Here is a 57,671-nt window from a genome sequence, read left to right on the forward strand (position 1 = left end):
AGTCGATCTCATCAAGAATGCAGAAGGTTGGCTCGAGAAGCATCATTTGCAGAATCTCGTTGCGCTTTTTCTCCCCACCGGAGAAGCCTTCGTTCAGGTAACGATGAGAGAAAGATTCATCCATTTCCAGAACGCCCATTTTCTTGTCCATTTCACGGATGAACTTCATCAGGGAGATTTCATTGCCTTCTCCACGGCGTGCGTTGATTGCGGAACGCAGGAAGTCGGAGTTGGTCACACCGCTGATCTCGGATGGATATTGCATCGCGAGGAACAGACCAGCGCGAGCACGCTCATCAACTGCCATTTCCAGCAAGTCTTCGCCATTGATGATCACTTCGCCTTCGGTTACCTCGTATTTCGGGTGACCCATCAGCGTAGATGCCAAAGTAGATTTACCTGTTCCGTTCGGGCCCATGATTGCATGGACTTCGCCGCCCTTGATTTCCAGATTCATGCCCTTGAGGATTTCTTTATCCTCGATCTTGGCGCGAAGGTTTTTTATTTGCAAATGCGGTACTGCTGTCATCTGAATTCCCTCCATAAACGTCAGAAGTGAGTTGGTTAATTCTCAATCCATTCTCAATAACCATCTTATAATAAGAATAATTATAAATCAAGGAATGAAACATATCTGTAATTTTTAAATCATTATATTTAGAAAGTCGAATTTTGGCGACAGGCATCCGCGTTTTCCACCCGCTACTGGAACATCTTTCCCAGAGGTCCCGCGCGTAATACCAAAGCCCCCAGCAATCGTCCTCCCAAGGAAGCCCATCACTCTATTTTCGCCAGTTCGCCCTCCTTGATCAAGATGAAATTGCACGAGAAGCGGAAACGGAAACACTTTCCAAAGGGGCAGCAAAAAAAGGCGCTCACCTGAATCATCAGTTCCGTGAGACGCCATCCATATCGTAAGGATATTTATTGAAATGATTTCCTACGAAGCACCGCTCTTTCTCTGCTTTGCTACCACCTGTTCCGGATGCTTGTATTCCTTCTCCCAGAAATCAGCGTACTTTACGCCTGCTTTGACCGGATCAAACACCGGGTCCTTCCCTTCCAGCTTCTGCTCCTCATAATCCCGAAGGACTCGAAGCGCCGGCTTCGTCAGCAGCAGAATCGCAATCACGTTGAGCCAAGCCATGCTGCCAACGCCAATGTCCCCCAAGGTCCACGCCAGCCCGGCCGATTTCACGCTGCCGTAAACGACCATGACCATCATGAGCAGCTTCAGCGCATATTCCGTCCAAACTCGTCGCACCACTCCATTCAAGTACGTGAGATTGGTCTCCGCCATGTAGTAATACGCCATGATGGTCGTAAAAGCGAAGAACAACAGAGCGACGGCGATAAACGGAGAACCAAAGCCCGGCAATACGGATTCCACCGCAAGCTGCGTGTAGATCGGTCCTGGCTCCACATCACCCAGACTGCTGACGATCGGGGCTGCGCCCTCCGGAGTAACGTTGTACATGCCGGTAATCAGAATCATAAACGCCGTGGCCGAACAGACAAACAGCGTGTCAACGTACACGGAGAATGCTTGCACGATCCCTTGCTTGGCCGGATGGGATACTTCCGCGGCAGCTGCAGCATGGGAGCTGTACCTTGTCCCGCTTCGTTCGAATAAATTCCGCGCTTCACGCCCCACATGATGGCCGAACCGAGAATACCCCAAAAGCAGCTTCTGTACCAAATGCACTTTTAAAAATAAGAGAAATCATAGCTGGCAACTCAGAGATGTTGAGGAAAACAATCAGCAATGCCACCAAAATATATCCCAAAGCCATAAACGGCACGACGATCTGGGCAACGTTTGCAATGCGCTTTACGCCACCAAAAATGATCGCTCCCAGAATCAACGCCAGGATAATGCCCGTCACCCATGGATTTATGCCAAACGCATTTTCCATTCCGGATGCAATGCTGTTGGCCTGAACACCCGGCAGCAAAAACCCGGTAGCGATCACTGTCACTATCGCAAACAATACCGCATACCATTTTGCTTTGAGTCCTTTTTCAATGTAATAGGCCGGACCACCGCGAAACTGGCCATTATGCTTCGTCTTGTATACCTGCCCCAGAGTAGCCTCGATAAATCCGGAAGCCGAGCCTAAAAAGGCCATCACCCACATCCAGAAGATCGCTCCTGGACCGCCAAACGCAATCGCCGTTGCCACTCCGGCTATGTTTCCTGTCCCTACCCTGCCCGACAATGCCATGGAAAGCGCCTGGAAAGACGAGACGCCGGCATCCGAGCTTTTTCCATCAAACATCAGGACGATCATGTCCTTGATGTGGCGAATCTGGAGAAATCTCGTGGCAATGGTGTAAAACAAACCTGTTCCCAAACACAAGTAAATGAGCGCTTTACTCCAAATCAAGTCATTCAACCATGCAACCGCTTGTTCCAAGATATTCCTCCCCCTCCTCTTCTTGTCTATTTGAATTATAAAGTATTTTATTTTTGTTCACTAGTTTTTATTATTGTGAGTTATCGTTTTTTTTTAATGTTTCTGCATAGTATTGATAGCGAATTAAAAAAGAACAGGCATGCCCTCATGTCTGTTCTTTTTACCGTACATCACTTCTATTTTTTCGCAAACCACATCAGGATTGGGACCGGTACGTTGCATACATCCGTCAGATATGAATGACATTACCAGCGATCTTTTGCCATACATATAACAGGATGGGTCAACACAGAAGGGAAAGGAATGAGTGACCATGCCTCAAGGGATACATGATGTCGATTTGGATCTTCCCATCCAGACAGTCTGGGCGTTCGTGAGTGTAATGGAAAACTGGATTCCGCTGGTGCCCGGTTACCTCAGCCATGAAATCATCAATGACCGAAAGTCCACCTGGACCTTTACGAGCGACATCGGCATTCTGAAGAAAAAAATCAACCTTCAGGTAGATATCGTGGAGTGGCAAGAACCTTCCTTGGTGAAGTTCAACCTGACGGGGATCAACGAAAATTTTGCCGGCGAAGGCTTTTTCAAAGCGCAGGCATTGGGAGATATGCGCACAAGGATGACAGGGGCCCTCGATATCACTGCGAAGGGCGTCAAAGCGCCTGTCATCAATCCTGTGCTGAAAAACCATGTCCCCGAGATGACGGCTGAATTGGCAGAGGCTGTCGCAACCCGCATGCGTGAGCTGGCCTCGACCACACCGACCCGCAAGTGAAGAACCCTCTGCAGCAGGTTCGAGCTGAGCCATGACTGCAGAGGGTCTTTCCATTTTCTACACGAAAATAACCTCACAGTTGTGATAGGATTAGGGAAAACGGCATCTGCCAAATTGCTGCAAGGAGATCCGGCCGACAATGAAAATGGTATCGTGGAATGTAAACGGAATAAGAGCGTGTGTGAATAAAGGCTTTCAAGAATACTTTGCCCAGACAGATGCAGATATTTTTTGCATACAGGAAACCAAGGTGCAGGAGGGGCAGTTCACCGCGGAATACGCAGCAGATTATGAGCAGTACTGGAACTACGCAGAGAAAAAAGGCTACTCGGGAACCGCTGTGTTTACCAAGGTCAAGCCTCTTTCGGTCCGATACGGCCTGGAAGAGAATCACGAGCCTGAAGGACGGGTGATTACGCTGGAGTTTGCGTCCTTCTACCTGGTCAATGTGTATACGCCGAATGCCAAACGGGACCTCTCCCGCCTCGATTACCGTCTGGAGTGGGAAGACCGCTTCCGCCGCTATCTGCTCCAGCTGGACGAGCAGAAGCCGGTCATTGTCTGCGGTGACCTCAATGTGGCTCACCAGGAGATTGATCTCAAAAATGCGAAGTCCAACCGCAACAACTCAGGCTTTACTCCGGAAGAGCGCGGAAAGATGACGGAGCTGCTCGAATCCGGCTTCCTCGATACGTTCCGCTTTTTTTACCCGGATCAGACAGACGCCTACACCTGGTGGTCGTACATGCCAAAAGTGCGCGAGCGAAACATCGGATGGCGCATCGATTATTTTCTGGCTTCCAAGCGACTGGCACCTGCCCTGCTGGATGCAAAGACTGATGCCCACATCACCGGGAGCGATCACTGCCCCATCATCTTGGAGCTGGGAAAATTGGAATAGAGCAAAACAAAAAAAGAACGGGTAGACACTGTTCGTCTATCCGTTCTTTTTTTGTAAACAGCCTGTATGGTTACGCTTTTGGACCCGCTTTTGCGATGTCGGTTGCATTCGGGAATTTCTTTTCGAAGTTCTCGATGAAACGGGAAGCCAGATCAGCTGCCTGCTTGTCGTAATCTTCCTTGTTTGCCCATGTATTGCGCGGTTGCAGAACTTCTGCAGGTACGTTCGGGCAAGTCGTTGGCACTTGTACGCCAAAGGTTGCATCCGTTGCGTATTCGACTTTCTCCAGCTCACCGCTCAGAGCAGCCGTTACCATTGCGCGGGTGTAGGACAGCTTCATGCGGCTACCTACTCCCACCGGTCCGCCAGTCCAGCCTGTGTTCACGAGGTACACCTGAACGTCGCGCTCGTCGATCTTTTTACCCAGCATCTCTGCATACACGACTGGATGCAGCGGCAGGAATGGAGAGCCGAAGCAAGTGGAGAACTCGGTTTGTGGAGCCGTTACCCCGCGCTCCGTGCCAGCCATTTTGCTGGTGTAGCCGGATAGGAAGTGGTACATGGCTTGTTCTTTTGTCAGCTTGGAGATTGGAGGCAATACCCCAAAGGAGTCTGCTGTCAGGAATACGATCACATTTGGTTGTCCGCCCACGCCGGGGATGACAGCCCCTTTGATCATTTCTACCGGGTATGCAGCACGGGTATTTTCCGTGTATTTATCGCTATCGTAATCAGCTTTGTGTGTAACGCTGTCTACATCTACGTTTTCCAAAACCGTACCGAACTGAATCGCGTTCCAGATCTGCGGCTCGCCTTCTTCGGAGAGCTTGATGCATTTTGCGTAGCAACCGCCTTCGATGTTGAATACACCGTTATCAGACCAGCCATGCTCGTCGTCACCGATCAGGAAACGATCCGGGTCAGCGGACAAAGTGGTTTTCCCTGTTCCAGACAGACCGAAGAACAGAGCCACATCGCCGTCTTTACCTACGTTTGCCGAGCAGTGCATGGACAGGACATTGCGCTCAGGCAGCATGTAGTTCATGACGCTGAAGATCGATTTCTTCATTTCGCCAGCGTATTCCGTACCGCCGATGAGAACCATTTTGTGCTCAAAGCTGAGTACGATGAAGGTCTCGGAGTTCGTTCCATGAACAGCCGGGTTTGCTTTGAAGTTTGGTGCATACACTACAGTAAATTCCGATTCATGGTTCGCCAGTTCTTCTTCTGTCGGACGGATGAACAGCTGACGAGCAAACAGATTGTGCCAAGCGTATTCATTCACCACGCGAATCGGCAGGCGGTACGTGGTATCCGCTCCAGCAAAACCGTCAAATACAAACAGCTCTTTTCCTTGCAGGTATTCGAGCACGTCTTGTTGAAGAAGCTGGAACTTCTCGGAGGAAATCGGTTGGTTGACTGGACCCCAGTTGATTTTATCGTGTACGGAAGCTTCGTCCACCACAAATTTGTCCTTTGGCGAACGGCCAGTAAACTTGCCTGTTAGCGCATTGAGCGCCCCCTTGTCGGTCAAAATCCCTTCGCCACGCTTCACTGCCATTTCTACGAGCTCAGCAACAGGCAGGTTGTTATATACCTTGGAAGCTCCCAGAATGTCAGCAAGCTTATGAACGGTGTTGGTTTCCATGTGTGAACGATCTCCTTCCCAAATGTCTATCCATTATTGTGACTTTCTAACGAGTTAGAATGCAAAAGGTCATTTGCTTATCCATTCTAACACGCAGTCGCTCATCTCGAAATATCATCGTAATTCATTTTCGTATTGTCGTTCAATTTGTAATTAGTATATCACATTTGATCAAATAAGCTACATAATTTTATAATCTCTTATGGAGAATGTGTGAATAACCTTCCAAGCTAGTTTCCCCTGTCCGTCATTTTCTTTCCCCAGTCAAACCCGAAGCCCCTTAGTGAATTACTGGTTGCACGAAAAACCCGGTACCTGATAGGCACCGGGTGCTTTTTTGCGTCAACCCCGCACCGTAGGTACAGGGCCATCGCAACCATGCTTACTTGAGCTTTTCAAACGTTCGGACGACCACATTCGCCAATATTTCCACGCCTTTGACCAATGCCTTCTCATCGAATTGCATGTGGGGATGATGCAGGCCAGGGGCCAGATCGCAGCCGAGAGCCAGCATCGTCGCTTTGATCTGCGGGCGCTCTACCGTATAGAAATGGAAGTCTTCCGCTCCCGGGCTGACTGGAGCCGGCCTGAGATTCTCCTCCCCAAGCACATCGATGATTGATTGCTCCAGCAGTGCTTTTGCCTCATCGCTTACTTCCGCCGCCACCATTCGGGAGCCCATCTGCACATCGATCTGTGCCTGAAAGCTGACGGCCACCCCGTCGATCACCTGCCGCACCCGAGCAAGCAGATCGTCCATCGCCTGATTGGTCTGCGCCCGCAAATCGAGTGCGAAACGCGCCTTGTCTGGAATGATGTTGTAGCTTTCTCCTCCCGCCTGGAGCATCGTCATTTTGACTGTGGCCGGAACCGTAGGATCTGTATGTACCTGACCGATGCCTGTGACGATGGCACTCGCCGCTTCAATTGCATTAATCCCGAGGTGAGGTCTGGCACCATGGGCCGCTACCCCCGTTATTTCACCGTACAGGAACATAGCTGCCCCGTTATAGATCGCAGGGCCAGCCAAGCCGCCCTTCATTTCCTGAATAGGCCGAAGATGCACTCCATACAAATAGTCAATGTCATCCACGACGCCCTTTTCCACAAGCTTCAGCGCCCCTGTCCCCTTTTCCTCCGCGGGCTGAAACAAGATTTTAACGGTGCCCTCAGGCCGGTAGCCCGAAGCGATCAAAGACTCCACTGCTTCGACAATCAGCGTCATGTGGGCATCGTGACCGCATGAATGGTTCGCTCTCCATTCCCCGTCCACTTCCTGCCAGAGTGCGTCAATATCGGTACGCAGTCCGACGACGGGCTTTCCTTCTCCCCATTCCGCCACGAGGCCCGTGCAATCTTCAAAGGTCGTGACCCGCAAGCCGAGGGATCGCATCCGATCCGCCAAATAGCGCGTCGTCTGCACTTCCTTCCAGCTGATTTCCGGATTGGCGTGCAAATGACGGAATGTTTCGGCAATAGATGTTTCACGTGCGGTAACGGTTTGCTTTAAAGAAAAAGTCGTGGACATACCCGTTCCTCCTCGAATATCTCATTTTCCTTCTATTATAGCACTCACTTGCTCGTGAGCCGCAAGATCGCATCCAGTTTTAATTGATCGCGCAAGGCTCCCGCGATCCGCACGTGTCGCTTGGCGCTCGTGTACAGGAGCTCGTCACCATTCAGCAGCATCCGCAATTGCTGCTCGTGCCCCTGGAGGACAAGATCGGCCGATTGCTCCCCATCCCACTCGCCGCAGTACGCACGTCCCTGTGAAAACGTCAACTGCCACCGCAGCTGAGTATCCACCTCTACAATCCCCACCCGTCGCTCCCAACCTGCCGTTAACAGCCGTACATGTGCCTTTTGTTGCAGCCTCTCCGCTACCTCTGCCAGCAATCCACCGATCCCTACCATGCTCCACACCCCTCTCTCTTGATGGGTTCGCGGATCCTTTGGTCGAATCCTTTGACGAGGAATGGGAAGCACTGTCGTGTCCTGTCAGGCTGACCCTCTTTTTCTCGACAACCTGCAAATAAAAAACTCCCACCCGCGAGTGGAAGACTTTCTAGCAACATCTATTTGGTTTTATTCGTCATGTTCGTCCTTATCCAATCGCACTTCCAAATGATGCCCATCCGGTGTCTCAAAGTAGAGGTTAAAGCTGGTCGGCCGAGCAATCGGGCCTCTGTAACAAATATTCTCTGCTTCCAGCTTATCCACCAGATAGTCCAATTCAGCGCGGCTCGTTACGGAAAAAGCAACGTGGTCGATTTGACCCACTCCGCCCTTGCCATTGTCCCCGCCAAATGGATGGAGTCCAATTCGTGTGTATGTGCCTATTTGAAAGTAGACAGGCGCTCCTTCCACGATATTCTCTTCTGGGATGGGAACTTCCAATATCTCTTTAAAAAAATGAGCTACCTTCACGACATCGCTGCAGTTCAATGCGATGTGATGAACGCCTTTCAAATGAAACATTCACACTGCCTCCCACGTCAACTCTGGTTATGCGCTTTTCTGCGACATTTGCTTCCTTTTGTTGTACTGCTTCAGCCGCTCGCTTAACCGTTTTAAACGAATCATCAAGGCTTCGCGCCATTCGTCATCCTTCAATTCCTTGGCAACACCGAGAAGATCCAATGAAATATCAATCTGTTGTTTGAGAACATCGGCAAAGCTCGCAGCTTCATCCGTCATGGTACAATTCTCGAACAACTCGGTTGTATTGTCAACACTCACAAAATCGGCGAAATCCACTTCAGGCGCCTGATCTCCTTGAGCATATTCTACTAAAATTTCGTACTCTCCCTCAATAGCGGGATGGACTTCAATTCTGTCACATACAGGACAAAACATGATGGGGACATTATGCACCAGCGTTTTATAATGACGGACAGACCCTACCGATCCAACCATTCCGGCACCACAGCAATAACTCATATAGTCTCCCTCCTTCTTCGCCAAACCATACATCATTTGGCCGACACTCTGTCTGTAACAGCAATTGTAGCGTACTATCCAAGAAACTCTCTACCCGCAAAACATACCAATCGAATATTTGGAAAAGGTATGGTCTTTCCATTGTACCTGATTCCGATTTAGTTGACCAATGTTTTCTGATTAGTTTGAAATTTTTCCCTCATTTGCCTAAACCTTATATTCAGGTTTGAGTGAATCCGGTACCGGGAAATATACGGACATCCAATCAGAAAAGGAGCCCACTCCCATGTTCCGGTTTAAAAGCATCCGCTCACGAACCCTCAGCATCATGCTGCCTGTCATCATTGTCACCTTGCTGGTCATCATGACATTGTCTTATTTATTTTCCGTGACCCTGTTAAATGATGAGATCACCAGTAAAATGAACTCCGAGTTGGATTTGATCAGCGACACCGTCGGAAAGCGTCTTCAGGCACACAGTAAAGTGGCTGAAAGCACAGCCCGCGCCATTGAAAGCTTGCCACCTGCTTCTAACACGGAGCCATTGCAAAAGCTCCTCAAAAAAATCGTTCCCATTAATGAAACCTCACTCGGCATGGGGATCTTCATGGAGCCCTACCGCTTTGATCCCCATATCCAATACGTCTCCACCTACGGCACCCTGCAGGACGACGGCACCGTTGCCTTGACGGAGGGGTACAGCGACCCAGCCTACAACTACCCGAATCAGCCTTGGTATCAAGTGGGCGCCAGTACCAAGCAGGTGACGGACTATTCCCTGCCCTACTACGACGAGATGGCGAAGACCTCCATGCTGACAGTGGTTGCCCCTTTCTTTTCACCCGATAAAAAGCTTCTCGGGATGGTAACGGATGACATCGAGCTCAGCGATATCCAGAAGTTCGTTTCGGAGACGAAAGTGGGGCTTACCGGATGGTCCTTTTTGCTTGATCAACAGGGCCAGTATCTCGCACACCCGAACGCAGATAAGCTAATGAAGCAAACCATCACAGCTGATGACAATCCTTCTCTCGCGGGCATCGGCTCCACATTGCTTGCGGAGTCAGAAGGAAGCAGCACCTTTACCGATCAAAACGGGGTGAATCGCCTCTTTTATCAAAAGATTCCCGAAACCAATTGGACGATTGCCCTCGTCATGCCTGAAAACGAGTTTTATACACCGCTTCGCCTGCTCTTTTTCAAGCTGCTGGCAGTCAGCATCGCAGGTCTAGCCGTCCTGATCCTGGTCATCCATCTGTTCAGCAAAAGCCTGGCGAAACAGATCGACAAAGCCAACCAGCTGTCCGTTTCCCTGGCACAGGGTGATTTCACGGCCTCCATGGAGATTCAGACAGCCGATGAAATTGGACGAATGGGCGAGCGCTTCAATGCGATGGCTTCTACCTTGCGGGAAACGCTGGAACGCGTCAGCTACAGCTCGCAGCAAGTGGCTGCCACTTCTGAGCAGCTGATGGCCAGCGCCGAGCAGACCAGCCATGCGACGGAGCAAATCGCGCAAAGCGTACAGGAAATCGCCCATGGCACCGAGCAGCAGGTCGACGCGACAATCAAAGGCAGCGACGTCGTAACCGAGATCGCCAAGCTGATCGCGCAAATGGAAAATGGCATTGAAATCGTCAGCACGTCCACCACGCAAGCGAACAAGCAAGCTGCGGAAGGAAACGAGATGGCAATCCAGGCCGTACAACAAATGACTGCCATCCACTCGCAAATGGGACAAACCTCTGCGATGGTACATACGCTGGGGCAGCGTTCCCAAGAAATCGGTGAGATGATTTCCCTGATCACAACCATCGCCGCTCAAACCAACCTGTTGGCCCTGAACGCCGCGATCGAAGCCGCTCGTGCCGGAGAGCAAGGAAGAGGCTTCGCCGTTGTCGCCGATGAAGTCAGGAAGCTGGCCGAGCAATCCAGCTCCGCTGCGGAGCAAGTAAGCCGCATCGTGGCTGACATTCAGCGGGATACGGAAGCGGCAATGGCTGGAATGTCGCATAGCGAATCGATCTTGGGCGATGGCATGCGACTGGTCCAATCGACGGGAACCGCGTTTGACCAGATTAGCGGCTCTACAGAGCGACTGTCGGCCCGCACCTATGAGCTGAGCACGGAAATGAAGCAAATCAGTGAGCAAATGGAAACCATCATCACTGCCATTGATCACATTTCCTTAATTTCCGAACGTTCAGCATCCAATTCTCAAAACGTTGCCGCAGCAGCAGAGGAACAAAATGCTTCGATGCAGGAAATTTCAGCCGCCGCGACCATGCTTGCCAAAATGGCGGAAGAAATGAACGACGCTATCCGTATTTTCAAACTATCCTGACTCCCGATATGGAAAAAGCCGAGCGACAATTCCGTCGCTCGGCTTTTTTGCTGCTTTGCTTATTCTTTTACCATTGCTTCGTATTTGTCGGCGTCCATCAGCTTGTCCAGTTCAGCTGCATCGGACAGCTCCACTGCGATCATCCACGCTTTTTCATAAGGCGAGGAATTGACCAGCTCTGGAGCATCTTCCAGCTCACCGTTTACTTCCACCACTTTACCGGTTACAGGAGCGTACAGCTCGGAAACCGTTTTTACGGATTCCACACTGCCGAATGGCTCGTCTTGTTGGATCGTCGCGCCTACTTCTGGCAGCTCGACGAACACGATGTCACCCAGCTCGGATTGAGCAAAAGCAGTAATTCCAATGTAAGCCTTGTTTCCTTCTACACGTACCCACTCATGCTCTTCACTGTAACGTAGATCTTTCGGGAATTCCATCGTTTACGTATCCTCCTATCAGGTACTGTCCATACCACATACATATTTGACGAACATTCTAGGATTCCTCTTCGATCCCCAAAATTCTGAACAGACGTTTTTTGACCAGGTTCAAACCCTTCTCTCCCGCCTGGAAATGACGCAGCTGCAGATTCTCGTCAAACAAGTAAAAGGCTGGTACATACTCGTTTTGAAAAGCATCGACGGTCTTCATCTCGTTGTCGATCGCGATAGGATGGGTCAGCTTGTGTTCGACAATGGTTTGCTTGATGGTCTCGATGTCCATGTCCTTTTCAGAACGGGGCATATGAATTCCAATGACCCGAAGTCCGTTCGCTGCATACTTGTCCCGCCACTCATTCACACTGGGCATGGACTCTTTGCACATGTAGCAGCTCACCGACCAGAAGTGGACCAGTACAGGACTGCCTGCCAGATCCGCTTTGGTCACCTGACCGTTCACCCATTCGGTGATCCCAGGAAAATCAGGCAATTCTTCACGCAAACGCATAATCGAACACCTCTCCAGTAAGTTTAAGCGGAAAGCACATACGCCGAGGAAGAATGAACGCAAGCGCTTTCTCGCTGTTTATCAAAAAAGGGCCTAACAAAAGTTAGACCCCTTTATTCCCTGTGGTGGCAGGATTATTTTGCAGTCAGTTGAGCTTGACCTGGGCGCCAGTTAGCTGGGCACAGACCGCCGGATTGCAATGCTTGCAGTACGCGCAGAGTTTCATCAGTGGAGCGTCCGATGTTCAGGTCGTTAACCACTTGATATTTCAGAACGCCTTCTGGATCGATGATGAACAGACCGCGGTAAGCTTGTCCGCCTTCTTCATCCAGAACGCCGTAATCGCGAGCAGTTGTTTTGTTGAAGTCTGCAGCCAATGGGTAGTTCAAGCCACCCAGACCGTTTTGGTCGCGAGGAGTGTTGATCCAAGCGCGGTGGGAGTGAACAGAGTCTGTGGAAATACCCAGAACTTCTGCATCCAGATCTGTGAATTCTTCAATCGCATCGCTCAGAGCGATGATTTCAGTTGGGCAAACGAAAGTAAAGTCGAGTGGATAGAAGAACATTACCAACCATTTTCCACGGTAATCGGACAGGGAAACCTTACCGAAATCTTTACCATTGCCCAGTGCTGTTTCCAGTGTAAAGTCTGGAGCTTTGTTTCCTACTAGACGTTGAGCCATTATGTAAAACCTCCTTAGGAATGTTGTTTTTGCCTACATGTCCCATGATAACAAACTTCCTACTTTATAGTCAATATAATATAGGAATGATTTCAACCTGTTATTCTTTTTCAATTACACCCATTCATCTGTCCAATCACAACAGATAATAGATTATCCAGTTATGCACAGCGCTATACGCATTCCGATCTTCGAGTGAGAATTCCTGATTCGTAAATAGATTTGGCTGCCAGCCTGAGAACTTCAGGCGTCTGAACGAGTGCAATCCGGACGTAGCCCTCCCCTTCCTCACCGAAAGCGCTGCCTGGGATGACAACTACCCCCGCCTCGTCCAACAGAGCGAAGGCGAATTCTCGAGATGTCCACCCTTTTGGCACCTTGGCCCATACAAACATCGTCGCTTTTGGCGGCTCAATCTCCCATCCCGCATCCGCCAGCGCTGACAGCAGCACATCCCGACGCTCCTGATAAACCGGGCCTACCGCATTCGCTCCACCCGACAATCGATCGGCCTTCAATGCTTCGGTGGCCATTTGCTGCACGGGCAGGAAGACGCCGTAATCCACATTGGACTTGACGACAGCGAGCGGTTTGATGATCTCTGCATTTCCTACGACGTAGGCAACCCGGCAGCCCGCCATGTTGAAGCTTTTGGAAAACGAGTTGAACTCGATCCCGACATCCTTCGCTCCGGCTGCCTGCAAGAAGCTCGGCGGCTTATAGCCGTCAAAAGCCATTTCCGAGTAAGCAAGATCGTGGACCACGATGATATCGTGACGCTTGGCAAAGGCTACGACCTCTTCAAAAAACTCCATGGTTGCTACGGCAGAAACCGGGTTGTTCGGATAGTTCAAGATCATGAATTTCGCACGAATCGCCACGTCCTCCGGAATGACTGTGAGGTCAGGGAGGAACCCATTTTCCTGACGAAGTGGCATGGCATAAGGGACAGCCCCTGCAAGATGGACACTTCCCGCATAAATCGGATAGCCAGGATCCGGGACCAGCACAAGATCGCCGGGGTCTGTCCATGCCAATGCAAAGTGCGCCAAGCCGTCCTGTGAGCCCATTAAGGAATGAACCTCTGTGTCCGGTGCAAGCTCCACTTGAAAACGGAATTGGTACCAGCGAGCGACCTCCTCGCGAAACGCAGCTGTTCCTTCACTCAGGGCATAGCCAAACGCTCCGGGCTCCTGGACGGCTGTGACGAGCGTCTCCAGCAGCTGCGGATCCGGCTGCTGATCCGGACTCCCGATACTCAAGTCGTAGACCGTCCTTTCTTTGGCCACTTGGCGTTTGCGCGCTGCCATCTCCGAGAAAATAGCCGCAGACAGATGCTCCAGTCTTTTGGATGGTTGGCGCATGTCTATTTTCCTCCCCAGGCCTTTTCCAGCTCTTCCGCCTTAAAGCCCAAGGTCACTGTCGCGTTATCGGTGATCAATGGACGTTTGATCAGCTTGCCGTTTGAAGCGAGGAGCTCGAGCATTTCTTCCTCAGACATGGCAGGAAGCTTGTCCTTGAGGCCCAGCTCTCGATATTGCACGCCGCTGACATTGAAAAACTTGCGCAGATCAAGACCGCTAGCCTTCCAGATGCTGCGCAGCTCTTCCTTGGATGGCGGTGCGTCGACAATCGGGATTTCCTCGAATCCTACTCCCACTTCTTCGAGCCATTTCTTTGCTTTGCGGCAGGTGTCGCATTTGTTGTACAGATAGGCTTTGATTGCCATGTAGATTCACCTCGGTCATTGGATGGATTGCTTGTATGTTCCTTATGGCTAGCATACCATTGTGCCCTCAGGCTGTGCATCCATGGAAAAGGGAGCAGCAAAAAACGACAGCCCCTTTGCGCTCGGCTGTCGTCTTCTCGATGAATGGTTGATCGCAGTCTTTTCTTATAGCTACAGCTTCTCTTCCCGTTCCACTGCTTCGTCTCCAGGGTTTACCTGCCAAGTCTGCGCCAACGGAGAAAAGGGGACTCCAAGCTGTGTACCCTCCCGATTCTCAGCTGCCTCAGCCAGCGTTCCGGTCAAAGGCTCCGTGTATTCGATACGCTCGTCCCTCACTGCACTTCTCTCCTCCCTGCCGTTTCTTACAGTGTGAGGAGTTTGCGGAGCTTTATGCAGTTGGCCTCGCTGAAATCTCTACCTGATATCCGGCGTGTTTGCGCGTCTGGAATACGCCATTTTCAAAAATCAAATACTGCGCCTTGACCCCGATCAAGCGTCCGCCGAGCGTCTCCTCTTTGTCCAGCGACTTGGAATTGATTTTGTCCAGGGACTCGAGGATCGGGTAGGTGATGTCCACCCATTCATCCTCCCGGTATTGGAACGGTTTGAATTCATCCGGGAAATGCCCGTACACTTCATCGCGCATCGCGAGCAAATCGATTTCCTTGACGTCGCCCTTGAGCATTTTACGCCAGTTGGTTTTGTCAGGAAGATACTGGCTCAAATGAAACTCCAGCTCTCCTGCCATCCGGCGCGTAGGCACTTCTGCGATCGGAATGGCACGGATCGCCCCTTGGTCTACCCAGCGCTTCAGCTGGTTGTGCTTGCGGGTCAATCCTACTTTCATATCGCTGGAAACCGCCAGATAGACATAATGAGGAATCATGCAGTACTTCTCGCCAAAGCTCTCATCCCGACAAGTCCCCATGTCAAAATGACACTCGTTCGGTTTGACGATGCACAGGTCATTTTCCGGCAGCTTGGTGAAACAGGGATAGCAGTACCCGCTGTTAAAGGTCTTGTTGGTTTTACGTCCACAGGCAATGCAGTTCTTTTCGCCCAAGAACGTAATCGTCAGCTCGCTGCCCAGCCATTCGTTGAGTGGCATGCGATCCTCGCCGATTTGCAGATAGTAATCAACGGGCTTGTCCTTCCCGTGATATTCGTGAGTCAGTCCATGTAATATACCGCGGAGTTCCACCAGATTCTCTCCTCCCCTATGTACGGTCTATTTATTCTACCATATCGTCTGCCCTCCAAGGCCGCTGTTTTCTTTTGGCAGCATGTTTTCCCTGAAGGGGGTGACCCTATAGCCATATGACAACGAAGGAGGCAATCGACATGCGCCGTGGCGTGATATACGTCTGTCTCATCGCCTGCCTTCTCGGCTGGGACATCCTGCCTGCCTGGGCCAGCTCTCCTACCCCGTTATTCGAACCCATCCACCGGATAGACACGCAGAAAAAAGTCGTCGCGCTTACTTTTGATGATGGGCCTGATGCGAAGTACACGCCGGAAATTTTGGAAGTACTGCATCGAAACAAAGTACTCGCTACCTTTTTTGTGCTCGGCTCCCAGGTGGACAAGCATCCTCGGGTCATGCAATGGATATACAAGGCCGGACATGAGATTGGCAATCACGGCTACCATCACTACGACATGAACAAGCTGACTGAGCACGAGGTCTACGACGACATCAAGCAGGGCGAGCGTTCCATTCTCAAAACGACTGGCATCCTCGCGCAGTATTACCGTCCACCGGGAGGGGTCATGACCCATGATGTCATGAATGCCGTTCAGTCCTGCGGCTACGACATCATCCACTGGTCCGTAGACCCCCGGGACTGGTCACTCGCGCGTACGGCTTCTGTCATCGCCAAAAGTGTAAAGAGCCACGTATCCTCGGGAGATATCATCCTCTTTCATGACGGCGGACTGAATCAGCGCCAGACAGTCGCCGCTCTGCAGGAGCTCATCACGGATTTGCGGTCGCAAGGCTACCGATTTGTCACGGTCAGCCAGCTGCTGGATGCAGCGAAGTGAGCGAAAAAGCACCAGCGCATGAGCTGCCGCCATGCGCTTGGTGCTTTTCGAGCTCTATCGATTCGGCTCTGAATCCCAGTCGGCGAGAGCGTCCGAGCCTGCAAAGGACTTTTTCCCTCGAATGTAATAGACGTCCTCATCCGGGTAGTAAGCGACATCGCCTTGGACCTTGAGCCCCACATCCAAAATCTCGAGTACGTCCGTCCCTGTGTTGATGAATTGATGGGCAATCTCTTTCCCAGCCGGCTTTGCCACGAAGCTCCCCTTTGTGACCGAATATTCTTCGCCATCGAGCCGCAGCGTACCCTCCCCCGCCAAGATGAGGAAGAACTCTTCCTGCAGAGAGTGCGAATGATACTTGACGCTTTTGGCGCCGGGCTGGACCTTGTCGATATTCACGTACAGCTTTTCACTGCCGGCCGCAGCTCCCAAGAACAACGTCGTCATTTTACCCAGCTCGTCCGCTTCCACGAATTCTCCCGGAATCGATAGAAGGCTCAGCGGTTTGGTCATTTTACCAGCACCTTTCCAAGAAATGAGCGCAGTCGCTCGTTTTGTGTCTCCTCGAATATTTCTTGCGGCTTTCCTTCCGCCATAATGATCCCCTGATCCATAAAAATGACGCGGTCGCCCACTTCACGGGCAAAGCCCATCTCATGCGTAACGACAATCATCGTCATCCCTTCCTTGGCGAGATCCTTCATGACAGCCAACACCTCTCCGACCAGCTCTGGATCGAGTGCAGAAGTAGGTTCGTCGAACAGCATCACTTTCGGATTCATCGCCAATGCACGGGCGATCGCCACCCGTTGCATTTGCCCTCCAGACAGACGATCCGGATAGACATCCGCTTTGCTTCCCAGCCCCACTTTATTCAGAAGCTCCATCCCTTGCTTGCGCGCCTCTTCCTGAGACATCTTCCGCACCTTCACCGGGGCGAGCATCACATTTTCCAGCACGGTCTTATGAGGAAACAGATTAAATCGCTGGAATACCATCCCTACATCTTCCCGCACTTTATTGATATCGACCTTGGGATCGGACAGGTCATGCCCATTGATCACGATCCGCCCGCTTGTCGACTCCTCCAGTTGGTTCAAACAGCGCAAAAACGTACTTTTTCCTGATCCCGACGGCCCGATGACACAGACCACTTCACGCTCTGCTACCTGTGTTGTTATGCCTTTCAGTACTTGCAGCTGCCCGTAGTTCTTTTTCAAATCCGTCACTTGAATAATCATTGTCGGCACCCCCTGTAACCGTCTATTCGGTTTCGTCTGTGACTATATTTTACATGAATAATAAAAAAATTGCATGAATTTTGAACTTAGGTTATTTCTCTCTCAAAGCGAGTCAAAAAAAGCCAGGACAATGATTTTCATTGCCCTGACCTTTTCCATGATCAGCCTTTGGACGCCCCAAGCTCACACAAGCCTTTGCTGCTGCACGTGCAAGAATCGCAGGAAGAAGCAATGGTCGGCGGTGTCATCCGTTTAGTCCCGTCCTTGCGAGACAGATAGTGGATCAATCTAGCAGAATTGAGTACCACCAATACAGAAGTGGCATTGTGGACAAAAGCTCCGCCCACGGGTCCGAGTATGCCCGCCATCGCGAGAATGATGGCAGCCGCATTGATCACGCTGGACACGATCAGGTTTTGCCGAATCACGTGCAGCGCCTTGCGCCCCAGCTTCACTGCATCTGCCACTTTGGAAATATCATCGGTCATGATCACGATGTCTGCCGCCTCGGCCGCGATCTGCGTGCCACCCGCTCCCATCGCGATCCCCACATGGGCGGAGGTAAGCGCCGGCGCATCATTGATGCCGTCCCCGACCATCCCGACTACCAGCCCCCGATTGCGGTACTCTTCGACACGCTGATACTTGGCCTCTGGGAACTGTTCAGCAAAGACTGTGGTCACTCCAGCCTGACGGGCAATTTGTCCTGCCGCGCCCTTGTTGTCGCCTGTCAGCATGGCAATTTCCCCTACGCCGTACAACCGCAGACGCCCTACCGTGTCGCGCGATTCTACCCGTACTCGGTCTGCCAGTGACACCATCCCGATCAGCTTCCCTTCGCTTGCGACGAAGACGGCGGTCTGCCCTGCCTGCTCCTGTCCTTCCTGGAGGTGACGCAGCTCCTCTGTGGAGACCCCCATGTCAGAGAAAAAGCGACGGTTCCCTACCAATACCTCACGTCCACCTACGCGCCCGGAGACGCCATTCCCCGGATGGACCAGGAACGACTCTACTTCAGGCAGTTCGAGACGCTGTTCTGCACCTGCCGCTACGATAGCCTGCGCCAGCGGATGCTCCGAATGACGCTCTAGCGCTGCCGCCAGTCGCAGGACATCCTCCTGCTTTTGGCTGTGCAGACGAGCCACACCTGTCACTTGCAGTTTGCCCTCTGTGAGGGTACCGGTCTTGTCAAACAGAAGGGCGTTCACCAGTCCGATTTGCTCGAGTGCCACGCCGCTCTTGATCAAAATCCCATGCTTGGCCGCGCTGCCGATGCCTGCCATGATGGCGGTCGGTGTCGCGAGCACGAGTGCGCATGGGCAAAAAACGATGAGAATGGTAACGGCGCGCACCAGATCTCCTGTAAACAGGTACATCAAAATCGCGAGGGTAAGACTGCTCGGTACGATCCACGCTGCCCACTTGTCGAGCAGACGCTGGACGGGTGCTTTACGCTCCATGGCTTCAGCCACTAGGCGAGTGACCTTGGCAAATGTCGTTTCTTCCCCTACCCGCTCTGCCAACACTTCGATCGAACCATTCGTATTGATCGTTCCCATGAAAACTTCGTCACCTGTGCGTTTTTCCACCGGCAGCGATTCTCCTGTCAGCGCTGCCTGATTGACTGCCGCTTGCCCGCTTTCCACTTTTCCGTCCACCGGCACCTTCTCGCCCGGCTTCACGAGAATCAAGTCTCCGCGAACGACTTCAGCCAAGCCGATCTCCACCCATTCGTCCTGACGCTTGACTCTGGCTGTCTGCGGAGCCATCTGCACCATTTCCTCGAGCGCTGATGCTGCCCGTGCGACCGTACGATTTTCCAGCCACATGCCGAGCATCATGATCAGCGCCACTTCCCCGGCCGCAAAAATCTCTCCGATCGACACTGCCGCGACGATCGCAATCGTCACCAGCACATCGCTATTGATGGTCTTTTCCAGAAACAGCTCCTTGAGTGCCGTCCATGCGATCGGCACCCCGCACAAAAATACCGCGAGCCAGGATAGCTCCAGCCCTCCCACCTCTCCGTACAGCCAGCTGACCAGTAAACCTGCTCCCGACACGATCATTGCCGCTTTTTGCATCATGCATTCCATCTCCCTTTTTCTATAGACATGTGAATTTCAGGCATTCCTTGTTGAGAAAGAGAATCAGACTTATTTCCCCCGTAAAAACAGTGGAAGCTGCTGCCCGAAGGCAACAGCATCCTGATTGATAATGATTATTGATATCTTTACCTAGGTGAATTTTTTTGCGTAAGGGAAATAATTTTATAATCATTCTAATTTGATATTTTCCTTTCGTCAATCCCTTTTTTTCCTTTTCCCTCCGAATGCGTAACTCTGCCGCTCCCTGCTCATGCTAGTGAATGAGGTGGTTTTCATGCATCGAAAAAAATGGGTAGCCCTGCTCCTCGTACTGGTTGTTTTTTTCGCGGGACTTTTGGTAGAGCTAGTGTCTGGCAGCTATGACGAACTGGCAGACAATCCGGGCTTTTCCTGGGATGAGAATGTCGTATCCGGCTCCGGCACGGGCAAGATCGTCCAGCTTTTCGTCTCGGGCGTCATCTCTGGCGAACAAAATTCGACGGGCATGCCGTCCATGAGTCAGCTTCTCACCGAGCAGCTGCGGCGTGTAGAGGAGGACGCGAACGTCAAAGCTTTGGTTCTGCGGATCGACAGCCCAGGGGGGGAAGTCGTTGCCACAGACGAGCTGCATGCTCGCATCTCTCGCCTCAAGCAAGTGCGGCATATTCCCATCGTCGTCAGCATGGGTTCGACAGCAGCCTCGGGAGGATATTACCTGGCTACCACTGGCGACGCCATTTTCGCCAACCCCAATACCCTCACCGGCAGTCTCGGCGTCATTTTCAATCTGGTTAACTACAGCGAAGCAGCAAATAGACTGGGCGTCCGTCAATTCGCAATCAAGAGCGGTCGTTTCAAAGACATCGGAAGCCCCGCTCGACCTCTGACGGACCCTGAGCGCCAAATCTTTCAGACGCTCGTCAATGAGAGCTACAGCAAATTTGTCGATGTCATTGTCCGGGGCCGCAACCTCTCCCGTCAGCGTGTGCTTGAGATCGCAGATGGTCGCGTTTATTCCGGCGAGCAGGCCAAACGCCTCGGGCTGATCGACCAATTCGGCGACTTGGAGGATGCGACTCGCTACGCCCTCTCTCTTTCCGGAGAATCAGAAGCCCTGATCGTCCGTTATACAGACCAGCTCTCCTTGAGCAAATTGCTGTTCAGTATGAAGCAGTACTGGTCGAATCCCGATCCTTTGGGATTGTCCCGCATTCTGGAGCGAGAGAGCTCCCCTAAATTGCTGTATCAATTCATGCCGTGACCAGGAGGTGCTCCATGGAAGACACCCATTTTCGCCATCCCGAACAGGTGCTGCAACCGGTTCCTGACACCCCGCCAGTCCACTTCGCCGGCTTTTGGATCCGCGTTGCGGCCACACTGCTCGATACCTTCTTTCTGATCGGGCTCAACATGCTGATCTTCAACCCGCTGCGCAGGGCATGGGGCGTACTGGACGCTTCCTTTTCGTTCATCGATTTGATCGAGATCGCCATTGACCTGCTGTATCTCGTCTTGCTGACCTGGCTGACGGGACAGACACTGGGCAAGATCATCACGGGGATCCGCGTCGTAAATGCTCGCCAGACGAGAGGGAATCTGACAGCCGGACAAGTTTTTCTGCGCGAAGTCATCGGCAAGTTTCTTTCCTCGCTCCCCTTTTCTCTCGGGTACATGTGGGTGGGCTGGAACCGGCGCAAGCAAGGCTGGCATGATCTTCTCGCCAAAACGTATGTGATTTACGAACGGCGAGCCTGACGAAAGTCGCTGTCCCCGCTTTCGAGGCGGGGGTTTTTTTGATCCAGATGACAATTCCTGCCTTGTCCCTATTGTGGGATAGCGATATGGCCGCTACAATTACCTCCATGCATAGCCAAAACGAGGAGGTAGATTTATGCGTAAAAAGAGTTTGTCCAGCATCCTCGCCGTGAGCCTTTCTCTTGCTCTGTTCGGCCAAATCGTCCCCGCCCTTGCCGCTGCGACTGCGCCTGCCCCAGCCACTCAGGCGGCAGCAGCCATCTCGGTTTATGGAATTCAGTTGGGCATGAGCGCTGCTTCCGTCGAGCAAGCATTGGGAAAGCCAGCCCGCAAAGACCCGAGCACCACAGGGGTCGAATGGTGGATCTACAATAAAGATCTCAACAATTACATACAGATTGGCATTCAAAACGCCAAGGTGGTGACGCTGTTTACGAACGGCGCCAAGTTCTCCGTCAAGGGGATCGGCTATGGAGCTACCACTGCTGCGCTGCAAAAAGCATGGGGAACTCCGCTGAGCACCCTGACGATTACTCCCACTTTCAAAATCAATAACAATACACTGAGTCATCCGACGTATTTGCTGAACAATCAGACGGTTACATTTTCCATCGATCAGCTCGGCGGCAATAAGGTAGCAGGCGTGCGCATCTCTACCCCTGAGCATTTCTCTACGATCGCAATGGGCTTGATGTATCCGATATCCTACAGCAAACTGCCGATCAAGCCGGTCTTGACGGAAGATCTGGTAAAGAGGGCTGCGCTCGCTTACGAAAGAGAAAACTTCGACCTGCTCAACATCGCTCGCAGCAGAGCGAATCTCCCTGTACTCACCTGGGACGACCAAGTAGCAGGAGTGGCTCGGGCACACAGTCAGGACATGGCCCAAAACAGCTATTTCAATCATGTGTCTCCAACGACAGGCAGTCCTTTTGACCGTCTTTCCCATGCAGGGATTTTGTTCGGTTACGCAGGTGAGAATATCGCATACGGACAGCTCGACGGAATCGAAGTTCACATGGGATGGATGAACTCGGCAGGGCATCGCCAAAACCTGCTGAATCCAAACTACAAACAGATCGGTGTAGGGATCTCGTACAAGGATAGCCGTGCGTTCTTCACTCAAAATTTCGTTGCCAAAACCAAGTAATGAGAAGCAGAAAAAGCCTTTCTCCATCACCTGCGAAAGTCTGCCTGTGATCGAGAAAGGCTTGCTTTTTGTCCCGTCATCCTTTTAACAAATGCTTCATGACTTTCCCCAATCCGTTTACAGGCAAGCTGCTGACGAAGACAACCTCCGGAACTTTGTACTCCGCCAGCTTCTCCCTGCAGATCCTCACGATGTCCGCTTCCCCGAGCGGGCTTCCTTCCTTTTTCACCACGAATGCACGGGGGATCTCTCCCAAGGTCTCATGAGAAATGCCGACAACTGCCACTTCCAGTACGTCGTCAATATGGTCGATGACGTCTTCCACCTCGATCGGATAGACGTTGTCGCCGCCGACAAGGATCATTTCCTTGTACCGTCCGGAAATGTACAGGAACCCGTTTTCGTCGAGCCTCCCAGCGTCCCCCATCTGGTACCAGCCATCAATCAAAACCTTGGCAGTCGCATCAGGGTTGTTCAAATATCCTTTGAAAAGGTAGGGACTTTTGACGATCACTTCCCCTACTTGCCCTGTCGGCACCTCTTCCCCCGTATCGGGGCTTACGATTTTGACCTGCACATTCTTGAAGGGCTGTCCGACGGAATCCGCGGACTCCATTCCCATGATCGGATGCCATCCGCTGACGAATGCCGCTTCCGTGCTCCCGTACCCCTGTGTCATCGGAATTCCCAGGTCTAGGTACCTCTGGATGAGAGCGGCAGATGCCTTCGTGCCCCCTGTCGATACGTACTTCAACGAGGATACGTCCCACTGCTTTTTGTTCAGCTCCTCCAACAGATAGGCATACACCGAGGGGAAGGCAAACATCGCCTCAATTTTCTCCGATTCGATCGTCTGCAGAATGGATACGGGCTCCCCATCTGCCAGCAGAATCATGGTGTTCCCGCCATGTATATTGTAAAAGATCAGGGATGTGCTGCTCATATGAAACAGGGGATGGACCGCCAGAAATCTCGTGGGATGCTCGGCGTGGGGGCGGCTTCCATGCAAATACGTATCGTAGCAGCCATGGGAAATCATGCAGCCCTTGGGTGTTCCTGTCGTACCTGAGGTAAACAAGATGACAGCGATATCCTCCTCCGTGATATCTGCTTCCGCTGGAGCGGTGCTGGGATACCGTGTGAAGATGGCGGCGTATTCGTCAGCCATCTCCAACCCTCTTCCGGCAGGAACCAGCTTGCCGACCAGCTCTCCTGCCAGCGTCAGCGCTTCCGCAAACTCCTCGTCATAAAACAAAAGCTTCGGCCGAGCGATTTGCAAGATGCCTTCCAATTCAAAGGCAGTCAAGCGCCAATTGAGGGGAATCGCAACAGCCCCGATTTTCAGTGCTGCCAGCAAAATCGTGGGATAAGGATGATCGTTTTTGCACAGGATGGCAACAAAATCACCTTTTTGAACACCCTCTTCCAATAAAAAGGCTGCCAGCTGGTTTGTCCGATCATCCCATTCCTGATACGTAAACCTAGCATTCGCAGCCAGAAGCGCTTCGACATCCGGAGACTGCTGAGCCCGATCCCGTAAATAATGATGCAATGTTCCCATCTCAATCCTCCTGCCCTGCTTATTCCGTCTTACTATGCTCCGCTTCAGCGGTTTTCACTAGCTGTAATCGCAACGCAAAAAGACTCCCCAGCAAAAGGAGAGTCTTCCTTACTTTTTCTATCGCACCGTTACTTTAGTGGCAGCGGGAGCGGGCGGCGTCGGGCTGTCATCGGAAAAGAACGGAATAATAACCAGACTGATCACGAAAAACAAGATCCAGACGATTCCCCGCTTGAAAATGCACGGAGTAAGCATCGGGTCAACCCCTTCCAAACATATCTTTCCTTACTATATCTACGCTTCCCTACCCTGCGCCCGTTTATTCTTTCTCCCCTTTTTTTCTGTGAATTTTTGCAGCAAAAAGGTGCCCACCCACCTACGGGACAGACACCTTTTTGCTATTTCGCACTCAGCCTTGTTTTTGGATGGGCAGCGCGACTTGTTCAGCATTCGCTGCTCCACGGCGAACAGCCAGGCATGCAGCCGCAAAGACGAAGAGGAATGCACCCATGAGCCAGAAGATCGTCCATGGTTCCCAGACTTCCATCAGCACGCCGTTTACATTGGGAGCCAATATGCTGGCCACTCCAAAATTGATCCCTGCGATAATCCCGGCAGTCGGCACCATCGAGGCAGGCAGGATGTCCGCCGCAAAAGCCAGGCCGAGCGAGTAAAACGAGCCGACTGCCGCTCCTGCGATAGCGAGCAGAAGCATCATGACCCAAACATTCTCACCCGACAGCGGGAAAAGGAAAAAGGCGATGCCACCAACCAAGGCACAGACTGTCATGACCCGCTTGCGTCCTATCCTGTCACTCAGCGCACCCAGCGGCATTTGCAGGATGATACTGCCGACGACAAAGGAAGGCAAAATGACGGACACCCATTCCAGCGACAGCCCTGTACGCAAAGCGTAGACCGGAAAGCTCCCGTTCAGCGAGGTCTCCATGAAGCCGTATAAAAACGATGGGATCAGGGCCAGCCAGCCAAGCCGCAGCACCACCGCATATTTGTTTTGCTTCTTTTCCGTCTGGACGATTTTCTCAGGAAACTCGTTTTTCATTCGTCCCAGCAGCAGAAAAGCGACCGCGTACAAGACGATCAGTGTTCCAAACGGCACCCACAAGCCAAGCGGCAGCAGGTTCAGTCCCAGCGGACCCGCGCTGAAGCCCACGCCATACGCCAACCCATATATGGATAAATCTCGTCCGCGATTTTGCGGGGCAGCGATCTTGGTCACCCACATCTGGCTGGAGTAATGCAAGCCTGAGTCGCCGATCCCCATCAAAAGCCGCAGGACAAACCAGACAGCCAAATGAGAGAACATCGGGATCAGCGCAGTGGCTGCCGTGACCAGAACCAAACCGGAAATTATCGTCGTGCGATAACCGAATTTCCGCAGCGGAATTTCGAGAAATGGCGAAATCAAAACCATACCGATGTACAACGCGGCCGCATTCAGCCCGTTCATCATCGAAGAAACCCCTTGTTTTTCCAGCAATACCGCCAGCAACGGGATGCTCAATCCCTGGCTTAATCCGGCGATCGCTACTACCAAAATCAACACCCAAAAGGTGTAACGCGAGGCAGCCATCGGTGTTGATCTCCTTTCTTAATGATTTACGCTCCATCGTATCTACCCGTTCATTGTAACGGATACATTCCCTTGCTGGAGCTGGTACATTTTTTGATACAATCCATCCTTCGCCATCAGTTCCTCATGAGTCCCCCGCTCGACGACTTCTCCACGGGATAACACCAGGATCTGATCGGCGTGCTGGATGGTCGATAGTCGATGGGCGATGATAAAGGTCGTGCGCCCGCGTGACAAGACGTACAGAGCATCCTGAATCGCCGACTCCGTCTCACTGTCGATACTCGCCGTCGCCTCATCGAGAATCAGAATGGCGGGATCCGCTGCCAAAGCACGGGCAAACGAGATCAGCTGTCTCTGCCCAGCAGACAAGGTCATCCCTCTTTCCACAACCGGCTCGTCGTACCCTCCAGGCAGCTGGCGAATAAATTCATCCGCCCGGACTGCCTCGGCGGCACGCCGCACTTCATCATCTGTAATCCTGTCGTTGTACATGCGGATATTGAACCCGATACTGCCCGTGAACAAAAACGGATCCTGCAAGACCAAGCCCACGTGGCGTCGCATGGCCTCGTTATCGATGGTGTTCATATCTGTTCCATCAATCAGGATTTTCCCGTCTGTCACCGGATAGAAGCCGAGCAGCAGATTCATCAGAGAGCTTTTTCCCGATCCGGTATGACCGACCAAAGCGATCGTCTGGCCCGGTTTGGCCGTAAAGGAGACATTTTTCAGGACGTACTCGTCACCTGTATAGGCGAACGAGACATTCTCGAACACCACTTCTCCCTGTGGGCGCTGGATTTGCTCGTCTACGGTACCCTTCGGCGCTTCCTGTTCGGTATCGAGGATATCGAAAACCCTCTTTGCTGAAATCGTAGCCTGCTGAAGCTGCGAAAGTCGGTTCATGATCATGTTGATCGGCTCGAAAAAGCGCCCCATATAGTCGACAAAGGCAAACAACGCCCCAAACGAGATCGCACTGTGAAACGAGGTGGAGCCGAAATACCAGACGATGAGGGTCAAAGCCACCTTCCAGATCAGATCCACTGCCGGCCTCAGCAAGAGAGATTCCAGGTTGTTCTCCTTCAGCTTGACCTTGAAATACTCCTCGTTCACCTGTGCAAACTCTTGCTGCACTCCTTTTTCGCGACGAAACGCTTGAACAATCGCCATATTCTGGATCATCTCGTTAATCGTCGCATTCATATCGCTGAGGCGCGTACGGATAATGGCGTAGTAGCGAGAGCTGTACTTTTGATAAACAACCACGAGCACGACCAGGACGGGTACTGTCAAAAAGCAGAACAGCGCCAGCTCTGGCTGCAAAACGTACAAGGCGATGAGGATTCCGATCAAATAAATGCCGTTTTGCACGAATGTCGCCAGCACGCTGACATACAGCTCACGTATTGCTTCGGTATCGTTGCTGACCCGCGAAACAAGCGAGCCGACCGGTGTCTTGTCAAAAAAGGAGACAGGAAGCTTTTGCAAGTGAACAAAGAGCTTCATGCGCATCTGCTGGATGATTCGCTGAGCAATCGTCTGCAGCCATAATATTTGAATATAGTTAAAGCCAGCTGACATCAAGATCAGTGCGCCATACCCAACCGAGAGCCATATGATCGGGAGAATTTCTCCTGCATACATTGCTTTTACTTCAGCCGCAGTGAGGCGAATTCCCTTCAAACTCTCGCTGGCGGCCGAATCATTCGCTTGTCTTCCTGTGATCACTTCCACCCGGTCGCGGCCATTTACAGCCGGCAGCGGGGTGATTTTCTTTTCTTCATTCGGATTCACATGTCCATCTATGAGATAGTACGTCGTTCCTTCCGCCAGAATGCTCACCGCTTTTGCCCCTGTGTTCTGCGGGTCCACCCCCGCATCCTGAAGCACATCCTGGCGAACATAGTACCTTCCATCCAGCTCGACGGCGGCATTCCCCACTGCCTGAGGCCGTTCTGCGTATTCGTACCACGGCTTTTGGATCGCGAGGATGTGATTGTCGATCATCACCTTCGCTAAAAAGGGTCCGGCCAGCTCCGCGCTGGTACCGAGCAAGAGCAGTAGCAGCGCTCCCACAATCTGCTTTTGGAACGGTCTGGCGTACTCGGTCAGACGCTTCCATACGTTTTGCCCGCTCATGAAACGCTCTCCTTCCTGTCCCTAACCGGCGACATCCTGCTCCATCTGCTGGCGCCTGAACTGCTCGGCGTACCAGCCGTTTTGCTGCATCAGCTCTTCATGCGTGCCTCGCTCCACAATCTGTCCCTCATCCAAAACGAGAATCAAATGGGCGTGCTGCACGGCAGACAGACGATGCGCCGTGATAATCGTCGTCTTGCCTGTTCTCTCTTGGCGCAGGTGCCGCAGAATGCTTTCCTCTGTGCGTGCATCCACTGCGGACAACGAATCGTCCAGAATCAAGATATCGGCATCCATCAACAAGGCACGTGCGATGGAAATCCGCTGCTTTTGCCCACCGGAGAGCGTGACTCCCTTCTCCCCGACCATGGTCTGCACGCCTTCTCTGAACTGCAAAAGGTCACTCCCCATTTCAGCCAGCTCCAGAGCATGCAGCACTTCTTTTTCCGAGGCGTCCGGATTTCCAAAAGCCACATTGGCTGCAATGCTCCGAGAGAAGAGTAAATGCTCCTGCGGCACATAGCCGATCTTTTCGCGCAAAGCGGTAAGGGACAGCGACTCGATGGGCACGCCCCCCACGAAAAGCGAGTGTTCATTCATCCGGTACTGATGCAGCAGCGAACGGCACAGCGTCGACTTTCCGCTTCCCGTGCGTCCCACGATTCCCAGGGTCTCCCCCTCGTCCAGCGAGAAGGTGATTTGCTCCAGAGCTGGCTTTTCCGTCCCCGGATACGCAAAGGTAAACTGACGTGCTTCGACGGTATTGGAAGCGACCGCAGTCACGGGATGCTCCTGTTCTTGTACATCCGGCTCCTCGACAAACAGCTCGGAGAGTCGCTTATGGGAAGCTCCCCCACGCTGAAGCACATTGACCAGCCAGCCAAAAGCAAACATCGGCCAGATCAGCAGCCCCAGGTACAAGTTGAATGCCACCAGATCCCCGAGGGAAATCGCGCTCGTGAAGACGAGATACGTCCCGTAGCCCAATCCGATCAAAAAGCTGAAGCCGATAATGATCGCAATCGTCGGCTCAAACAAAGCGTCGATGCGAGACACGCTCACATTTCGTTCCAGCGTCTTTTCGCTCACACGACGGTATGCTTCCACATCGGCCCTTTCCTGGACGAATGCACGCAGCACCCGCACACCGGAGACAGATTGCTGGACGTGGTCGTTCATCTCACCGAAAGCTTCCTGAGCCAAATAAAAACGTTCATGCAGCAGCCTTCCATAGTAAGCGGTCGACCACGCCAAGAACGGCATCGGGATCAATGCCGCCAGCGTCAGCTTCCAGTCAATCGCCGTCAGCATCACGCTCAGCGTAAGCAGCGTCATGAACAAGGAATCTACCAGCGTCAGCACCCCTGTGCTCGCTGTTTGCTCAATGGCAGGGATATCGTTGGTGGCGACAGCCATCAAGTCCCCGCTGCGCTTGCGATGGTAAAAGGAAGGCGTCATGCGGGTCAGATGGGAAAACAGCCGCTCCCGGAGCGTTCTTTCCAGAATCAGCGCTCCTCCATTCAGCAGGTAGCGCCACATGAAACGCATGACGTACAGCAGCACACCCAAAATGAGTAACGTCAGGGCAGTCATCGTCAGATCCGCTGTCGTAAGTGTACGGTTGCGGATCGCATCCACTGTATCTCCAATCAGGCGCGGAGGCCACAACATGAGCACATCAATCAGAAACAGAAACGCAATTCCAATGAGATATCGCTTCCAATGGGCCTTGAAAAACCAGGATAATTGCCGTAAAGTCTGCAAAACCGTTCACCTCTTTTCGCTCACCCGTTTTCCCTTTTGCGAACGTTGTCATCGTGAAAAAAAGGGGCTGCACGAGCAACCCCCTTTTCCCTTCTCCATCGTAATTTACTGAATTTTCCTTGTCAATCTACCATTTTTTACTGGACTTCAGCTCTGCCCATTCCTCACGCAGAAGGCTGTAGGTGGCATGATCCACAAAGTGATCGTACAAAAATTCGTTTCTTCGCAGAATGCCCTCCAGATGGAAGCCCAATCGCTCGGGAATCGATCTGCTTTTGTGATTTTCTGTAGCCGCCTGGATGGTCACCTTTTCCAAATCCCAAGAGCCGAAAATCAGGCGATCGATATAGGTGGCCACTGCCGATGTCATGAGGCCCTTGCCCTGAAACTGGGCCCCCAGCCAGTAGCCGATGGATGTCTTCTTGTTGATCCAGTCAATATTGTGAACGCCCAATGTGCCTGCCAAACGCCCGTCGTACCAGATGCCGTAGTGCGTACCCTGGTTGTTGTTGTGCTGATTTACGGTCATGTTGATGAAGTGCGCCGTATCCTGAACCTTCTTCGTATAGTCCAGCCAAGGCAGCCATTCCTTTAAATAGGAGCGATTCGTATCGGTCAGCCAAAACATTTCCCCTGCATCGGCTGGCTCCAACTGCTTCAGGAATGAATTTTCTGTCATCCGTATCCGTCTCACGAGCGTCCCCTCCAAGTGTTCTCTCTATCTGTTGGGTGTAACTGCTTTGCTTTCTTACGCTCGATTATGGAACAGGGCGTATCGTTTTGGCAAGATCGTGCGGATATTCATATGACACCAAATAAATGAAAAAGCTGACAACGCGATTCGGGGAAAGTGGCTGCGGGAGAAAAGCATAGGGAGTCGCATTGAAAAAACGGAGAAAACGAAGGTAGTGTTGAAATTGAATACTCAGGTATCCTTAACAAAATGGGGTGAAAGGATCTTGTTTGGCATTCAATATGATCTAAATTTATCGGGTAAAGAGCTTAGTCAATTGAGCTTAGAAAATTTTGAAGTTGAATATGGTGGCGTTCTATATGGACAATTGGAAATTAAGGTAAACGACCAGCTATTTGGTTCATGTGATCCGGAGAATCCTCAACCACTGCGTGATTTTTCCGAAGCTCCAATCATTGCGTGGTTAGGACTTTTATGTGATGTGGTGGTATTAAAGCAGAGTCACCCTTACGTTGCTCTAAATTCATTAGATGAAGTGTTCCTTTGGTTTGAGTTTGTAGATATTGGTAAAAGTAATCTTCAGGTTGCTTTAATCCAGGTGGATGAGAGATTGAATACAAACGATTTCATTATAACTGAACGAATAAACCAAATCTCGAAGTGCTTGTGGAAAGAAGAAATTAAGAAACAAGAGCTTATTACCGAGATTTTATTAAAAGCAGATGGGCTTGTTTATTATTTAGAAAATGTTAACCCTGCTCTTCTTAAGAGTAGCAGTATAAAGAGTTTGGCAAAAAGAGTCTCCGTCTTGAAAAAGGGGTAACTAATCAGAAGAAAGGATACTTAGCAACAATCTTTACGAAAAAAGCCTACTCGAAAGATAACCCCCCCTTAAATACGGGGGGTGATTGTACATTGAAAGGCTGTCACCTTTTATCTATTTCTTGATATCGCTCATCACTCTTCTTCCACAGTTCCCTCTGACTCCGCTACTTCATTTCCGTTAATGAATACATGCGGAATAATGGTTGCTTTCAAAGAAGCCGCTACCGGACAGTACTGTTCGCTCTCCAGCTTGACTGCCTGCCAGATACGCGATGGGGCTACCTCTCCGCTCACATGAAACGTCAGGTGGATTTCCGTGATGGCGTGTGGTACGGCCTCATCGCGAATTCCGTCTGCGACGATCTCAATGGCTGTCGGCGATTGTCTCATCTTTTCCAGCAGTTTGGTCACACCGATTCCCATGCAGCCGACCAGCCCGACCAGGATCAGCTCCAAGGGGCTGTTGCCTGCTCCCTCCCCGCCAAGTGCCACACTGGAGTCCATGAACACCGGATACCCGCTCGGTCCCTTCGCTTCGAACTGGAGCTTTCCTTTCCATTGCGCTTGTACGTTCATCTGTTTCTTAGCCGTCGCTGTCATCTGTCTTACCTCCCATTGAATTTAGGGTACAACATCCCATTCATGCACGTCGTAGGTGGTTCCAAAAAGGCGCGGCTCCCCTTTGATGACTCGCTTGTTGACCGCCACCAGGGCGGGGTTGTAATAGAGGGTCAAAAGAGGAATATCCTTTTGCACCTGGGCCTGGACTTGATCGTAAATCTCTTTTCTCTTCTTCTCATCCGCCTCCGCTTTTCCCTGCTCTAGAAGCTTATCTACCTCAGGATTGGAATAAGCAGACGAGTTGCTGAGCCCTTCGCTGTGATAGTACGCGGAAGAGTCCGGATCGATGTTCATGTACAAGCCGCTCAGTGCCAGATCAAATTCATGCTTACGGAGCTTTTGGCTGACGGTCGCAAAATCAAATTTGGTGATCTTTGCTTGGATGCCCACCTCTTTCAAATTCTCGGCGATAATTTGGGCGGACTGCTCACGGATCTGATTTCCGGTAGGAACGATGAAAGCAAGCTCTCGACTGCTGTCCCACCCTGCCTCTCGCAGCAAGCTTTTGGCTTTTTCCGGATCATAAGCAATGGGTGTGAGGCTCTTGTTTTGATACGCGCTGAGGGAAGGGTACAGACCGTCAAAAATTTCCGCATCGCCCTTCATTAAATTGTCTACAATCAGCTGCCGGTTGACAGCATGGGCGATCGCCTGACGAACTTTTGCATCACGGATGGTTTGGGCATTGAACATCATCGCCTGAATCCCTATCTGCGGTTCGAGCTTTGTACGCAAGCTTTCGTTTTTACGGATCAAGTCATAGTCCTGATCTGGCAGATTTCCGATACCCAGCCCGTAGTTCATTTCGATTTCGCCGCTCTGCAGCTGAGCGACCAGATTCGTGCCGGGCATGATTTTCACAAAGATTTTATCCAGCTTGGGTGCGCCGCGGTAATAATGCTTATTCGCTGCGAATTCCACGTACTGATCTTTTTCATATTTCACAAAGGTAAAAGCGCCATTGGTCACGTCCGGTTTTTGCATGAAGGGATGCTTCGCCAGGTCCTCCGGGTTCACATCTTTGAATACGTGCTTGGGCAGCGGCTTGAATTTCATGCCGAACTGCTCCTTGATCATATTGGGATCCGTTGGGCTTTTTGCATGCAGCTCAAAGGTCTGTGCGTCGATTACCTTCAAGCCCGCTATTTCCGCCTGTCCCTCTGGAAGCTTGCCGTCTGGACCGACTCCCTCCAGAAACGCGATTGACGAACCCAAGGTCGACTCTACTTTCGGATTGGCGATTAATTGCAGTGTGTACGCCACATCTTCTGTCGTGACAGGGGTACCGTCCGTCCACTTTGCTTTCGGGTTCAGCTTGACCGTGTACGTCTGTTTATCCTCCGTATCAAAGGAATCAGCCAGCTGCGGCAAAAATTCCAGGGGCTTGATCCGGTTGAGAAGCGGCTCAAAAATGAGCGTGCTCGTCTCTGCGGAGGACAGGTCCCGCGAGCTGATCAGCGGATTAAAGGAAAGCGGAGCATTGAAGACACCGATTCTGACCATTTTTTCCGTTCCACTGGATTGCCCCGTCTTTGACTCCGCAGGCTTTGCCGTTTCCCCGGGAGACGTGCAGCCACTGATCAAAACAGATAAAGAAAGGAGCATCGCAACAGCAGGTTGCCACAATCGTTTCATCACGGTTCCTCCATCATACTCGTGTGGTTGAACAATTTTTATCCTAATTAATCTTATCTAAATAATCGGAATTAATCGTTGATACTACTATAATACATCCATTTTCCTTGTCAACAAAAAAACACCCACCTCCTGTCTGGAAGTGGGTGCTCCTGATCCCTTATTGCTTGCTGCTGCGAATATCTTCCGGTTTGAAAATGCCTGTTTCGGTCACGATCGCGGTGATGTACTGGGCAGGTGTCACATCGAATGCCGGATTGTATACCTTGATATCGTCAGGCGCAACCTGTTTGCCCAAGCCGTGGGTGATTTCTTCGGCTGGACGCTCTTCGATAGGAATGTCCGCACCCGTCGCTGTCTCGAGATCGACAGAAGAGAGCGGCGCTGCCACGTAAAACGGAATGCCATGCGCCTTTGCCAATACAGCGACGCCGTAGGTACCGATCTTGTTGGCCACATCTCCGTTCGCCGCTACCCGGTCCGTTCCGACGATGACTGCTTCTACCTTGCCTTGGGACATGACCATCGCTGCCATGTTGTCGCAAATCAGGGTGACGTCTATGCCAGCCTGCTGCAGCTCGAAAGCGGTGAGACGTGCGCCTTGCAATACCGGGCGCGTTTCGTCTGCGTATACTTTCAGATTCCAGCCGCGTTCCTTCGCGAGGTAAAATGGCGCTGTAGCCGTTCCGTATGCAGCCGTGGCCAATGCTCCCGGATTGCAGTGAGTGAGTACGCCCATCCCGTCATGCAAAAGAGTCAGCAGGTGTTCCCCGATCGTCCGGCAGACTTCCGCGTCCTCTCTCTGGATCGCCAGAGCTTCGTCGAGCACAGCTGCCTTCAATTCAGCGACTGCTTTGTCCCCTTCTTTTTGAACCCGTGCACGGATCCGGTCGAGTGCCCAAAACAGATTGACGGCTGTTGGACGGGAAGTGCCCAGATAGTCTGCTTTTTCTTGCAGCTCCCTCCAAAATGCCTCGTAGGAAGTCGCTTCGCTGTTGCGGATCCCGAGGTACAGGCCATACGCCGCGGACATTCCGATGGCAGGAGCGCCACGGACTTGCAGATGGCGGATAGACGCCCATACTTCTTCTGGAGTCGTCAGTGTCAAATAAATGGTTTCTACAGGCAGACGCGTCTGATCGAGCAGGACAAGTGCATCATTCTCCCACTTGACTGGCGCGAGTTGTGTGCTGGTTGTCATACGGTCGTTGCCTCCTGATAATATCGTGCTGTCACGGTGCGGACCAGGTCCGTAATATCTGTCGATTCTTCTACATCTCCGCGGCCGAGGATCAATGCTTCCCCGATCGCCAGAGCCAGCCGCTCTGCTTCGGCACGCGTTTGTGCGTCTTCGATGCTGTTCAGGTCAGCTACACCTGCGAGTCCGATCACACGACGCAAGATTTTGCAGCCCGCAAAGCCAGCGGCATCCTGAATCAGGCGCTTCACATAGCTTTGCCACAAGCCCTCTACATGGGCGCTGCGCTCTTTTGCATGCTTGTGCCAGAGCTGGACAAATTGAGAGACGAATTCATTCCAGACATCTTCCACCGTCGTAAGCAAGTATTCGCGATACGATTCGCGTTCTCCTTGGTCTTTTTGCAATCCGTGCTGACCTGCGTAGTTGAGCAGCAGGTTCGCGATCACCGCTCCAATGTCAAATCCGATCGGGCCGTAGTAAGCAAATTCTGGGTCGATCGCTTTCATGCTGGTCTCCGTAATGAAGATGCTGCCTGTATGCAGATCCCCGTGCAGCAGAGCTTCAGCGCGCGTGAGGAAATCGAATTTCAGCTTGGCGATTTCCAGCTTGAGCGGCTTGTTGTTCCAGATGGCTTCGACTTCTTTTGTGATCAACGGATTGAAGTCGTTGGTCGGCGCGTTTTCATAAGGATCAGTAAACACCAGATCTTCCGTAATTTTGCACAATTCGGGATTCAAGAATGTTCCGACGAGCGCTTTTTTATCATACGGATTCAGGCCCAGATCTGAGGTGTAGAACAGCGTGTGTGCGAGAAACTTGCCGATCTGCTTGGCGAACAGCGGATAGCGCTTGCCTTCGATCAACCCTTTGCGCATGATGATGTGGTCTCCCACGTTCTCCATGACTGTCAGTGCCAGCTCCTGATCAAAGTGATAGACTTCCGGCACCAATTCCGGAACGCGTTTGTGCTGAATGCGGAGAGCTTCACTTTCGATGCGTGCACGATCCACGGTCAGCGGCCAGGATTCCCCTACCACCCGTGCGTACGGTAATGCCTGCTTGACGATGACGCTTTTCCCTGTAGCATCTTCCCGAATGTCAAACACCAGATTGAGGTTACCGTCGCCGATTTCCTTGCTGCTAAGCGTTGCACCCTCACTAAACAGCCCCGGCAATGCCTTTACGTACTCAACTGCCTCCTGCTCACTCAATGCGCGATATGCCATGATTCTATTTCTCCCCTCTACTTCATTTTTCGTATATCGTCAGTGGGCTGGTCATGTCACCCAGCCTTGCGGTCAAGCGATATGCAGCTCTTGACATGCAAAAGACCTCTTTTCCGAAGAAAAGAGGTCGTTATCGTCACGTATAGAGAAACGTGCGCCTTTGTCCCCCTTATCTTCCAGACTACTTTTGTTTCTGCAGGAATTAGCACCGTGCACGTCGCCTGTGATTCAGTCGCCTCGAGCGTCTGAAAAGCGTCGTGTCGGTTGCCGGGTATCATCGGGCCAGTCCCTCCACCTTCTCTGGATAAGGTATCCAACGTATGCAATTTTTAATTTAGTTTGAATCATACAACCACGTTCGGAAGCTGTCAACACTCTTTTTCGCGGAATATGCTCGCGACTGCTACCAGATGATCTGCGTCCCCGAGGCCCCAGGGCGATCCCAATTCCACCAGTTCACTTTGCCGAGAAAGGCCGCTGTAATGGACTTTTCAGCCTGCAGCTTGAGCAACTCCTTGGTAGGTCCTGTCAGCACAGCTCCGTAGATAAGGACGCCCTTTTCTTGCAAATACGCGTATCGCTGAGCGATTTTCGGATCCTGATGAGCAACCAGATTGGTGCCGATGCTGCGAGTCAAGCGATCATGCTCGGTGAGGTATTTCATTTCCGCCAGGAAGGCTGCGGCTCGCCTATCTCCTTCTCCATTCACGCGTATCGGGCTGTCGCCGTAATCCAACACCCGTTCGGAAAACCCCCATACATCTCCGGCCGACAGCAGGAGATTGCCGCTCTCGTGCTCTGATTCATCAAGCTCGACTCCCGTGTCTACGGCAAACCATACCGTGTCCGCATTGTGCGAGAACACGTGCTGTGATATCCGTTTGTTGTATTCTTCGTACGTGATTGGGTGATCAAAAGAAATGGCAAGCTGGCTCACTGTTCCCTCTGGCAGCTTGTTCATCGCATTCCATGCAGGGGTCCGCAGATAAGCCGTCTCCTCCTCGGTCATCTTCTCATCAGTCGGATAGCGGAAAAACAGCTTGGTCTCCCGGATTCCGTTTGCCCATTTCGGTTCGGCATGGATACTCCACAAGATGTTGGTATTTTCGAAGAACCCGATATTCTGCTGCTCTGCACCCACTTGCTCACGCAGTTCCATCTTGATCTGCCCATACAGCCCTCCGACCTGCGATCCGCTGCTACCCGCGCTGACACCAGGCTGAGTGAAATTGACCATGTCCCTGGTGACCCGGAACAGATCATCGTACATCCATGAGCCGATCCATCCATTCGCAATGGTCGCAGCAACTCCAAGCACAAAGAAAATGCCGAATGTATAGGCAGAATTGGTCAAGCGCATCTTCCACTTTCCCCGGCGGATGATCGACCGCTGTTGTTTTTCCGTAAGGGTCTCTGCCTGTTGCAACAATGCTTCCCCGTCTGATTCTCCCAACAGAAGCCGTTCGAGTCGACTCGCATATTCTTCGTCGTCCGCTATCTCATCCCTGATCTTCTGCGCCTCTCTTTCGTCCAGTTCTCCCCTCAAATAAGCCAGCAGCTTTTGTTCCCGGCTATCATCACTTTGGTTCGTCATCGACTTCTTCCCTCCACATCCTTCGCATCTTTTGCCTTCCCCGGAACAGTGAGCGCTTGACATCCGCCAGATCGATTCCGAGCACATCGGCAATCTCCGCATAGCCAAACTGCATGGCGGACAGTAAAATGACTTGTTTTTGCTTTTCTGGCAGCCGCTCCAGAGAAAGCTGCGCCGATTCCCACATCTCCTTGCGAACCATCGCGTCTGCCGGATCGACTGCCTGCGCATCTACCCGCTCCGGAATTTGCTCGGTAAGCTGCACGGGCCTTTTCACCCGCTTGCGATGCCAATCGACAAAGGCATGGTATGCCACCTTGAATAGCCAAGGCCTCACTTTTTCCCCGTGAAAATCGTCCAGTGACGAAAAGGCGCGGAAAAAGGTCTCCTGCGTCAGGTCCTCTGCCTGTCTCGCGTCCCGGGTCAGCCGGAGAAGATAGCGATAGATATCGTTCACGTGCAGGCGATACACGTCCTCCAATCCTACTTTCCCAACGGTTCCACACCCTTTCGTTACATACCACGCATTTCGCTGGAAAAAGTTTCACCTCGCCGCTCCATTTTTCTCTACACTTATGTGCAAACCAGAATTACCCAGGGTGTTTTATCCAATTTTCCTCATTAAAAAACAATTTGACTCCCGCTTCTGAACGTCATATCATGAAAATATCGCACACACATCACATTCGTGTGAACCACATAACTCTTATCGCGAGCTGGCTGAGGGACTGGCCCTATGATGCCCGGCAACCGGCGCTACTCTATCTAATCTAGAGGGCGAAACGGTGCTAATTCCAACGGATGAGAGTCGAGACGGGGAGATGTTCCCTGTCTATCGACGAACCCGAGAGATGAGAGGAGACGAAGACGCTCTTATAGTCGACAACCGCCTCCCTGATCGCCGGGGAGGCTCTTTTATTTTCCCGATCTACAAAGGAGGATTAGTCCTAGCAATGAGTGAGCACCGTATCCTCGTTACCTATTTGACGCAAGCAAAGGACCTGAACAAAAAAGCGGAATCGATCGCTGTAGGGATGACCGTCGGTTCCTGGACGGAATTGCCTGCCGCCAAGCAAGCCGAACTGAAACCCTACCTGGGCGAAGCCGTCAGCGCAACTCCATTGGAAGTTTTGGAAAATGGGGAAACGCGCGGCCTGATCACCGTGAGCTACCCGACACGCAACTTCACCAATGACATCCCGTCCCTTTTGACTGGCATTTTCGGCAAGCTTTCCATGGACGGAAAAATCAAACTGATCGACATCGAGTTTCCGGACTCGTTCCTCGGTACATTCCCGGGTCCGAAATACGGCATTGAAGGGCTGCGCGGACGTCTCGATGCGCACGACCGCCCCCTTTTGATGAGCATCTTCAAATCGTGCCTCGGCCTTCCGTTCGATGATTTGAAGACGCAATTCCGCGCTCAGGCATTAGGCGGCGTTGACCTGGTCAAAGATGACGAAATTTTCTTTGCGGATGAACGCGCTCCTTTCCTCGAGCGGATCAAAGCGTTTAAACAGATCGCGATCGAGACCGAGGAGCAGATCGGCAAGCCCGTTCTCTACGCGGCAAACTTGACCGGACCTGTAAACGAACTGAACGAAAAGGCGAAGCGTGCCGTAGAAGCAGGTGCCGATTGCCTGTTGTTCAACGTATTGGCATTTGGCTTCGATGCCCTGCACCGACTCGCGGCCGCCCCGGACGTACACGTTCCGATCATGGCTCACCCTGCTTTGGCCGGAGCGTATTATCCATCGCCCGATTACGGCATCGCGACCCCTCTCTTGCTCGGCAAACTGATGCGCATCGCCGGGGCAGACCTGGTTCTGTTCCCATCTCCGTACGGAAACGTTGCCTTGGACAAAAACGAAGCCCTGGGGCTGGCAAAGAATCTGACAGCGCCACTGGATGGGATTCGCCGTTCATTCCCGGTCCCTTCCGCAGGCATCCATCCGGGACTCGTGCCACAGCTGTTCGCTGACTTCGGATTGGATCAGATCGTCAATGCCGGCGGCGGCATCCACGGCCACCCAGGCGGTGCCACTGCAGGGGCACAGGCATTCGTCGCCGCGATCCGAGCAGTGACAGCAGGCCAAACCTTGCAAGAGGCTGCAGCTGCTTCCCCCGAGCTCTCCATCGCCCTCGAAAAGTGGGGTGGCGGACGATGAGCAAGAAGCTCGTACTGTTCTGCGATTTTGACGGAACGATTACCGAGAAGGACAACATCGTGGCCATTGTCCGCAAGTTTGCGCCCCCCGAGTGGGAAGCGTTGACCGAGCAGATTCTTTCGCAAAAAATCAGCGTGCAGGAAGGAGTAGGGAAGCTATTTCAGCTCCTTCCCTCCTCCCTGCGCGATCAGATCGTCGACTATATCACGACGGAAGCGACTATCCGGCCGGGCTTTGCCGACTTCGTGCGCTACTGCCGGGAAGAAGGCATCGAGTGGCTGGTGACTAGCGGCGGCATCGACTTTTTCGTGGATCCGATCCTGGCTCCCTTCGATCTGAAGGACGTCCCGATCTACTGCAACGGCAGCGATTTTTCAGGCGATAAGATCACCATTACGTGGCCGCATTCCTGTGACGATCATTGCTCCAACGGATGTGGAATGTGCAAAACGACCATCATTCGCCGCTACGACCCTGCAACGTACTTCCGCGTGGTCATCGGGGACTCGATTACCGATCTGGCAGGGGCGAAAATCGCGGATTTCGTCATCGCCCGCTCGTTTCTCGCACAAAAGGCACAGGAGCTTGAGCTGCCTCACCAATCCTTTGCCACATTCCATGATGTGATCGCCATACTGCAAGATCTGAAACAACAACAGGAGGTCAGCTGATTTATGACAGCAACATTCGAACAACGTCTGGACGCGTTTCGCCGTCTGGATGACGTCAAAATGACGTTTGCCCGACGGGACTGGTTCCCCGGTACCAGCGGCAATCTTTCGATTAAAATAGAAAGTGAACCGCTGCAATTTGCGGTGACAGCCAGCGGCAAGGACAAAACCAAGCTATCCCCGGAAGATTATCTGGTGGTGGACAGAGATTCCCGCCCGGTGGACTCCACTTCGCTCAAGCCTTCCGCCGAAACACTGATCCACGCCGTGGTATACAAGAAGTTTCCGCAGGCTGGTGCCTGCTTCCACGTCCATACCGTGTGGAACAATCTGATTTCAGAGCTGTATTTTGGACAACGCGCCTTCTCTATACAAGGGCAAGAGCTGATCAAAGGTCTCGGCATCTGGGAAGAAAATGCAAGCATCACGGTTCCGATTGTTGAGAACTTTGCCGATATTCCGACCTTGGCTGCCGCTATCGAGAAAGTGATTACCCCGGAAGTGCCCGGCGTCCTGATCCGCAACCACGGCATTTACGCGTGGGGCGGCAATGATTTCGAGGCGAAACGCCACCTCGAAGCATTCGAATTCCTGTTTGAGTACCACGCCCGCTTGCTGCAGCTGCGTCAAGCTGTCGTGTCCACTACACCAACCAATTAAGGAGGAACCTAACCATGGCCCAAATTCGTTTTCACGACAACAACGAGCGCATCAGTTCTCCTGAGGAAGTCATTTCCTTCCTCGATACGCAAGAGATCATCTATGAAAAATGGGGAGTAGACCGCCTGGATCCGAAACACCGCGACAACTACAGCCCAACGGATGAAGAAAAGCAAGAAATCCTCGACACGTTCAAACCAGAGATCGATGCGATCAGTGCTCGCCGCGGCTATCTGACCGCTGACATCATCGTCCTGTCCGACAAGACTCCCAATCTGGATGAGCTCCTCGTCAAATTCAAAGGCGAGCATCATCATACAGATGACGAGTGCCGCTTCTGCGTAGACGGCCACGGCATCTTTGCCATCAAAGGCAAAGATGGACGCTACTTCGACGTCGAGCTGGAGCCAGGCGACCTGATCTCCGTACCGCCGAACTTCCGTCACTACTTCACGCTGATGGATGACCGCAAAATCAAAGCGATCCGCCTGTTCGTGACCCCGGCAGGCTGGGAAGCGATCTATTAATTACGAGGAAAAACGAAAACACCCCGGCCATGGCCAGGGTGTTTTTTCGTCATTTGACGATACCGTTCCCTTTAATCGTGACATCTGGAACGATGCGCACTGTCGCTTGGGCAAACGTATTCGGCCAGTCATTCTCGATCTTCTTCCATTCCGGATAGGCATGGGCACGGGCGTATAGTCCAAACCCGAACGGATCAATCTTCAGCTTTTGGCATTTCGTAATCAACTTCTGATATTCATGGAGTATCTCCTTCTCAATCACTTTCTCCATCTTTACGTAATCCTTTTCCATATCAAACGGGAATTGCCGTTCGGAAATGGAAACGCGCAGCTTCATGTCGACATCAAACTGAAATCGGCCATCGACATAGGTTGCTTTTATTTTTTTGTCGACGCCTTTGACAAAATAGCTGATCCGTTTTTTCACGATCTTTTTATCCTGCTGCCCATCCGGGTAAGGCATGCTCAGCGAGATTTCGCCTATTTTTCCATGTAGCAGCATTTGCAAGTAGGGCGTCTCATCACCTGAGATGAGAGTTGCAAAGGCCCCCTTTTCAGTCAGCAATGCCGTTCCCATCACCTTCACTTCTTTATTCTTATCCAGTTTGGTGATGGAAGGCGTCATTCCCTTTTCATACATCTGACGGTGCAGCTCCTGCATCGTCGTCTTGACGGTGACATTCCTGCGATTGGCCGTATCGATCAATTTGGTCAAGTGCAGGGCGATTCGCGGCTTGGTGGGTGGTGAACTGTGAAACAGGTCGTGTACAGGTCCATCAAATGAAACCATACGGGCATTGACACTGAATCGCGCATCACGGTACACCACATCCATCAACCGAAACCAGTCAGGCGTTTCCAAAAGCCGTTTGCCCACGCAAAACACCTGTATTTTGCCTGCTAACGTCACTCCCGAAACAATTTCATCAAACCTTCCTCTCGCCTGCCTCAGCGATTCCGCCCTGATGCCGTATTCCTCCGATTTCACCTTGGCTTCCCGGTTGAAGACAGGGCTGGAAACATAGTATAGCAGCTCGTTTTTTTCATTCAGGTCCAGACCGACCATGAGCGAAAGAGTCGCATCCTCCAAATCAATCCGGTCCATACATCCTGGCAAAGATAGGAGCACGATGATCGAAAGCAAGATATGCAGAGCTTTTCTCATACCTTTTGCCCCACAGACGTTTTTCGCAGGAATAGCATCGCAATGCTCAGCAGAACCGGGAACGCATATGCGAAAATGAACCCGATCTTCCCCCAGAGGTCCACCAGCTTGCTCAAGTCGCTAAAGGATGGCGTGTACAGCCAACCTACGATGATAATCAGCAGCAGAAAGATTTGCAGATGCCGCCGATGGTCCTGGTGGCCAAGCAGCTGGCTGGTGGAAAACACAGTGAAGTAGATGTACGGAAATCCCGTTGTCGACAGGATGAACAGAAAAAAGGCAAGGAAGATGATATCGACCCGCTCCAGAAACCGAAATTCGATCACTTTCCACAGCCCTAAAGTGGGCCACGTGAATTGCGTAATCTCGTCCGGACTAAAAAAGCCGAAGCAGAAAATGGTCACTGATAGAAAGACCAGCATCGACAGTGTATTGGCGACCACAATTCCAGCCGCTGCATACTGCTTTTTTTGGAGAAACGGATACAGATAAAAGGCAAGCTCAAAGCCTAGAAAGGATAGCACGGTCGATTGAGTGGCGTGCAGAATCGGTTTCCAACCCTCCTTGATCACGGGCAGCAAATGAACCCAATTCATCTTGGGCCACGTCGTTATCAGGACAACCGGCATCCACAATGTCAGGTAAAAAACCAATTCCGAATACCGACCCAGTATCCGAACACCGCCCTGAATGACTTGATAGGCAGGAATGGTAAACAGAAGCACGATGATAAAGGAAGGTGTCTGCGGCAGCAGCCATACATTGATCAAGGATATGGCATACGCAAAAATAGTCGCGGCTGCGAGGAGACAATACAGAGTGAGGATGAGGACAGCCACTTTCCCCAGCCATTTTCCAAGCAGCAGCTGAAGGATTTCCACTATCGACATCTCCGGACGGCGCTTCATGGCCGATACCAGAATCAGGCTGACGACCATCGCCATGATCCCCCCGATGATGATGGAGATCCAGCCATCTGTCCCCGCTTTGGCGGCGAGGTCTCTTGGCATCGTCAGCATGCCGATCCCTACTTGTGTGCCATGAATCAAGAGAATGTATTGCATGACTGTTATTTCGTTGTAGGCATATTTTTTCATTGACCATCCCCCTGGGGACGATTGTCTCCCTGCCTCTTCGTTTGTCTCGCTCTGGCGCTGAGAGGCCGGTTTTTCATATTCCAAAGTGGCAAGCGGACGAACAGGTCCTTCCAATCTGAGAACCGGGTCGGGGCCAGCGGACTTCCGTAGGGAACCCCTAATGACTCCAGCGAGATCAAATGGCCGATCAACGTCATCAGCCCAATGATGATACCGACTACCCCGAACATCGCTGCCAGGCCCATCATCACAAAGCGCAGCAGGCGCAGGGCCGAAGCCATGTCGTAATTCGGAATGATGAACGAGGCGATGGCGGTAAAAGCCACGACGATGACCATGATATTGCTGACGACGCCTGCCTGAACGACGGCATTGCCGATTACGATACCACCGACGATACCGACGGTCTGGCCAATGGGAGCAGGCAGCCGCACACCCGCTTCCCGCAGCATTTCCAGTGTCAGCTCCATCAGCATGGCTTCCAGCATGGGCGGAAAGGGAACTCGCTCTCTCGACTCCCCTACCGAGAGAATCAGATCGATCGGGATCACCTCATAGTTAAAAGATACGAGGGCGATATAAGTGGCGGGCAGAAAGGTTGCCACTAAAAAGGCCAGATAGCGGAGCAGGCGAATAAAGGTCGCAACAGGCCAACGTGTGCTGTAATCATCCACATTTTGAAAGAAGGATGCAAACGTCGTGGGACCGACGAGCACACTGGGCGAACGGTCCACAATGACGGCGATCCTCCCCTGCAAAAGATGCGAGGCAACAGAATCCGGCCGCTCTGTCAACACGAATTGGGGAAACGGCGACCACGGATTGTCCTCAATCAGCTCCTCCAGTTCACCGGTGTTGATGACGGCATCGATGTCGATCATTTTAATCCTGTCTTCCAGCTCCTTCAAAACATCCGGGTTGATGATGTCATCCATGTACATGACGGAAATCTTGCCCCTCCCCCGTGCCCCTATTCGAAACTGCTTGATCTTCAGTTCTCGATTGGGTATGTACCGGCGGATCAGCGCGATATTTTGAATGTCTGTCTCGACAAAACCCTGATGGGCCCCCTTTAAAGAAGCTTCCAATTGCGGGTCTTCTACCGCTCGCTGGGGCCAGCCATGCGTCTCTGCCACTAAAGCCTCTGTCCGCCCCTCCACGAACAAAACGCTGCTCCCCTGCAAAATCTCTTCCTCTACCGCTCCAAAATCGTAGACGGTCGAAACGGCTCCCACGGATAAGAGATCAAAGATGCTGGTACTCGTATGTTCTCCGGGATTCAGCAAAGGCCGGAGCATATTGTTGTTAATGGAGCTTTTGTCCACCAGCCCGGATAAATAGACTAAAGCTACCGGCCCTTCCACAAACGTGCTTTCAAAGGTGCGGATGACCAAATCCGGCGTCATGGTAAAGATGTTCTGGAGCAACCGTATGTTTTCGTCCAGCTGTTCGGCAATCGGCTGAATGGGGCCCATGATCGGGCGTTGCCTCATGGCAGCCAGTGCCTGTTTTCTGCCCAACCATCCTTTCAGACTCATCTTTCCACGTTCCTTGACATTTTTTGATTTTGCTCTTGTTATCGTTGGTGAAGAATGCCAATAATATGCACGCTAAGTCAAGATCAAACACGGCGGGCTGGCAAAAGTAAAGCAGGCACAAAAATAAGGAGCGAGGGAATCATCCCCCGCTCCTATTCCTGCGATGAGCAAACGTTTATTAGAGAGCGTAACCGTCAGCTTCGAGCACACGATCTGCAATCGCACGCTTCAGGTGCACTGTATTTACAGGCGTGCGACGAGTCAGCTTTTTCAAAATCGACAAGCGCAGACGAAGGTCGTCCCCTTCCTCCATTGCGGCCAGAGCTTCTTTGGCCCAGCCCTCGATTCGATCGAACGCTTCCTGTACGTAAACAGTAGTCAAATCCAGCTTTTGCTGTTCGCTTTCCAGCCCGTTTGCCGCAATCGCTTTTTCGGTACGTTTGACAATGCTGTCCATTGCGTACAGCTCGATCAGCATGTCTGCCGCAAATGCCAGCAGCTCTTGCTCTTTGGAAATGGCTTGCTGGTACTTCATCAGCGCAGAGCCTGCCACCATCAGGATGATTTTGCGCGTCATGTCGATCAGATGCTTTTCAGCAGCCAGCGGCGCGTCTTCAATCTCCTGCGGATAGTAGCTCATCAACTCTTGCTGCAGGTTCGCAGCAGCCTGCAGCAGCGGCAGCTCACCCTTCATCGCTTTCTTCACCAAGGTATCCGGAATCAGCAAACGGTTGATTTCGTTGGTTCCTTCGAAGATGCGATTGATCCGGGAGTCGCGGTACATGTTCTCGATTTCATATTCAGACATGAAGCCGTATCCGCCGTGGATCTGCACGCCCTCATCCACGCAGTAGTCCAGAACCTCTGTAGCGAACACCTTGTTGATGGAGCACTCGATCGCATAGTCAGCGATCGCTTTCGCTACCTCCGGACCTTCATCCGCTTTTTCACCCAGACGGGTCAATGCTGTATCGAACAGACCCACCGTGCGATATACCGAGCTTTCAGCCGCGTATGTTTTCAACGCCATGTTGGCCAGTTTGTTTTTGATCAGTGTGAAGTTGGCGATCGGTGTCTTGAATTGCTTGCGCTCCTTGGCGTACCTCGTCGCAATCTCCAGCGCACGTTTTGCCGATCCAACAGCTCCCACGGCGAGCTTGTAGCGACCTACGTTCAAGATGTTGAACGCGATGACGTGTCCTCTGCCTGGTTCGCCCAACAGATTTTCCACGGGTACAGGAACATCCTGCAGGATCACGGTGCGAGTCGAAGAGCTCTTGATCCCCATCTTTTTCTCTTCCGCACCGAACGATACGCCCGGGAACGTACGCTCCACGATAAAGGCTGTAAACTTGTCGCCGTCGATTTTCGCATAGACAATGAATACGTCCGCAAAGCCTGCGTTTGTGATCCACTGCTTTTCCCCGTTCAGGATGTAATGCGTGCCGTCTGCCGAGAGCATTGCCGTCGTTTTTGCTCCGAGAGCATCCGAGCCGGAGCCTGGTTCTGTCAGGCAATAGGCAGCGATGCGCGCACCGGATGCGAGATCAGGCAAATAGCGGCGCTTTTGATCGTCATTTCCAAAGTATACGATCGGCAAGGAGCCAATCCCTACGTGAGCGCCGTAGCTCAGCGCAAAGCCGCGTGCGAGAGAGAACTTCTCTGTCACCAGAGCGGTACTGACTTTATCCAGTCCCAGTCCCTCGTACTTCTCCGGCACATCCCCTGCCAAGAGTCCGAGTTCACCGGCTTCCTTCAGCAGGCGTGCGGAGATGTCAAAATGGTGGTTTTCGAGTTCCTCCAGATGCGGGCGCACTTCGTTATTGATGAAGTCTTCCGTCGTCTTGGCGATCATCTTTTGCTCTTCGGTATACTCTTCCGGCACAAATACATCGTCAGCCGAACCCGCATCAATCAGAAAGCTACCACCACGGATCAATTCTTTTGTATCTGCCATTGCAATCCCTCTCCTTTATCTTTTCTATTTGATGGGTGCCAGGATTTACAGCATTTCGAAAACGCCAGCAGCTCCCATTCCTCCGCCGACACACATGGTGACGACACCGTACTTGCCGCCGCGACGCTTCAATTCATTCAAGATGGAGATCGTCAGCTTGGCACCTGTGCAGCCCATCGGATGCCCCAGCGCGATCGCCCCACCGTTTACGTTCACTTTTTCCGGATCCATCCCCAGCTCGCGGATCACCGCGACGGCCTGGGACGCGAATGCTTCGTTCAGCTCAAACAGGTCGATATCCTCGATGGTGAGTCCCGCCAGCTTCAATGCTTTCGGAATCGCCACGATGGGGCCGATCCCCATGACATCCGGATCTACCCCGCCCACCGAAAAGGAACGGAACTTGGCGATCGGTTCTACCCCCAGCTCTGCCGCCTTCTCTGCCGACATGACCAGCACAGCGGCTGCGCCATCGGACGTCTGCGAGGAGTTTCCTGCTGTGACAGAGCCTTGTACGTGGAACACTGGCCTCAGCTTCGCCAATGCTTCCAGAGTGGTATCGGCACGAGGTCCCTCATCGACCTGAAAGACCTTTTCCTTGATTTGCAGCTTGCCATTTTCATCAAAGGAATGCTGCTTCACCGTGAGCGGGACGATCTCATCCTGGAATTTGCCCGACGCGATCGCGGCCGTCGCTCTCTGATGGCTCTGCAGGGAAAAAGCATCCTGATCTTCTCTTGTCACGTTGTACCGCTTAGCCACTTCCTCTGCCGTGTGACCCATGCCCATGTACGCTTCTGGCTTGGTCTCCACCAGCGTCGGATTGAGCGCTACCTTGTGTCCTGTCATCGGCAGGAGGCTCATGCTCTCCACGCCGCCTGCCACGATGACATCCGCGCTTCCGGTGATGATCTGCTGCGCAGCGAACGCGATGCTCTGCAAGCCGGATGAGCAAAAACGGTTGATCGTGACACCCGCTACATTCGTAGGCAGACCGGCGCGGAGTCCGACCAGCCGCGCCATGTTCATGCCTTGCTCGGCTTCCGGGGTAGCCGTTCCCATGATCACATCATCTATATCAGCTGGATTCAGCTGAGGGACGCGGCGCAGCAAATCGCTAACGACCGCTCCCCCCATATCGACTGGATGTACGTCTTTCAGGCTGCCGCGCTTCGCTCTGCCGACCGCGGTGCGGGCACCTGCAACGATAACTGCTTCTCTCATCGTTTTTTTGCCTCCTTCTCACTTGTGAACTGCGTATCCTGCCACCCGTGGCTAGTTGCGCAAAGGTTTGTTTTTGGTCAGCATGTGCTGCATCCGCTGCTGGGATTTTGGAGTCTTGATCAGCTCCAGGAAAGCTTTCTTTTCCAGTTCCAAAATGTACTCCTCTGTCACTACCGTACCTGCAGGAACATTGCCGCCCGACATGACGTAGGCGATCTTGCTCACAATGAGCTCATCGTGATCGGTGATATATCCGCTCTTTTTCATCGCGTACACGTTCTGGCGCAGGTTGGCGTAGCCTGTTTCTCCGATCACACGGATTTTCCGAGGGGCTGGAGGTGTGTAGCCTTCCTTATCCATCGTCAGCACCAGCTGCTTGGCATCGTAGAGCAGATGGTCGGGATTGACGCTCACGCGGTCCGCAGGTCGCAGATAGCCCAGGTTGATCGCTTCTTGGCCACTGGTCGATACTTTTGCCGTCGCAATGGTCTCAAATGCTTTTGCGACAAACGGGAATGAATCTACGGGAACGCTTCCGCCCTCCGGCACATTTTCCATGGCGCGGAACAGCATTTCCTTCGTTCCTCCGCCGCCGGGCAAAAGACCGACACCCACCTCTACCAGGCCGAGGTACGTCTCTGCCGACGCCTGAACTCTATCAGCCAAATACACGACCTCCACACCGCCGCCAAGCGTCATTCCGAAAGGCGCGGCTACCACCGGACGATGCATGTAGCGCAGCGCCCGCCCAGCTTTGTGGAAATTGTTCACGAGCATATCGAGCTCCAGCCAGTTTTCATCTTGGGCTTCCATCAAGGCCATCGCCAGATTCATCCCGACGCAGAAGTTTTTGCCCTGATTGCCGATGACGAGCCCGAGGAAGTTTTTCTGCACTTCGTCTGCGGCGATGTTCGCCATCTGCAAGACATCCAGACCCAATGCATTGTTCGGAGATGTGAACTCCAGGCAGGCTACCCCGTCCCCGAGATCGATCAATGCGGCGCCAGCGTTTTTCCGGATGAGCTTACCTTGCTCCTTCAGCGCTGCCAGATTGATTTTTTCCTTTTTCTCTTCGACGTTTTTGTAAACGCCTCCAATGGAGAACGCTGCCACTTTGCCTTCATTCTTTTGATAGAAAGAATGTTTGCCGCTGGCCAGCAGCTCTTCCACCAGTGCCGGGATTCTTTCTCCTTCTTCACGCATGCGGGTGACCGATTTCTCTACTCCGATGGCGTCCCACGTCTCGAATGGACCGAGCTCCCAGCCAAAGCCCCATTTCATCGCTTGGTCGACTGCAACGATGTCATCTGCGATTTCATGCGCCCTTTCAGCCGAGTACAGCAGGACCTTCTTAAAGACGCTCCAGACAAACTCACTGCCTTTGTCCTTGCCGTACACGAGTGTCTTCAGTTTTTCCTGCAACGATTTGGCTGTCTTGGCCGCATCGAGGGACGGGAATTTCGGCTTGACGCTCGGACGGTATTCCAATGTATCGATGTCGAGCGCTTGGATTTCTTTGCCCTGCGCCGACTTTACTTGTTTAAAAAAGCCTTGGCCTGCTTTTTGGCCGATCCAGCGTTTCTCGACCATTTGCAGAACGAACGGCGGCACTTCGAACACCGCTTTTTCGTGCTCGTCCTGACTCTTGTTTTTCACGTTGTTGGCTACATGTACGTAAGTGTCCAGCCCTACCACATCCAGGGTGCGGAACGTCGCACTCTTTGGACGCCCAATGACGGGACCTGTGAGAGCGTCGACTTCATCGACTCCCAATCCGAGGCGCACGAGTTCGTGAATGGAGACTTGAAGCCCGTATGTACCGATGCGGTTGGCGATGAAATTGGGGGTATCTTTGCAGAGCACGGTGCCTTTTCCGAGCACATGCTCACCGAAATTCATCATGAAGTCGACAACGGAAGGATCCGTGTCATAGCCCGGAATGATTTCCAAGAGCTTTAGGTAACGAGGGGGATTGAAGAAATGGGTGCCGAGAAAATGCTTCCGGAAGTCATCCGATCTGCCCTCCGCCATTTCGTTGATGGATACGCCTGATGTATTGGAAGAGATGATCGTGCCTGGCTTGCGGTGCGCTTCCACGGATGCAAACACACTTTTCTTTACCTCCAGATTTTCGACGACGACCTCGATGATCCAGTCCACTTCAGAGAGCACGGACAGGTGGTCCTCAAAGTTTCCGACCTTGATCAGGTCCAGGTTTTTGTTATCGTAGAGCGGAGCCGGCTTATCCTTTAGGAGCCGATCCTTCCCCGATTGGGCGATCCGATTCCTGACAGCTGGATCATTTAGCGTCAGCCCTTTTTTCGTCTCTTCAGCATTCAGCTCACGCGGCACGATATCCAATAAATAGGTAGGGATTCCGACGTTGGCCAGGTGTCCTGCGATTCCTGCTCCCATCACTCCAGAGCCCAGAACGGCCGCCTTGCGAATTTTGCGTTCCATCTACATATCCTCCTCGATACAAAAATGACGCTGCAGCAAATACCCAATTTTCAGACAGGCAGAGTATTCTTATAACTTCTCCCTTTCTATAGATATTCCTGTCAGCAGTAGCTCATGTATTCCGTTGAATGAATGCTCATTCAGTTTGTGGGTGTAAAAAAGCACATCCCGTTTTTGGCCATGTTTTCGCCATGAGATGCTTGTTTCCCACCTACTGAATCACCGTTCATTTTCATTGTAATCGAAAATTCTGTCAGTTGCAATCGTGTTTGGTGCGGAAAAAGAAGAAAATGGCGAAGGCTTTCCCCAAAAAAGGCATCCGCATTACCGGATGCCCTCTGCTCTACTTTTTCTCCACAACCGCTGCTATTTTTCTGCCATACGTGCTCGTCGGATCAGGATCTAGCCGGTACTCGACCTGGTAGCCTCCATTTAAGCCGACGTTGTACTGCGCGATCAGCCAAAGCTTGTTCGCATCCGCTTCATCGGGCTTGATCGTCAGGGACGTGAGCGCCGTATGCAGAGGAACCTTGCTCAGCTTGCCCATGCTGGTCAATGCTGCTGGCGTGTAATATTTGAGCAGTGTCGCTTGATTTTTGGTTTCAAAAGCGAGATTGGCTGCCCGCAAGAGTACGGTAGAGATCTTTTGCTGCAGGACTCCCTTTGCCTGGAACTGCAGTCCGACCTGTGTCTTGTAATAGTCGAGCAGACGTTTCAGAACCACAGCGTACTCCGCTCGAGTCATCTTTTTGTCTGGATCAAAGGTAGTCTGTGACGAAAACAGGTTGAACTCGCGAATCGCTGTCGCATAAGGAGAGTATGTATCCTGATAGTAGCTCTCCTGCTTCCACTCATAGTAGCTCGTAAAGTAAGAAGCTGCGTCCTGCGGCTTGATGTTCGCCGTCCGGTAAATTTGCGGCGTGAGCATATGGAAGAAGATCACGCTCGCTTCTTCACGCGACAATGGCCGATGCAAAGCCGAATTTGACAGCCACCAGTCCGTATTTTGCTTCTCCGGCTTTTTGATCAGCTGTCCGCTGTCTGCGAGGTGCAAATAGTAGAGCATTCTGTCTCCGGGATCATAATCGCCCGTGATTCCTGTCTCGATCTGCAGCATCGTATTCATGTTGGTCAGCAGCTGTTCGATCTCCCAGCGGGGCTGGTACCGATAGTCGATATTTTCTTTTCTCACCGGCTTTGCCACGGCTCCGTAGACATTCTCGAATACCCGGTTCAGCATGGCGAGGGCCTCTCCACGTGAAATCGGGCTGTCCGGATAGAACAGCTTCTTGGCATTGCCTTTTACGATGCCGAGACCAGCCAGCTCATTGATAGACTTTTGTGCCCAGTGACCGCTGATGTCAGTAAAAGCATTGGCTGCATGTGCACTTCCCATAAACATGCTATGTACCAGTAGCACAGCCATGAGGAAACTTGCGACCATCCGCTTTATCATTCCGATTCTTTTCTCCCTTCCTTGCCAGGTTCTTTTTTCCCCTTTTTAATCTATTCACTTCATTCTGCCAAATATGAACTTCCATTTCCATCCTTTTTTTGCAGCAGGCGAGTCCAAACTTGACCTTCTTGTTATCGGGTGGAATGACCTTTGCTTTTAGTCCATTGCACATGAAAAAGCCTGACGCGATAAGTTTTTACACATGCCATCGCTTCCCGGAAAGAAAAAAACCGCCCTTCAGAAAAGAGCGGTTTTCACAAACACACGGTGGATCAGACTTCCATTTTCTCCATCCACTCCGGACCTTTTTTCAGCAGGATCCGGTACAATCCAATGTCCAACAAGGCAAACAGGATAAACAAGCCGATTCCCATCGCCCCCATCGAGCTCTCCAGCGAAAGCCCTGCCAGAATGCATATTCCAGCTGTCACGGCGCCAAACAGCATGGAGAACAGCGGATTGAGATTTTGCTTGACGGCTTCCTGTTCCGAGCTCCAGGTCAGCTTTGGCATCTGCAAGTCCACCATGATCCCCAGAAGGTTGATGAAAAGAATGCCCGGGATGCTCACCACCAACGAGAGGATGATGAACAACGGGGACAGCTTGATGAACCAAGCGGCCTCCGCCACCAACAGGGCCATGCTGAATACGGTGAGAATGATGCCCGGGATGAGTTTGGCCACGATGAGCTGCCCGTAAGGAATAGGCAAGCTCTTGTTCAGGAAAAATCCTTGTCCTTCCCTGCTGATCGCCGTGACCGACGTACTGTTGGTGCCCGCGAGAACGACAAATGCCGCAAACGCAACCACCAGGCTGATTCCTCCTGCATGCTCGCCCTGCATCCATTCATTTAGCCCAGCCAACATCTCTGCGCTGTCACGACGGCTTAGCAAGGGAATCAGCGCGAAAAGCGGCAGGAGGATACTGGAGAGCGCACAGTTCATGAAAAAGGCCGGCGTTCGCCACAGGATCTTCCACTCTTTTACCGCATAAGAAAGCCAAGCGGGGCGGACTTTGACCGCCTTTTGAATAGCTGTCTCTTCTACCCGTTTGCGCTTGGACCTCGACTCGCTGATCCCCATGACTCCCGCAAAGTACAAGCGATTGCCCGCGAAAAGAAACACCCCGAAGCCGACGACAGCCGCTGCAAGGAAAGCAGCCAGATAGCCAAGGCCGCTCCATGCACCGCTTTCAAACATGGCGAGGGCTGCCAGCTTGCTCGCCGGAAAGAGCTGTGTCACGACGCCCAGCAGCCCCTGATCCCCGGCTGCGATCATTTGCTGAAACTGTTCGATTTGATTGCCCGTACCACTGGTTTGCCGCTGAATGAATGCCTGAAACCCGACCGCCACCCCAATCGCGAGCAGACCGCCGATCAAGCGGAAGCGATCCTTGCTCTTGCCGAAGTTGGTGTAGCGCATGAACAGCATGACGACCATGGCGGCAAGCGTCAACGGAATGATCGGCAAGGCGATGAACACGAGCAGGGCGTACAGGTAATACAGAACTCCTCCCCCGCTTTTGACTCCGAACGTAATCAAAATGGGCCCGATCATAATCAGGGAAGTGAAGTATTCGTACAGCAGTGCGACGAGAAATTTCGCTCCGAGTATGTCTTTGGCGGAGAGGGGCATGGGCAAAAAGTGCTCCACATCCTGCGAATAATAAAAGACCGTGAGAACGTAGACGATGCCGAGAATAAAAATGACCAAGGAAGTTACCGCTACGCCCAAACCGAGCAGGGCGCTTTCCTGCCCCACCCCGGCCAATCCCTCATACAAACCGGATACAAAGACGACAAGGGCTGCCATCATCGGGAGAATTCCCACCGCGATGGCGAACAGAATCAGGACACTCTTCCAACCGCTCCCCTTTTTTGCTCCCCAAGCTGGCCCAGCATTTTTTAGCATGATTTTGGTCAGCAGCCAGATTTTCTTCATGCTTGGGTCAACTCCAGGAACAAGCTCTCCAAAGAATGATTGGATTGAAAATGCTGCTGCATTTCGGGGAATGTCCCGCAAAAGAGGATGTGCCCCTTGTTGATGATCGCGACCCGATCACACAGCTTCTCCGCGACCTCCAGCACATGTGTGGAAAAAAATACGGTTCTGCCGCTGTCCGCATGTTCGCGCATCATTTCCTTCAAGGTATAAGATGACTTCGGGTCCAGTCCCGTCAGCGGTTCATCGAGAATCCACACCTCCGGATGATGGACGAGAACGCCCATGATCATGATTTTCTGCCGCATTCCGTGCGAATAGCTCTGTATGGTGTCGCCCAGCGCCTCCGTCATGTCAAAACGCTCTGCAAGCTGCAAAATCCGCTCTTTTCGCACCTGCTCGGGGACCTCGTAAATATCTGCCATGAAGCTGAGGTACTCCAGCCCCTTCAGCCTCAAAAACAAATCGGGGCTGTCAGGAACATACCCGAACTGACGCTTGGCAGCGATTGCATCCTTTTCGATATGCTTGCCATTGATCCTGATCTCTCCCTGATCGGGACGAATGATGCCTGTAATCATTTTGATGGTCGTCGTCTTTCCCGCACCATTTGGACCCAAAAACCCGAAGATTTCACCCTTGGGAATCGTCAAATCGAGCTGGTCGACCGCTTTCGTGGTGCCGTTATAGCTCTTTGCCACACCTTTCAGTTCAATCACGGTGTACCTCCTGTGTTTTTCCTATTTCCTTATCCTCCCAACCCTCCCTCTAACTATACGACCCAAAGCCGTGGAAGGTTGCTGTTTATTCGGAATGAAAGAAAATCGCAATGGTCGAGCAAGCGGTGGTGGAGGGCTTGAAAAAGGAAAAAACGCTCCAGCCTCGTAGGAATGGTAGGAAAATTTGCTTGCTGTTACGGAAAGACTTTTATGAAAAAATGAGCTGCAGGCAATTCTGCAGCTCATTTCGCAATTGTGATTATTACGTCTGTGGTACGAAGCTGCCATCACGCAGCATGGTCAATTCACCCATGATAAACGCCAGATCATCTGAATCCCCAAGTCCTCCACTTTCATCCAGCACTTCCAGGCGGCGCAACAGCATGTTTGCAAAATCCTGGATTTGTACCGGTTGAGCTTCGATGTCAGCGTCATCCAAAATATCAAAGCCTGTCAATGCTTCCAGATGAGTCACAATGCGGAAGCCGCCAATTTCACCCAATACTTCTTTCGTGTTCAATTTCGACTTTTCCAATTTTTGCAGCATCGACAGGATATCGTTCGCTACAATGCTGGGAAACGCTACCTGATAAAGGCTGCGGTTCTTTGCTTCGTCTGCTTTGATAATCAAAATGTCGATACCGTCTGGCTTCTTTGCCTTTTTTCCAAATCCGAACATATATGGCCACCTCAATTATTTCGATCTGCACAACTCTCTCCATGATAGACATAATCGCGGAGAGAGACAACCCCCATCCTGTTTCCTTTTTCACTGCCGCTCCTCAGGAAAATGTTTACACGTCTATCTACCCCAATCCCCACACACGCTAACAGGAAAGTTGGAAAAACAAAAGGGGATGCACGCATGAAGAACTGGAAAAATTGGATATTCCTACTCACCTTTCTCCTGCTTCTCTCCGGTTGCAATACACCTTCCAAAGAGGAAAAAGCGAAGACGCAGAGCAAGCCTCCCAAGCAATCGGCCATCCAAAAGATGGGCGCCAACGAAATGGACGTGGTCCTTTTCTTGAACCGCGCCGAGCATTTGCTGGAGGAAGTGTATTATGCAGCGGCAGATAACGCAAAAGGCAAAACGGTAATCGAGGACGGTCTCGCTTACCGGGAACTTCCCAAACGCTTTGACAGCAAGGACAAGATCGTAAACTACTTCACCCGCTTCTGGAGCAAGCCGCTGGCCGAAGCGATGTACGACAATATGTCCACCAAGGTCATCCAAGGGAAAGTCCACGTCTCTTTGCCGAAGAAGGATTACCCGGTACTGATTTCGGTTCGGAACACGACGGTCCAGAAAACGAACGGCGAGCTTAGAGTCTCAATCGATGATGTGACCACACCTGCCTTCTCCAGTGACCGAACGCTGCGTTACCAGCTCGTGCGCGATGCCAAGACGAAACGATTTGAAATCAAATCCAGAGTGGGCGCATATGGAAGTGAACAATTTCAATAATCCCCTTGACATTTCCGTCGCACCAGGAGAATAATAGTAAATTAATAAGCACATAGCGATCGGCAATGACGGGGAACAGTAGAACCGCCCTTCAGGTCCAGAGAGCGAAATCCACCGGCTGAGAGGTTTCGCGCATGAATCGGTTTGAACCCACCCCAGAGCATCCAGGGATGACCTGGACAGGTTTCTTTCACCTGTTATCCAAGAAAGAGAGCCGGATGTACGTTGGCTGGAGTATGCTCCAAGCCATCTGCATCAAATAAGGTGGTACCGCGGAGGTCATATGCCCTTTCGTCCTTATCAAAGAGACGAAAGGGCTTTTTATTATTGTCTGGAACCAGGAGGAACGAAGATGAAAAAGGGCAAAATGCGGTTGGTCGTAAAAGTCGGAAGCAGCTCCCTGGCTGCGTCAAGCGGCGGTGTGGACCGGAACAAAATGACATTGCTCGTATCAGCGGTTAGTGCGCTGCGGGAAGCGGGACATCAGGTGGTGCTGGTCTCCTCCGGGGCTGTCGCCAGCGGATATCAGAGTCTCGGTTATCAGCAGCGCCCCCGCACTCTTGCTGCCAAACAAGCTGCTGCTGCTATCGGGCAAAGCCTGCTGATGCAAACCTATACGCAGATGTTTGCTGCCCATCGCTTCAGCGTGGCCCAGATCCTGTTGACCCGAGGGGACTTTTCCGATCGCGAGCGATACCAGCACGCCTTTCAGACACTGTCGCTGCTGCTCGATAAAAACATTCTGCCGATTATCAACGAGAACGATACGGTCTCCGTAGCCGAGCTCACTTTTGGTGATAACGATATGCTGGGTGCATTGGTGGCTGGCCTTATTCACGCCGATCTCTATCTGATTCTCACCGACACCGATGGATTGTACGACCAGGACCCTCGAAACAATCCTGCTGCCAAACGCATTTCCTGGCTGCAAGAGATTACCGAAGAAGTCGAAGCGCTCGCAGGTGGCGCGTCAACTTTGGGTACAGGGGGCATGCGCTCGAAGCTCATCGCCGCCAAGACTGCGCAGGGCCTTGGGATTCCGAGCTTTATCGGAAAATTGAATCAGCCTGATGACTTGCTCGGTGTCCTGAATG

Annotated in this window: 53 protein-coding genes, 1 pseudogene and 2 riboswitches (2 of these 56 cut by a window edge); of the genes and pseudogenes, 15 read left to right on the forward strand and 39 right to left on the reverse strand. The window is 52.1% G+C overall.

Annotated features, from left to right (window positions below; genetic code table 11):
* Both sufC and JNE38_RS26405 read right to left on the reverse strand, forming a co-directional pair.
* Positions 1-529: the 5' portion of a Fe-S cluster assembly ATPase SufC gene (gene sufC, locus JNE38_RS26400; RefSeq protein WP_203354026.1), read on the reverse strand. Its footprint begins 260 nt before the window's first position; only the first 529 of its 789 coding nucleotides appear in the window; the start codon lies at positions 527-529; its stop codon lies beyond the left edge, outside the window.
* Positions 530-940: 411 nt separating this feature from the next.
* Positions 941-2,417: pseudogene (locus tag JNE38_RS26405) on the reverse strand (alanine/glycine:cation symporter family protein).
* A gap of 313 nt (positions 2,418-2,730) precedes the next feature.
* Here JNE38_RS26405 and JNE38_RS26410 point away from each other — a divergent pair.
* Together JNE38_RS26410 and JNE38_RS26415 are read left to right on the forward strand one after the other, a co-directional pair.
* Positions 2,731-3,195, forward strand: coding sequence for an SRPBCC family protein (locus tag JNE38_RS26410; RefSeq protein ID WP_203354027.1), 465 nt, complete (start codon positions 2,731-2,733; stop codon positions 3,193-3,195).
* Between the two features lie 139 nt (positions 3,196-3,334).
* Positions 3,335-4,096, forward strand: coding sequence for an exodeoxyribonuclease III (locus JNE38_RS26415; RefSeq protein ID WP_203354028.1), 762 nt, complete (start codon positions 3,335-3,337; stop codon positions 4,094-4,096).
* A 70-nt stretch (positions 4,097-4,166) separates the two neighbouring features.
* Here JNE38_RS26415 and pckA read toward each other — a convergent pair whose 3' ends face one another.
* The 5 genes from pckA to JNE38_RS26440 form a co-directional block, all read right to left on the reverse strand.
* Positions 4,167-5,744 carry a phosphoenolpyruvate carboxykinase (ATP) gene (gene pckA / locus JNE38_RS26420; RefSeq protein WP_203354029.1) on the reverse strand — a complete coding sequence of 526 codons (1,578 nt, stop codon included), beginning with the start codon at positions 5,742-5,744 and terminating at the stop codon, positions 4,167-4,169.
* Positions 5,745-6,126: 382 nt separating this feature from the next.
* Positions 6,127-7,272: a M20 peptidase aminoacylase family protein gene (locus JNE38_RS26425; RefSeq protein WP_203354030.1), complete on the reverse strand. Its 1,146-nt coding sequence runs from the start codon at positions 7,270-7,272 to the stop codon at positions 6,127-6,129.
* Between the two features lie 44 nt (positions 7,273-7,316).
* Positions 7,317-7,658, reverse strand: coding sequence for an SCP-2 sterol transfer family protein (locus JNE38_RS26430; protein ID WP_203354031.1), 342 nt, complete (start codon positions 7,656-7,658; stop codon positions 7,317-7,319).
* A gap of 171 nt (positions 7,659-7,829) precedes the next feature.
* Positions 7,830-8,222 (reverse strand): VOC family protein, encoded by a 393-nt coding sequence (locus tag JNE38_RS26435; protein WP_203354032.1) that lies wholly within the window; start codon positions 8,220-8,222, stop codon positions 7,830-7,832.
* Positions 8,223-8,249: 27 nt separating this feature from the next.
* Positions 8,250-8,684, reverse strand: coding sequence for a hypothetical protein (locus tag JNE38_RS26440; protein WP_203354033.1), 435 nt, complete (start codon positions 8,682-8,684; stop codon positions 8,250-8,252).
* 286 nt (positions 8,685-8,970) lie between these two features.
* On the opposite strand from JNE38_RS26440, the gene JNE38_RS26445 reads away from it, so the two are divergent.
* Positions 8,971-11,028, forward strand: coding sequence for a methyl-accepting chemotaxis protein (locus JNE38_RS26445; RefSeq protein ID WP_203354034.1), 2,058 nt, complete (start codon positions 8,971-8,973; stop codon positions 11,026-11,028).
* A gap of 59 nt (positions 11,029-11,087) precedes the next feature.
* On the opposite strand, the gene gcvH is transcribed toward JNE38_RS26445, so the two are convergent.
* The 7 genes from gcvH to JNE38_RS26480 form a co-directional block, all read right to left on the reverse strand.
* On the reverse strand, positions 11,088-11,468 hold the full coding sequence (gene gcvH / locus JNE38_RS26450; protein ID WP_203354035.1) for a glycine cleavage system protein GcvH: 381 nt from the start codon (positions 11,466-11,468) through the stop codon (positions 11,088-11,090).
* Between the two features lie 58 nt (positions 11,469-11,526).
* Positions 11,527-11,979, reverse strand: a complete 453-nt coding sequence (locus JNE38_RS26455; RefSeq protein ID WP_203354036.1) for a redoxin domain-containing protein — start codon at positions 11,977-11,979, stop codon at positions 11,527-11,529.
* Positions 11,980-12,113: 134 nt separating this feature from the next.
* On the reverse strand, positions 12,114-12,662 hold the full coding sequence (locus tag JNE38_RS26460; protein ID WP_203354037.1) for a peroxiredoxin: 549 nt from the start codon (positions 12,660-12,662) through the stop codon (positions 12,114-12,116).
* Between the two features lie 173 nt (positions 12,663-12,835).
* Complete coding sequence (locus JNE38_RS26465; protein ID WP_203354038.1) at positions 12,836-14,026, reverse strand: aminotransferase class I/II-fold pyridoxal phosphate-dependent enzyme; 1,191 nt, start codon at positions 14,024-14,026, stop codon at positions 12,836-12,838.
* 2 nt (positions 14,027-14,028) lie between these two features.
* Positions 14,029-14,391, reverse strand: a complete 363-nt coding sequence (locus JNE38_RS26470) for an arsenate reductase family protein (RefSeq protein ID WP_203354039.1) — start codon at positions 14,389-14,391, stop codon at positions 14,029-14,031.
* A 171-nt stretch (positions 14,392-14,562) separates the two neighbouring features.
* Complete coding sequence (locus JNE38_RS26475; RefSeq protein WP_203354040.1) at positions 14,563-14,727, reverse strand: hypothetical protein; 165 nt, start codon at positions 14,725-14,727, stop codon at positions 14,563-14,565.
* Positions 14,728-14,779: 52 nt separating this feature from the next.
* The gene (locus JNE38_RS26480) at positions 14,780-15,592 is read right to left on the reverse strand and encodes a DUF2797 domain-containing protein (RefSeq protein ID WP_203354041.1); all 813 of its coding nucleotides are present in this window, start codon (positions 15,590-15,592) and stop codon (positions 14,780-14,782) included.
* A 140-nt stretch (positions 15,593-15,732) separates the two neighbouring features.
* Here JNE38_RS26480 and JNE38_RS26485 point away from each other — a divergent pair, with 140 nt between their 5' ends.
* On the forward strand, positions 15,733-16,434 hold the full coding sequence (locus tag JNE38_RS26485; protein WP_203354042.1) for a polysaccharide deacetylase family protein: 702 nt from the start codon (positions 15,733-15,735) through the stop codon (positions 16,432-16,434).
* A 54-nt stretch (positions 16,435-16,488) separates the two neighbouring features.
* Here the strand turns inward: JNE38_RS26485 and JNE38_RS26490 are convergent, their stop codons facing one another.
* The 3 genes from JNE38_RS26490 to JNE38_RS26500 form a co-directional block, all read right to left on the reverse strand.
* Positions 16,489-16,947: a cupin domain-containing protein gene (locus JNE38_RS26490; RefSeq protein WP_203354043.1), complete on the reverse strand. Its 459-nt coding sequence runs from the start codon at positions 16,945-16,947 to the stop codon at positions 16,489-16,491.
* Positions 16,944-17,675 (reverse strand): amino acid ABC transporter ATP-binding protein, encoded by a 732-nt coding sequence (locus tag JNE38_RS26495; RefSeq protein WP_275296620.1) that lies wholly within the window; start codon positions 17,673-17,675, stop codon positions 16,944-16,946. Before JNE38_RS26495 ends, JNE38_RS26490 begins: the two co-directional genes overlap by 4 nt.
* Positions 17,676-17,836: 161 nt before the next feature.
* Positions 17,837-19,762: a heavy metal translocating P-type ATPase gene (locus JNE38_RS26500; RefSeq protein ID WP_203354044.1), complete on the reverse strand. Its 1,926-nt coding sequence runs from the start codon at positions 19,760-19,762 to the stop codon at positions 17,837-17,839.
* A gap of 295 nt (positions 19,763-20,057) precedes the next feature.
* Here JNE38_RS26500 and sppA point away from each other — a divergent pair, with 295 nt between their 5' ends.
* The 3 genes from sppA (at position 20,058) to JNE38_RS26515 (ending at position 22,667) form a co-directional block, all read left to right on the forward strand.
* On the forward strand, positions 20,058-21,023 hold the full coding sequence (gene sppA, locus JNE38_RS26505) for a signal peptide peptidase SppA (RefSeq protein ID WP_203354045.1): 966 nt from the start codon (positions 20,058-20,060) through the stop codon (positions 21,021-21,023).
* Between the two features lie 14 nt (positions 21,024-21,037).
* The gene (locus JNE38_RS26510) at positions 21,038-21,517 is read left to right on the forward strand and encodes an RDD family protein (RefSeq protein ID WP_203354046.1); all 480 of its coding nucleotides are present in this window, start codon (positions 21,038-21,040) and stop codon (positions 21,515-21,517) included.
* 136 nt (positions 21,518-21,653) lie between these two features.
* A complete protein-coding gene (locus JNE38_RS26515) occupies positions 21,654-22,667 on the forward strand; it encodes a CAP domain-containing protein (RefSeq protein ID WP_203354047.1) in 1,014 nt (337 codons plus the stop codon).
* 76 nt (positions 22,668-22,743) lie between these two features.
* Here JNE38_RS26515 and JNE38_RS26520 read toward each other — a convergent pair whose 3' ends face one another.
* From JNE38_RS26520 to JNE38_RS26545, 6 genes are all read right to left on the reverse strand, one after another.
* Entirely contained in the window at positions 22,744-24,228 is a 1,485-nt protein-coding gene (locus tag JNE38_RS26520; protein ID WP_203354048.1) for a class I adenylate-forming enzyme family protein, read from the reverse strand.
* A 117-nt stretch (positions 24,229-24,345) separates the two neighbouring features.
* Positions 24,346-24,483, reverse strand: coding sequence for a hypothetical protein (locus tag JNE38_RS26525; RefSeq protein WP_203354049.1), 138 nt, complete (start codon positions 24,481-24,483; stop codon positions 24,346-24,348).
* A 154-nt stretch (positions 24,484-24,637) separates the two neighbouring features.
* Positions 24,638-25,822, reverse strand: a complete 1,185-nt coding sequence (locus JNE38_RS26530; RefSeq protein ID WP_203354050.1) for an MFS transporter — start codon at positions 25,820-25,822, stop codon at positions 24,638-24,640.
* A gap of 42 nt (positions 25,823-25,864) precedes the next feature.
* Positions 25,865-27,967, reverse strand: a complete 2,103-nt coding sequence (locus JNE38_RS26535) for an ABC transporter ATP-binding protein (RefSeq protein ID WP_203354051.1) — start codon at positions 27,965-27,967, stop codon at positions 25,865-25,867.
* Positions 27,968-27,988: 21 nt separating this feature from the next.
* Positions 27,989-29,731 (reverse strand): ABC transporter ATP-binding protein, encoded by a 1,743-nt coding sequence (locus JNE38_RS26540; protein WP_203354052.1) that lies wholly within the window; start codon positions 29,729-29,731, stop codon positions 27,989-27,991.
* Between the two features lie 127 nt (positions 29,732-29,858).
* Positions 29,859-30,425, reverse strand: coding sequence for a GNAT family N-acetyltransferase (locus JNE38_RS26545; protein ID WP_238933475.1), 567 nt, complete (start codon positions 30,423-30,425; stop codon positions 29,859-29,861).
* A gap of 265 nt (positions 30,426-30,690) precedes the next feature.
* Between JNE38_RS26545 and JNE38_RS26550 the strand changes: the two genes are divergently transcribed.
* Positions 30,691-31,248, forward strand: a complete 558-nt coding sequence (locus JNE38_RS26550; protein WP_203354053.1) for a hypothetical protein — start codon at positions 30,691-30,693, stop codon at positions 31,246-31,248.
* Positions 31,249-31,382: 134 nt separating this feature from the next.
* On the opposite strand, the gene JNE38_RS26555 is transcribed toward JNE38_RS26550, so the two are convergent.
* The 6 genes from JNE38_RS26555 to JNE38_RS26580 form a co-directional block, all read right to left on the reverse strand.
* Entirely contained in the window at positions 31,383-31,850 is a 468-nt protein-coding gene (locus tag JNE38_RS26555) for an OsmC family protein (protein WP_203354054.1), read from the reverse strand.
* 21 nt (positions 31,851-31,871) lie between these two features.
* A complete protein-coding gene (locus tag JNE38_RS26560) occupies positions 31,872-33,506 on the reverse strand; it encodes an ABC transporter substrate-binding protein (RefSeq protein WP_203354055.1) in 1,635 nt (544 codons plus the stop codon).
* A gap of 160 nt (positions 33,507-33,666) precedes the next feature.
* On the reverse strand, positions 33,667-34,707 hold the full coding sequence (mtnA, locus tag JNE38_RS26565) for an S-methyl-5-thioribose-1-phosphate isomerase (RefSeq protein ID WP_203354056.1): 1,041 nt from the start codon (positions 34,705-34,707) through the stop codon (positions 33,667-33,669).
* Positions 34,704-35,933, reverse strand: coding sequence for an S-methyl-5-thioribose kinase (mtnK, locus tag JNE38_RS26570; protein WP_203354057.1), 1,230 nt, complete (start codon positions 35,931-35,933; stop codon positions 34,704-34,706). The genes mtnA and mtnK overlap by 4 nt, the downstream gene beginning before the upstream one ends.
* A 166-nt stretch (positions 35,934-36,099) precedes the next feature.
* Positions 36,100-36,244: riboswitch (SAM riboswitch) on the reverse strand.
* A 92-nt stretch (positions 36,245-36,336) separates the two neighbouring features.
* Positions 36,337-37,527, reverse strand: a complete 1,191-nt coding sequence (locus JNE38_RS26575; RefSeq protein ID WP_203354058.1) for an anti-sigma factor — start codon at positions 37,525-37,527, stop codon at positions 36,337-36,339.
* Positions 37,511-37,999 (reverse strand): sigma-70 family RNA polymerase sigma factor, encoded by a 489-nt coding sequence (locus JNE38_RS26580; protein WP_203357760.1) that lies wholly within the window; start codon positions 37,997-37,999, stop codon positions 37,511-37,513. The genes JNE38_RS26575 and JNE38_RS26580 overlap by 17 nt, the downstream gene beginning before the upstream one ends.
* A gap of 231 nt (positions 38,000-38,230) precedes the next feature.
* Positions 38,231-38,385, forward strand: a riboswitch (SAM riboswitch).
* 95 nt (positions 38,386-38,480) lie between these two features.
* Between JNE38_RS26580 and JNE38_RS26585 the strand changes: the two genes are divergently transcribed.
* Genes JNE38_RS26585 through JNE38_RS26600 form a run of 4 tightly spaced genes read left to right on the forward strand, consistent with a single transcriptional unit; the run spans position 38,481 to position 41,553 of the window.
* Complete coding sequence (locus tag JNE38_RS26585) at positions 38,481-39,695, forward strand: 2,3-diketo-5-methylthiopentyl-1-phosphate enolase (RefSeq protein ID WP_203354059.1); 1,215 nt, start codon at positions 38,481-38,483, stop codon at positions 39,693-39,695.
* On the forward strand, positions 39,692-40,366 hold the full coding sequence (locus tag JNE38_RS26590) for a 2-hydroxy-3-keto-5-methylthiopentenyl-1-phosphate phosphatase (RefSeq protein ID WP_203354060.1): 675 nt from the start codon (positions 39,692-39,694) through the stop codon (positions 40,364-40,366). Before JNE38_RS26585 ends, JNE38_RS26590 begins: the two co-directional genes overlap by 4 nt.
* A gap of 3 nt (positions 40,367-40,369) precedes the next feature.
* Positions 40,370-41,026, forward strand: coding sequence for a methylthioribulose 1-phosphate dehydratase (locus tag JNE38_RS26595; protein WP_203354061.1), 657 nt, complete (start codon positions 40,370-40,372; stop codon positions 41,024-41,026).
* Between the two features lie 14 nt (positions 41,027-41,040).
* Positions 41,041-41,553 carry a 1,2-dihydroxy-3-keto-5-methylthiopentene dioxygenase gene (locus tag JNE38_RS26600; RefSeq protein WP_203354062.1) on the forward strand — a complete coding sequence of 171 codons (513 nt, stop codon included), beginning with the start codon at positions 41,041-41,043 and terminating at the stop codon, positions 41,551-41,553.
* A gap of 49 nt (positions 41,554-41,602) precedes the next feature.
* Here JNE38_RS26600 and JNE38_RS26605 read toward each other — a convergent pair whose 3' ends face one another.
* From JNE38_RS26605 to JNE38_RS26650, 10 genes are all read right to left on the reverse strand, one after another.
* Positions 41,603-42,718: a Ger(x)C family spore germination protein gene (locus tag JNE38_RS26605; protein WP_203354063.1), complete on the reverse strand. Its 1,116-nt coding sequence runs from the start codon at positions 42,716-42,718 to the stop codon at positions 41,603-41,605.
* Positions 42,715-43,815 (reverse strand): GerAB/ArcD/ProY family transporter, encoded by a 1,101-nt coding sequence (locus JNE38_RS26610; protein WP_203354064.1) that lies wholly within the window; start codon positions 43,813-43,815, stop codon positions 42,715-42,717. Before JNE38_RS26610 ends, JNE38_RS26605 begins: the two co-directional genes overlap by 4 nt.
* Positions 43,812-45,290 carry a spore germination protein gene (locus tag JNE38_RS26615; RefSeq protein ID WP_428993740.1) on the reverse strand — a complete coding sequence of 493 codons (1,479 nt, stop codon included), beginning with the start codon at positions 45,288-45,290 and terminating at the stop codon, positions 43,812-43,814. Before JNE38_RS26615 ends, JNE38_RS26610 begins: the two co-directional genes overlap by 4 nt.
* 241 nt (positions 45,291-45,531) lie before the next feature.
* Positions 45,532-47,310, reverse strand: coding sequence for an acyl-CoA dehydrogenase family protein (locus tag JNE38_RS26620; protein WP_203354066.1), 1,779 nt, complete (start codon positions 47,308-47,310; stop codon positions 45,532-45,534).
* Between the two features lie 45 nt (positions 47,311-47,355).
* On the reverse strand, positions 47,356-48,534 hold the full coding sequence (locus tag JNE38_RS26625) for an acetyl-CoA C-acetyltransferase (RefSeq protein ID WP_203354067.1): 1,179 nt from the start codon (positions 48,532-48,534) through the stop codon (positions 47,356-47,358).
* A gap of 51 nt (positions 48,535-48,585) precedes the next feature.
* The gene (locus JNE38_RS26630) at positions 48,586-50,994 is read right to left on the reverse strand and encodes a 3-hydroxyacyl-CoA dehydrogenase/enoyl-CoA hydratase family protein (RefSeq protein ID WP_203354068.1); all 2,409 of its coding nucleotides are present in this window, start codon (positions 50,992-50,994) and stop codon (positions 48,586-48,588) included.
* Between the two features lie 343 nt (positions 50,995-51,337).
* Positions 51,338-52,450: an S-layer homology domain-containing protein gene (locus JNE38_RS26635; RefSeq protein WP_203354069.1), complete on the reverse strand. Its 1,113-nt coding sequence runs from the start codon at positions 52,448-52,450 to the stop codon at positions 51,338-51,340.
* Between the two features lie 272 nt (positions 52,451-52,722).
* Positions 52,723-54,390: a putative ABC transporter permease subunit gene (locus JNE38_RS26640; protein ID WP_203354070.1), complete on the reverse strand. Its 1,668-nt coding sequence runs from the start codon at positions 54,388-54,390 to the stop codon at positions 52,723-52,725.
* Positions 54,387-55,109 (reverse strand): ABC transporter ATP-binding protein, encoded by a 723-nt coding sequence (locus tag JNE38_RS26645; protein WP_203354071.1) that lies wholly within the window; start codon positions 55,107-55,109, stop codon positions 54,387-54,389. The genes JNE38_RS26640 and JNE38_RS26645 overlap by 4 nt, the downstream gene beginning before the upstream one ends.
* 262 nt (positions 55,110-55,371) lie before the next feature.
* Positions 55,372-55,788 (reverse strand): hypothetical protein, encoded by a 417-nt coding sequence (locus tag JNE38_RS26650; RefSeq protein ID WP_203354072.1) that lies wholly within the window; start codon positions 55,786-55,788, stop codon positions 55,372-55,374.
* Positions 55,789-55,974: 186 nt separating this feature from the next.
* Between JNE38_RS26650 and JNE38_RS26655 the strand changes: the two genes are divergently transcribed.
* The 3 genes from JNE38_RS26655 to proB all read left to right on the forward strand — a co-directional run.
* A complete protein-coding gene (locus JNE38_RS26655) occupies positions 55,975-56,577 on the forward strand; it encodes a DL-endopeptidase inhibitor IseA family protein (protein ID WP_203354073.1) in 603 nt (200 codons plus the stop codon).
* 134 nt (positions 56,578-56,711) lie between these two features.
* Complete coding sequence (locus tag JNE38_RS31020; RefSeq protein WP_257187107.1) at positions 56,712-56,840, forward strand: hypothetical protein; 129 nt, start codon at positions 56,712-56,714, stop codon at positions 56,838-56,840.
* A gap of 89 nt (positions 56,841-56,929) precedes the next feature.
* On the forward strand, positions 56,930-57,671 hold the 5' portion of the coding sequence (proB, locus tag JNE38_RS26660) for a glutamate 5-kinase (RefSeq protein ID WP_203354074.1). 359 nt of this gene lie beyond the right edge of the window; only the first 742 of its 1,101 coding nucleotides appear in the window; it begins with the start codon at positions 56,930-56,932; its stop codon lies off the right edge, out of view.

This window comes from Brevibacillus choshinensis (assembly GCF_016811915.1).
GTDB classification, from domain to species: domain Bacteria; phylum Bacillota; class Bacilli; order Brevibacillales; family Brevibacillaceae; genus Brevibacillus; species Brevibacillus choshinensis_A.

What these genes read in the sequence shown, in the direction of transcription:
- JNE38_RS26410 (WP_203354027.1), top strand. Translation starts at nt 2,731, where the DNA reads ATGCCTCAAGGGATACATGATGTCGATTTGGATCTTCCCATCCAGACA.
- JNE38_RS26415 (WP_203354028.1), top strand. Translation starts at nt 3,335, where the DNA reads ATGAAAATGGTATCGTGGAATGTAAACGGAATAAGAGCGTGTGTGAAT.
- pckA (WP_203354029.1), bottom strand. Translation starts at nt 5,744, where the DNA reads ATGGAAACCAACACCGTTCATAAGCTTGCTGACATTCTGGGAGCTTCC.
- JNE38_RS26425 (WP_203354030.1), bottom strand. Translation starts at nt 7,272, where the DNA reads ATGTCCACGACTTTTTCTTTAAAGCAAACCGTTACCGCACGTGAAACA.
- JNE38_RS26430 (WP_203354031.1), bottom strand. Translation starts at nt 7,658, where the DNA reads ATGGTAGGGATCGGTGGATTGCTGGCAGAGGTAGCGGAGAGGCTGCAA.
- JNE38_RS26435 (WP_203354032.1), bottom strand. Translation starts at nt 8,222, where the DNA reads ATGTTTCATTTGAAAGGCGTTCATCACATCGCATTGAACTGCAGCGAT.
- JNE38_RS26440 (WP_203354033.1), bottom strand. Translation starts at nt 8,684, where the DNA reads ATGAGTTATTGCTGTGGTGCCGGAATGGTTGGATCGGTAGGGTCTGTC.
- JNE38_RS26445 (WP_203354034.1), top strand. Translation starts at nt 8,971, where the DNA reads ATGTTCCGGTTTAAAAGCATCCGCTCACGAACCCTCAGCATCATGCTG.
- gcvH (WP_203354035.1), bottom strand. Translation starts at nt 11,468, where the DNA reads ATGGAATTCCCGAAAGATCTACGTTACAGTGAAGAGCATGAGTGGGTA.
- JNE38_RS26455 (WP_203354036.1), bottom strand. Translation starts at nt 11,979, where the DNA reads ATGCGTTTGCGTGAAGAATTGCCTGATTTTCCTGGGATCACCGAATGG.
- JNE38_RS26460 (WP_203354037.1), bottom strand. Translation starts at nt 12,662, where the DNA reads ATGGCTCAACGTCTAGTAGGAAACAAAGCTCCAGACTTTACACTGGAA.
- JNE38_RS26465 (WP_203354038.1), bottom strand. Translation starts at nt 14,026, where the DNA reads ATGCGCCAACCATCCAAAAGACTGGAGCATCTGTCTGCGGCTATTTTC.
- JNE38_RS26470 (WP_203354039.1), bottom strand. Translation starts at nt 14,391, where the DNA reads ATGGCAATCAAAGCCTATCTGTACAACAAATGCGACACCTGCCGCAAA.
- JNE38_RS26485 (WP_203354042.1), top strand. Translation starts at nt 15,733, where the DNA reads ATGCGCCGTGGCGTGATATACGTCTGTCTCATCGCCTGCCTTCTCGGC.
- JNE38_RS26490 (WP_203354043.1), bottom strand. Translation starts at nt 16,947, where the DNA reads ATGACCAAACCGCTGAGCCTTCTATCGATTCCGGGAGAATTCGTGGAA.
- JNE38_RS26495 (WP_275296620.1), bottom strand. Translation starts at nt 17,675, where the DNA reads ATGATTATTCAAGTGACGGATTTGAAAAAGAACTACGGGCAGCTGCAA.
- JNE38_RS26500 (WP_203354044.1), bottom strand. Translation starts at nt 19,762, where the DNA reads ATGATGCAAAAAGCGGCAATGATCGTGTCGGGAGCAGGTTTACTGGTC.
- sppA (WP_203354045.1), top strand. Translation starts at nt 20,058, where the DNA reads ATGCATCGAAAAAAATGGGTAGCCCTGCTCCTCGTACTGGTTGTTTTT.
- JNE38_RS26510 (WP_203354046.1), top strand. Translation starts at nt 21,038, where the DNA reads ATGGAAGACACCCATTTTCGCCATCCCGAACAGGTGCTGCAACCGGTT.
- JNE38_RS26515 (WP_203354047.1), top strand. Translation starts at nt 21,654, where the DNA reads ATGCGTAAAAAGAGTTTGTCCAGCATCCTCGCCGTGAGCCTTTCTCTT.
- JNE38_RS26520 (WP_203354048.1), bottom strand. Translation starts at nt 24,228, where the DNA reads ATGGGAACATTGCATCATTATTTACGGGATCGGGCTCAGCAGTCTCCG.
- JNE38_RS26525 (WP_203354049.1), bottom strand. Translation starts at nt 24,483, where the DNA reads ATGCTTACTCCGTGCATTTTCAAGCGGGGAATCGTCTGGATCTTGTTT.
- JNE38_RS26530 (WP_203354050.1), bottom strand. Translation starts at nt 25,822, where the DNA reads ATGGCTGCCTCGCGTTACACCTTTTGGGTGTTGATTTTGGTAGTAGCG.
- JNE38_RS26535 (WP_203354051.1), bottom strand. Translation starts at nt 27,967, where the DNA reads ATGAGCGGGCAAAACGTATGGAAGCGTCTGACCGAGTACGCCAGACCG.
- JNE38_RS26555 (WP_203354054.1), bottom strand. Translation starts at nt 31,850, where the DNA reads ATGACAGCGACGGCTAAGAAACAGATGAACGTACAAGCGCAATGGAAA.
- JNE38_RS26560 (WP_203354055.1), bottom strand. Translation starts at nt 33,506, where the DNA reads ATGAAACGATTGTGGCAACCTGCTGTTGCGATGCTCCTTTCTTTATCT.
- mtnA (WP_203354056.1), bottom strand. Translation starts at nt 34,707, where the DNA reads ATGACAACCAGCACACAACTCGCGCCAGTCAAGTGGGAGAATGATGCA.
- mtnK (WP_203354057.1), bottom strand. Translation starts at nt 35,933, where the DNA reads ATGGCATATCGCGCATTGAGTGAGCAGGAGGCAGTTGAGTACGTAAAG.
- JNE38_RS26575 (WP_203354058.1), bottom strand. Translation starts at nt 37,527, where the DNA reads ATGACGAACCAAAGTGATGATAGCCGGGAACAAAAGCTGCTGGCTTAT.
- JNE38_RS26585 (WP_203354059.1), top strand. Translation starts at nt 38,481, where the DNA reads ATGAGTGAGCACCGTATCCTCGTTACCTATTTGACGCAAGCAAAGGAC.
- JNE38_RS26590 (WP_203354060.1), top strand. Translation starts at nt 39,692, where the DNA reads ATGAGCAAGAAGCTCGTACTGTTCTGCGATTTTGACGGAACGATTACC.
- JNE38_RS26595 (WP_203354061.1), top strand. Translation starts at nt 40,370, where the DNA reads ATGACAGCAACATTCGAACAACGTCTGGACGCGTTTCGCCGTCTGGAT.
- JNE38_RS26600 (WP_203354062.1), top strand. Translation starts at nt 41,041, where the DNA reads ATGGCCCAAATTCGTTTTCACGACAACAACGAGCGCATCAGTTCTCCT.
- JNE38_RS26605 (WP_203354063.1), bottom strand. Translation starts at nt 42,718, where the DNA reads ATGAGAAAAGCTCTGCATATCTTGCTTTCGATCATCGTGCTCCTATCT.
- JNE38_RS26610 (WP_203354064.1), bottom strand. Translation starts at nt 43,815, where the DNA reads ATGAAAAAATATGCCTACAACGAAATAACAGTCATGCAATACATTCTC.
- JNE38_RS26615 (WP_428993740.1), bottom strand. Translation starts at nt 45,290, where the DNA reads ATGGGCCCCATTCAGCCGATTGCCGAACAGCTGGACGAAAACATACGG.
- JNE38_RS26620 (WP_203354066.1), bottom strand. Translation starts at nt 47,310, where the DNA reads ATGGCAGATACAAAAGAATTGATCCGTGGTGGTAGCTTTCTGATTGAT.
- JNE38_RS26625 (WP_203354067.1), bottom strand. Translation starts at nt 48,534, where the DNA reads ATGAGAGAAGCAGTTATCGTTGCAGGTGCCCGCACCGCGGTCGGCAGA.
- JNE38_RS26630 (WP_203354068.1), bottom strand. Translation starts at nt 50,994, where the DNA reads ATGGAACGCAAAATTCGCAAGGCGGCCGTTCTGGGCTCTGGAGTGATG.
- JNE38_RS26635 (WP_203354069.1), bottom strand. Translation starts at nt 52,450, where the DNA reads ATGATAAAGCGGATGGTCGCAAGTTTCCTCATGGCTGTGCTACTGGTA.
- JNE38_RS26640 (WP_203354070.1), bottom strand. Translation starts at nt 54,390, where the DNA reads ATGAAGAAAATCTGGCTGCTGACCAAAATCATGCTAAAAAATGCTGGG.
- JNE38_RS26650 (WP_203354072.1), bottom strand. Translation starts at nt 55,788, where the DNA reads ATGTTCGGATTTGGAAAAAAGGCAAAGAAGCCAGACGGTATCGACATT.
- JNE38_RS26655 (WP_203354073.1), top strand. Translation starts at nt 55,975, where the DNA reads ATGAAGAACTGGAAAAATTGGATATTCCTACTCACCTTTCTCCTGCTT.
- JNE38_RS31020 (WP_257187107.1), top strand. Translation starts at nt 56,712, where the DNA reads ATGAATCGGTTTGAACCCACCCCAGAGCATCCAGGGATGACCTGGACA.